This window comes from Phytohabitans maris, from assembly GCF_031085175.1.
Lineage (GTDB): Bacteria > Actinomycetota > Actinomycetes > Mycobacteriales > Micromonosporaceae > Phytohabitans > Phytohabitans maris.
Map to the genome: position 1 here is coordinate 1 of NZ_JAVHUY010000022.1, position 55,860 is coordinate 55,860.

Genomic DNA, 55,860 nt, shown 5'->3' on the forward strand with positions numbered 1-55,860 from the left:
CCCGCGCCGCACCCCGACTCCGAAAGATCTCTAGCGGCGCAAGCCGGTGCCGTGTACCCCGTGTTCGTCGATCCGTGCCAGTTCGTCGGCGGTGAAGGGTGGGAAGTCGAGCGCTTTGACGTTGTGGTCCAGCTGCCAGGTCGAGCTGGCGCCGATCAGCGCGGAGGTGACCTGGGGCTGGCGCAGTACCCACTGTAGGGCGAGTTGGGCCAGTGATTGGCCGCGTTCGGCGGCGATCTTGTCGAGGGCGGTGGCCCGCCGTCGGTATGTGTCGTCGATGACGTCGGGTTTGAGGAAGGTGCTGTTTTGTGCGCGGGCGCCGGTGGGGATGCCGTTGAGGTATTTGTCGGTGAGCAGCCCTTGGGCGAGCGGGGAGTAGACGACCAGGCCGAAGCCGTGCCGGGCGGCGAGGTCGAGCAGGCCGTCGTGTTCGGGGCGGCGGTCGAAGAGGGAGTACCGGGGCTGGTGCACCAGCAGCGCCACCCCGGCCCGGCGCAGCAGCCCGGCGATCTCGGCGGCCGGTTCGGGTGGGTAGTTGGAGATTCCGATGTAGAGCGCCTTGCCTTGCTGGACGGCGCTGGCCAGGGCGCCGGCCGTCTCTTCCAACGGCGTGGTCGGGTCGTACCGGTGGCTGTAGAAGATGTCGACGTGGTCGGTACCGAGGTCGCGCAGGCTGTTGTCGAGGGAGGTGAGCAGCGACTTGCGGGAGCTGCCTTTGTGGTAAGGGCTGGGGCCGATCGGGTTGCCGGCCTTGGTGGAGAGGATCAGCTCGTCCCGGTGGGCGGCCAGGTCCTGCGCGAGGACGCGTCCGAAGACTCGCTGTGCGGCGCGGTGTGGTGGGCCGTATCGGTCGGCGTTGTCGAAGTGGGTGATGCCCAGGTCGAAGGCGTGCAGGATGATCTCGCGCTGGGTGTCGTACGGGTAGTCGGTGCCGAACTTCTGCCACAGCCCGAAGGAGAACGGCGGCAGGTCGAGCCCGGAGTCGCCGGCGCGCCGGTACTCCAGCTTGTCGTAGCGGTCCGCGGCGGGCACGTGGCTCATGCGGGGTTCCTTTCACGGTTGCGGCGCAGCGCGGTCGGCTGCAGGGCGGGTGCGGGCCGGCCGGTGTCGCGTTCTTGCAAGTGGGTGCCGGGGGCGACGATCTCGTCGATCCGGTCCAGCACCTGGTCGCTCAGTTCGACGGTGGCCGCCTTGAGGTATGCCTCCAGATGCTCGGGGGTGCGCGGGCCGATGACGACGCTGCTGACCGCCGGGTGGTTGAGCGCGAACGCCACGGCGAGGTCGACGAGGGTCAGGCCGTTCTGTTCGGCGAGCCGGGCGAGGGCGTCGGCGGCGGCGAGCTTGCGCTGGTTGCGTTCGAGGGTGATGTCGAACCGGCCGGGTACGAAGTCGGTCCGCGCCGACGCCGGCTGACCGCCGCCGACCCGGTAGCCGCCGGAGAGCCAGCCGGCGCCGAGCGGGCTGTAGGTGAACACGCCGATGCCGTACTGGCGGGCGACGGGGAAGACGTCCCGCTCGACGGTGCGCACCAGCGGGTTGTACGGCACCTGTTCGGTGTGCGGGGCGATGAGCCCGTGCTTGTCGGCCAGCCAGCGCGCTTCGACGATCTGATGGGCGGGGAAGACCGAGGTGCCGTAGTAGCGGATCTTTCCCTGGCGGACCAGGCCGTCGAGCGTGTGCAGCGTCTCCAGCAGGTCGGTGCGCGGGTCCGGCCGGTGTGCCTGGTAGAGGTCGAGGTGGTCGGTGCCGAGCCGGCGCAGGCTCGCCTCGACGGCACGCACGATCCAGCGCCGCGAGCCGCCGGCGTGCTGTGGGTTGTCGCCGATCTGGCCGTTGAACTTCGTGGCCAGGAAGACGTCGTCGCGCCGGCCCTTGAGCGCCTTGCCGAGCACGCGCTCGGACGTGCCCTGGCCGTACACGTCCGCGGTGTCGATCGCGGTGAGGCCGGCGTCCAGCGCGGCGTGGACGACGCGGATGCTCTCGGCGTCGTCAGGGCCGCGGCCGAAGTTGAACGCGCCGAGGGTGAGCGGGCTGATCAGGACGCCGGTGCGGCCCAGGATCCGGTTGGGCGTGAGGGTCATCGGGTTCTCCGGTCAAGGTGGGAGTGGCAACGGGTAGCCGGGCGGAGTCGCGGCGGATGTAGGCGTAGGTGGCGACGGCGGCGAGCGCGGTGCCGGCGCCGCCGACGGCGAGCGCGGCGGGAGCCCCGGCCAGGTCGCCGATCCAGCCGATGAGCGGGCCGCCGAGTGGTGTGGTGCCGGTGAATGCGATCAGCAGCAGCGCGGTCACCCGGCCACGCATCTCGGGGTTGGCGGTCAGCTGGAGGTAGGTGCTGGCGACGGCCCGGAAAGCGATGCTGGCCGCGCCGAGTGCGAACAGCAGCGCGATGGTCAGCGGGAGGACGGGGGACAGGGCGATCAGCAGCAGGAAGCCGGAGAAGACGAGGCCGGTGGTGACGAGGACGTCGGCGTTGGCGCGCAGGAGCCCGGCCAGTGCCAGGCCGCCGACCACCGCACCCATTCCCATGGCGGAGTACAGCAGGCCGAAGACCCTCGGGTCGGCGTCGAAGGTGTCGTGCGCGAGCAGCGGGAGGGTGACCTGCCATTCGTAGGCGAGCGTGCCGGCGACGGCCATCAGCACCAGCGGGCCGAGCAGGGCGGGGGTGCGGCGCACGTACCGCAGGCCTTCGCGGATCTGGCCGGGCCGGCGCGGCGCGGGCTCCGTGCGGTGGATGAGGTCGGTGCGCATCAGCAGCAGGGCGATGACGGTGGCCAGGAAGGAAGCGGCGTTGAGGAAGAACGTGAGCGGGATCCCGGCACCGGCGATGAGCACACCGGCGAGGGCGGGGCCGGCGACCTTGCCGATGTTGAAGACGGTGTTGTTGAGGGTGACCGCGTTGGTCAGCTGGGCGGGTGCGACCAGCTCCACGACGAAGGTGTGGCGGGCCGGTTTGTCGAGGGCCTCGATGATGCCGACGGTGAGGGCCAGGCAGAGGATCATCCACAGCTGTACGGTGCCGGTCAGCGTCAGCAGGCCGAGGGCGGCCGCGGGGAGTATCGCAGCCGACTGGGTGGCCAGGATGATGCGGCGCTTGTCCAGCCGGTCGGCGAGCAGGCCGCTCCACAGTCCGATGAGGAGGGTGGGCAGCTGCTGGAGTGCGGCGGTGACGCCGAGCAGTGAGCCCGAGCCGGTCAGCTCCAGCACGAGCCAGGCCTGTGCCGCCTTCTGCAGCCAGGTGCCGATGACGGAGACGGTCTGGCCGCCGAAGAAGAGCCGCAGGTTGCGGTTTGTCAGCGACTGGAACGTGGCCCCGAGGACTCTCACGCCTTGGTCTCGACGGGGCGAGCGGTGTCGGCGGTCCAGCCGCTCCAGGAGGCGACGTATACGGGCACGGTGACGCCGAGCGTGGCGAACGCGAACGCGACGCCGGTCGCCGCGACCCCACCACCGCAGTACGCGGCGGGCGCGTCGGTGCCGGCGGCGATGGCGGCGAGCTCGTCCGGCGGCAGCAGCCGGCCGTCCTGGAAGACCCGCCCGACCGGCAGCGAGGCGGCACCGGGGATGTGACCGAGGGCGTACTGTCCGGCGGATCTCGTGTCGTAGAGGCGGCCGTTCCCGGCGGCGAGCGCCGCCTCGTCGGCGTCGAGGGTCGGCAGGTGACCGGGGGTGGCGGTCGCGGTGCCCGGCTCGGCGCCGTGGAGCGGTGCCGCGAGCGGCTTTCCGGCGCGCGTCCACGCCTCGACCCCGCCGTCGAGCAGCCGGACGTCCGGCAGCCCGGCCCAGCGCAGGACGAACCAGGCCCGGGTGGCCACCGACGGGGTGGTCTTCGGGGTGGCCGCGTAGACGACCACGACGCTGTCGTCGTGGACACCCCACCGCCGTAGCCGCTGGGTGAGTGCCGCCGGCGTGGGCAGCGGCAGGCGCCCGTGCACCCCGTCCGGGTCGCCTGCCAGGTCGTCCTCCAGCACGACAGGAAGCGCGCCGGGGATCACCTGCTGCTGCCCGGCGGCGGCGAAGTCGTCCCGGCGTCCGGCGGCGAGGACCACCAGCCGCTCGCGGGGGAGCGCGGCCAGGCGCTCGGCGTCGATCAGCAGTCGGTCACGGGGTGTCGACACGGGGATCCTCCTAGGACGAGACGGTGGCGAGCTGCCCGCCGGGGATGGCGTCGACCAGCTCCCGGACGTACGGGCTGCCGCTCTCGCGTAGGACCCGGGCCGTCGGGCCGCTGTCCACGACCTCACCGCGCAGTAGCACGAGGGTTTCGTCGGCGACCTCGGAGATCACACCCAGGTCATGGGAGACGAACAGCAGTGTGAGATTGAACCGCGACCGCAGCTCGCGGAACAGCTCGAGGATCTGCGCCTGGACGGTGACGTCGAGCGCCGACACCGGTTCGTCTGCCAGTAGCAGCTCCGGCTCGGCGGCCAGCGCCCGGGCGATCGCGACCCGCTGACGCTGCCCGCCGGACAGCTCGCTGGAGTACTTGTGCCGGGTCTCCTGGGGCAGCTTCACCAGGTCGAGCAGCTCGGTGATGCGGTCGCGCCGCCAGCCGCGGTCGCCGAGCCGGAACCCGGTCAGCGGCTCCTCGATGACCTTCTCGACCGACAGCCTCGGGTTGAGCGCGCCGTACGAGCCCTGATAGATCAACTGTGTGCGGCGGCGCAGGTAGCCGTGGGAAGCCTTGTCGCGGATGTCGGCCAACTGCCCGCCGGCGTCGACCGACACCGTGCCGTCGTAGCCGTCGACGAGCCCGGCGACGATACGCAGCAGCGTGGTCTTGCCCGAGCCGGACTCGCCGACGATGCCGAGGGTGGAGCCGCGCCGGACCGCGAAGGAGACGTCCGAGAGGGCCTGGGCGTCGGCGGCGAAGCGCTTGGACACCCCGTCAGCGCGGACGTGCACCGCGGCCGGCGTGCTGGTGTCCTGGTCGCCGGGCGGCTCCGCGACCTGGACCGCGGTGCCGATCGTCGACGCGCTCAGCAGCAGCTTGGTGTAGTCGTTGGTGGGCGAGGCGAGGATCTGCGCCGGTGAGCCGCTCTCGACGACGCTGCCCCGACTGATGACGTGTAGCTTGTCCGCACGCTCCTCGGCGACGCCCAGGTCGTGGGTGACCAGCACGATGCTGCACCGGATCTCGCCGCGCAACTCGACCAGCAGGTCGAGGATCCGCTTCTGGATCGTCACGTCCAGGGCGCTGGTGGGCTCGTCGGCGATGAGCAGCCGGGGCCGGGTGGAGATCGCGGCGGCGATCAGGACCCGCTGGCACATGCCGCCGGACAGCTCGTGGGCGAAGCTGCGGTGTACCCGTTCCGGATCGTCGAGGCCGACCCGCTCGAAGAGCTCGAGCACCTGCCGCCGGCGCTGCGCGCGGCCGACTCCCTGCTTGCGTAGCGGTTCCTCGGCCAGCCGCCCGACCGGTACGACCGGGTTGAGCCCTTGCAGCGGGTCCTGGGGCACGAAACCGATCCGCGCGCCGCGCACGCGTGCGTACGCGGCGCGGGACAGCGAACGCAGGTCGAGGTCGCCCAGCGCGAACACGTCGGCCGAGAAGGTCGCGTTGTCGGCCAGCGAGCCGGTTACCGCCCGGATCAGGGTCGTCTTGCCGGAGCCGGACTCGCCGACGACGGCGACGATCTCGCCCTCCTCTACCCGCAGCGACACGCCCTTGAGCACGTCGATCGGTGCCTCGCGGTCCGGGAGCCGGAAGGAGACGTCGAGGTTCTGGATCTCAAGCGCTGTCACGGGCGTTCCTCACGCGATGTTGGCCGACCGGGAGTTCCGCAGAACCCGGGCGACCTTGTAGACGGAGAGCACGCTGACGGCGATGACCGCTCCGGGCAGGATGCTCATCCACCACTGGGTGGGGAAGAACCCACGCCCTTCCGCGACGAGCGAACCCCACTCCGGCGTCGGCGGTGGGGCGCCCAGGCCGAGGAAGCTGAGCGAGGCGACGCCGAGGATGGCGGTGCCGATGTCGAGGATCGCGGCGGTGAGCACCGATCCGGAGGCGTTCGGGATGACGTGCCGGCCGAGCCGGTACCACATGCCGTGTCCGAAGAACCGGGACGCCTCGACGTAGGCGCGTTCCTTGACGGACAGCACCTCCGAGCGCATCAGCCGGGCGATGCTGGCGATGCTGTTGACGCCGATGGCGATGCCGATGCTGATGGTCCCCGGGCCGAGGGTGGTGAGGATGGCCAGGGAGAGGATCAGGGCCGGGATGGCGAGCATGGTGTCGACGAGGCGCATCACCGCGGTGTCCACCTTGCCGGCCACGAAGCCCGAGAGCAGGCCGATGAGGCTGCCGACCACGAGTCCGATCAGGACCGCCAGGACCGCGGCCTTCAGCGACTCGACGGTGCCGTAGACCACCCTGGCGTACGTGTCCCGGCCGAACTGGTCGGTGCCGAACCAGTGGGCCGCCGACATCGGCGCGAGGACGTGGTCCTCGTCGATGGCGTACGGGTCGTACCGGGTCAGCAGCCCCGGGGCGGCCGCCGCGACGAGTACGAGGGCGAGCCACGCCGCGGCGAGCGCGAACGTCGGCTGGCGCATCAGGCGCCGCCGGGCACCGCCGCGAGCGGCGAACGCTGTTCTGGGCAGGAAGCTGGTGATTGTCATGGCGGCGACCTATGCGACCTGGATGCGCTTGTCGATGATCGGGTAGAGCGCATCGACGAGCAGGTTGACAACGACGAAGATCGCCGCGCTGATCGTCACGGAGATCAGCACGACCGGGATGTCCTTGGCGTTGACGGCGTCGACGATGATGCGGCCGACACCGTTGCGGGAGAACACCGTCTCGGTGATGACCGTGCCGGCGAAGATGTTGCCGACGGTGGTCCCGAACGAGGTGAGGACGGGCAGCACGGCGTTCTTGAGGCCGTGCCGGTAGAGGATCTCCCGGCGGGTGAGCCCCCAGTTGGACAGCGTCTCCACGTACGGCGACCGCATCGTCCGCTCCAGGTTGACGGCCAGCAACTGCGCGATGTTCGCACCGCCGGGGAAGGCGATGCACAGCGAGGCGATGACCAGCCCGGCGAGTGACTCGTCGCCGAACGGCTCGATGAGGCCCAGCTTGAACGCGAAGAGCTGCAGCAGCAAAAGCGCGGTCAGGAAGATCGGCAGTGACACGAACAGCGGCGGGACGGCCAGCAGCAGCTCCCGCAGCCAGGCCAGGTGGACCACCTGGGTGAGCAGGCCGACGGCCAGCCCGACGACGATCGCGAGCAGCAGGCCGACCGACGCCAGGCGCAGGGTGTCGCCGAACGCCTCGAAGTAGACGGTGCTGGCCGGCACCTTCTCCCGGAAGCTGATGCCGAAGTCGCCGTGCAGGGCGCTCCACAGTGCGTCGAAGTACTGCGTCTGGATCGGCCGGTCCAGCCCGAGCACCTCGCGCTGCTCCTGGAGCGCGGCCGCCAGGTTGGCCCCCTCGCCACCGGTGGTCAGCGCGCCGGCCGCGTCGCCCGGGACGATGAACAGCAGGAAGAAGGACCCGGTGAAGGTGAGAAACAGCACCAGGATCCCGTAGACGAGCCGTCGCGAGATGTACTTCAGGTATCCCATGTGTCGTCCGCCCGTGGTCGGATCGCGGCGGTGGACGCCCGGCATCCACCGCCGCGATCGTCGGGCACCGCCGTCAGCTCGAGAGCCACGCGGTGTAGAAGAGTTGGTCGACGCCGTTGGGAGTGACGTCGTGCAGGCGCTTGCCCAGCGCCCACACCTTGCCGCGTTCCAGGACCGCCAGCGTGTACGCGTCCCGTACCAGGATCGTCGCCGCCTCGTTCACGGTCTGCTTGCGCTCCTCGGGGTTCGAGGTCACCGCCTGCTTCTCCAGCAGCGCGTCGAGCGCGGCGTCCTCGGCGTTCGACGGGTCCAAAATGGACCTGTTGGAGCCGGAGGTCCGGCCGTAGTTGGCGCGCAGGATGTCCGCGTCGGGGTAGGTCTGCTCCCAGTACGTGACGTCGTACTCGCCGGTCAGGATCCGCTTGTTCGCCTCGGCCCGCAGCGGTGGGTCGATGACCAGCTCGACGCCGATCTTCTTCCACGCCTCCTGCTCGATCTGCACGGTCGCGCTGTTCTGCGCGGCCCGCAGCGACAGGCGCTTGCCGTCCTTGACCCGGATGCCGTCGCTGCCGACCTGTGCCCAGCCGGCCTCCTCCAGCAGCCGCACCGACTTGGCTGGATCGTGCACGAGGTACTGGCCGAGGTCGGTCCAGAACGGGTTGGTGCGGGCGAAGATGTTCGCCGCCGGCTGGTTGGTGCCCAACCAGGTCGCCTTGTTGATGGCGTCGCGGTCGATCGCGTACTGAAGCGCTTGCCGGACCCGCTTGTCGCGCAGGATCGGGTTGGAGACGTTGAGTGGCTGCTCCTGGGCCAGGCCGGGAGAACCGATCACGTCCGAGATCTGTACCCCGGCCGCCTTGAGCGTGTTGACCTGCAACGGGTTTACGGCCTCGAAGAAGTCCACCTTGCCGGCCTTCAGGCTCTCGTAGATCACCTGGTCCTCGGGGATCACCTCGTAGCGCAGCTCTTCGATGTAGGCCGGTCCGTCGTGCGCGATGCTCGCCGGCGCCCACTTGTAGTCGTCGCGGCGCTTGAGCACGACCGCGCGGTTGGCGTCCCAGGAGACGAGCTTGAACGGTCCGCTGCCGTCGATGCTCTTCTGCCGTTCGGCCAGCGGCTTGGCAGCGGTGGCGGCGGAGACTATGCCCACGTCCGCGCGGGAGATGTTCGCCAGGAAGCCGGCGTTGGCCCGGGGGAGGACGAACCTCGCGGTGTGTTCGTCGACGACCTCCACCTTCACGCCGTGGACCAGGCCGGCCGGTGTGGAGTGCACACCCTTCTGCTGCAACGCCTCGATGTTGGCCTTGACGACCTCCGCGGTCAGCTTGGTGCCGTCGTTGAAGCTGACGTCGTCGCGGAGGGTGAACGTGTACTGGGACGCGTCGTCCGAGACCGTCCACTTCGTAGCGAGCCAGGGCTCGTACTCTTCCGTCTCGGGATTGCGGTAGACGAGTGAGTCGGTCAGCTGTCTGGTCACGTTCTCGCGTACGTCGTTGAGGCTCGCGGCATCGACGCCCTGCTGGTCCGAGGTGAGCGCGATGACCGCCGTGCCGCCCTCCTTGCCCTTCTTCTCCGCGGCCTCGCCGCCGCTGGAACCGCAGCCGGCGAGACCGCCGGCGACGACCGCCGCGACCGAAAGCGCCGCAAGCCGGATCCGCGTGGTAGTCACGATTGTTCCTTCACTTTCTTATTCGGCGGTGCCGAGGTTCTGCTCGAGGGTCTTGCCCTCGTACTCGGTCCGGAAGATGCCGCGCCGCTGCAGCTCGGGCACGACGAGGTCGACGAACAGGTCCGCGGGGCCGCGGTGGTACGGCGGGAACAGCTGCACGCCGTCGAAGACCTCGTCCTCCAGCCCGGCCTCCAGGAAGTCGGCGAAGCGTTTGGCGTCGCCGACGAGGATGCCCTGGCCGAAGCGGCGCTTGACGACGAACTGGTAGACGTCGGCCAGCGTGACGTCCTCGCCCAGCTGGTCGACCACCGTCCTGCGCAGCCATTCCCGGTCGTCGGTGCTGGCGCGCGCGGCGCCGGCCGCCTGCCGCCGCTGCACCGCCTCGGGGATGAGCGCCTTCAGGGTGTCCGGGCCGATCTTCTCGATGTCCACGACGCTGAAGAAGCGCTCGGTCGGCTTGACGCCGGCAAGCTCGACGCCGACCGCGCGGCCGATCGCCTCGGGAATCTCCTTGCCGAGGGTGAACTCCTGGACCTGGCGGAACTTCTCCCGGGCTTCCCGGACGGTCGCGCCGATGTAGAACGTCACGCCCGGCAGGATCTTGAACTTGTCAGGGTCACGCCCACCGGCGGCGATGAGTGCCTTCTGGCGGGCGTACTCCTGCTTGCCGGCCTCGTGGCCCAGATAGGGCGCGAACCGCGCGTGCGCGTACCGCACGCCGTAGTCGACCGACCGCTGGGAGGCGCCGACGTGGACGTTGGGGATGGCCTTCTGGATCGGGCGTACGACGTTGAGCGGGCCCTTGACGACGAAGTGCTCGCCGCTGTAGTCGAGCGGGTGCCAGGACCCGGGCCGCACGAGCTGCCCCTTGTCCTTGTCGTCGAGCAGGAAGTCTTCGTCCCAGCTGTAGAGCAGCTGGTTGAGCACCTCGGTGAACTCGGCCACCCGCGAGTACTTGGTGTCCTGGTCGGGCAGTGGCCAGTTCGCGAAGTTGCCGGTCGGGCCGCCTTCCCGGTCGATGCCGGTGACCGCGTTGAACGCGACCCGGCCACCGCTGAAGTTGTCCAGGGTGGCGAGCTGGCGGGCCACGAAGAACGGGTGCTCGAAGGAGGTGTTGTAGGTCAGCAGGAAGCCGATGTTCTTCGTCTGAGCGGCGGCGAAGCCACCGAAGGCGGTGTTGTCCCATCGGAAGATGCGACCCCACCGGTCCGGCTCGGTCGCCAGCGAGCTGCCGGCGAAGACGTAGTCGAGCTTGCCGCGCTCGGCGATGCGGGCGATGTCGAGGATCACGCTCGGATCCTTCAAGCCGATGTTCGCGGACTCCGGCAGGCGCCACGCGTCGTTGTCCCAGCCAGAACCGTAGGCCGCCAAACCGATTTTGAGTTGCTTCTTCGCCACCTCTGGTGCTCCTCATATGGTTGCTGATCGCCTGCGGCGGGCACGGGTCTGCCTTCCCGCGGACCCGACGGACCGGCGGCGCGACCCGGACCGAGGCGACGGACGCGGCCGGTCAACCCGCCCACGGTCACCGCCGAATTTCCTACTGAGCCTATAGGCTTTGCAGGGTTTTTGATCTGTGACCTGGGTCACCGACCCGACCAATACCCTTGTCGGCGGCGGGCTCCGGGCGACAAAGCCCTAGTTGACACATAGGAGAAGTCGGGTGATCCTGAGATCCCGACGGGCGACTCCCCGCTCGAGCCCGAGGACAAGGTGCTGGCCCGGCAGCGGTAGGTCAGACGTACCGATCAGGCGGTGTCGCGAATCCGATGGAAAAGCCCCGGTGCGGTAAACAGAAAAATGGTTCCAACATCTTGGGTCTTCGAGTAACAATGGCAAGTTGACCGTTGGCGAAGTGGCCAATGTGGACACAGATCTACTCGGCCAGGCTTGCCCGGCTTCGATGGCCGCTGGTAGTCTCGCGTCAGGTAATTGAAGTGCCTCTAGGTCTCGGCGGGGGAGACTTACGTTGGATGCGTTGTTCATGAGGCTGAAATTCCAAGAGCGCTTCGGGCGCTTTCTTGAGCATCCCTTCTTGGTCCATAGAGGGGCGTTGTCAGCCTTCTCATGGCGCCTGATCCACTGGTCATCGCTCCGCGGCACCTTGTGAGGTAGGCGGTCGCACGGGTCGCGTCGTCCGCTGGCTCGGGGCGAATCTTCCTGCCCGGTGCGGGGCGATCCTGTTTCCTGCGGAGAAGGAGAGCCATGGGTTCCGACGTCGTGTCAGGAAGCCCTCAGGGAGGGCCCTATTCAGGTACGGGGTACGGGTACGACGAAGGCGTCGTGAGGGTGCCGGTCGGGGAGCTCCGGTTGGCGGACACCCCCAGGTTGGGCGGCGTCGACCACGGTCACGTGCGTGCCCTGTCCGAGGTCGTGGAGTGTCTGCCGCCCATCTCGGTGCACCGCCAGACGATGTCCGTCATCGACGGCATGCATCGCCTGCTCGCGGCCCGCCTGCGCCGGCGCGAGCACATCGAGGTCAGGTTCTTCGCCGGTACCCGGCAGGCGGCCTTCCTGCTCGCCGTCCGGGCCAACGTGGCGCACGGGCTGCCGTTGACACTGCACGACCGGCAGGTCGCCGCGGCGCGGATCGTCCGGGCCGATCCCAAGCTCTCCGACCGGTTCGTCGCGGCGACCACCGGTCTGGCCGCCAAGACCATAGCGGCGATCCGCGGTCGCGCCGGCGGGCAGGGCGCGCCGGTCCGGGTCGGGCGCGACGGCCGGGCACGGCCGCTGAGCACGGCGGAGGGGCGGCGCATCGCCGGACGCGCCATCGCGGACCGGCCCGATCTCTCGCTACGGGAGATCGCTCGGGCGGCCGGGATATCGGTAGGCACGGTGCGCGACGTGCGCGCACGGGTCCTCGCCGGGGAGGACCCGGTGCCCGGCCGGCAGCGCGGAGGCGCCAGCGAGTTCGCGCACCTCGACGCGGACGGCGACGCGCTGGCTCCGGAGCTGGCGGACGTCGAGTCGATCCTCGACGGGCTGCGTCGCGATCCGTCCCTGCGATACAGCGACTCGGGCCGGACGCTGCTGCGCTGGCTGGCGTGGGCGATGGACGCCACCCGGCGGCCGGAGGCGATCGAGGGCGTCCCGCCGCACTGTGCGGTGTTGGTCGGGAAGATCGCCCGCGGATACGCCGAGTCGTGGCTGGAGATCGCCCGCGAGATGGAGCGCCGGACCGGCGAGGCGGAGCCGGTCGGAAGCCGGCCGTCGCATGCCCGGTCCAGCGCGGCCTGACCACGTACGGTGTGCAACCGCTGACTTTCGCCGGTTGCACACCGTCCCGCCGGCGGCCGGGCTCCCACCGTGCAAGGCGGCGGCCGGGCTCCCATCGCGCAAGGCGGCGGCCGGCCGAAAGAGGCGGGGCGCGTGAGGCCGCCGTCCTCGCCGGAGCCGCTCCGGTTCGGCCTCCTGGGGTGTGCCGACATCGCGTGGCGCCGGGTGCTGCCGGCCATGCGCGCCGACGACAGCGTGCGCCTCGTCGCTGTGGCCAGCCGTGACCCGGCCAAGGCGACCAGGTTCGCCGAGCGGTTCGGTGCCGAGGCGGTCGTCGGGTACGACGCGCTCCTGGAACGGCCGGACATCGACGCCGTCTACCTGCCGTTGCCGCCTTCGCTGCACCGGCTGTGGACCGCCCGTGCGCTCGCCGCCGGCAGGCACGTGCTGGTCGAGAAGCCGTTGACCATGCGCGCGCGGCACACCGCCGCGCTGTACGAGTCGGCCGCGGCGCTGGGTCTGGTCCTGCGGGAGAACGTGATGTTCGTGCACCACGCGCAGCACTCCGTGGTGCGGACGCTGGTGGACGGTGGGGCGATCGGGCAGGTGCGCTCCTTCTCCAGCACGTTCGCGATCCCGCCGCGACCGTCCGACGACATCCGCTACGAGGCGCGGCTGGGAGGCGGCGCCCTGTACGACATCGCCGTGTATCCCATCCGCGCCGCGATGCTGCTGCTGCGGGATCCGCTGAGCGTCGTGGGCGCGGTCCTGCGCCTGGACAGAGCGCGTCGGGTCGTGCTCTCCGGGAGCGTGCTGCTCCGGACGCCGACCGGGGTCGCCGCGCGGCTCGAGTTCGGGATGGAGCACACCTACCGGACCGAGTACCGGTTGGTGGGCAGCGCCGGCCGGCTCACGCTGGACCGGGCGTTCTCGCCGCCCGCCGATCACCGGCCGGTGGTCCGGATCGATCGTGGCGGGCGTATCGAGGAAGTGACCCTCGCCCCCGACGACCAGGTCGCCAACACCATCCGTGCGTTCCGTGCCGCGGTCCTGGACGGTGCCGCCCGGGGCGGTCCCGTCGACGCCGCCGTCACCCAGGCGCGGTTGATCGACGAAGTGCGCGCGCGGGCCGAGATCGTACCGGTCTGAGCGCCGCTCGCCGTCCCGCTCCGTCGCGACGACCAGCACCGTCCACAGTGGCCGTTGGGCGGTCCCGACGCCGCGCGACCTCCGGCCCTGCCGTGCCCGAGCCGGATATGGGGCAGGTGAAACGGTCGCGGCCGAGGCCGGTGACACCGGGGTGAAGCCGGTGGCCGGCAGGATGGCTTGAGTGTTGGTGGATAGCGCTTCGAGTACTTCTGACGAGCCTCATCACGAGATCACGACAATGGGAGAGGGGCTGACCATGCCACCGGGAAGTACTGACGCGCGCGATACCGCACGGTCCATACTCGACGTCGCGTTTGGTGCCGCCGCCGCGGGCACCCTGCTGGCCGCGACAAGGCTGGGTGTGGCCGATGCGCTGGACGACGAACCGGCGCACGTGTCGGACCTCGCCGGCCGTACCCGCACCGATCCGGACGCGCTCGACCGCCTGCTGCGCGCCCTCACCCAGCAGGGAATCTTCGAAGAGGTCGAGGAGGGTTGGTACCGGCACACCGAGTCGTCCCGGGCGCTTCGCGAGGACGCGCCCGACAGCCTCCGGTACATGGTCCTCTGGCTCGGCGCCGAGTGGACCTGGCGTGCCTGGCCGCTGCTCGCGGAGGCGGTCCGGCGCGGCGGTCCGGTGACGGAGGATCTCTTCGGCAAGGGCTTCTACGCTTACCTCAAGCAGGACACTCCCGAAGAGGAGCGCAACTTCATGCGGGCCATGACACAGTCGAGCGAGCGCTCGTCGTCGGCCGTGGTCGAGGTCCTGGACATGCGGGGCGTGCGCCGCGTGGCGGACATCGGCGGCGGGCAGGGACACCTGCTGCGCAAGCTGCTGGAACGGCACCCGGGCGCGCACGGCGTGCTGCTCGACCTCGAGACCGTGGTGCCCAACGTCGACCCGGCCCTGCGCCGGGAGCCGCTCAGCCAGCGGTGCGACATCGTGGCCGGAGACTTCTTGAGCGAGGTGCCCGGTAACGCGGACCTCTATATCCTCAAGAACATCGTCGAGGGCCCCGACGAGAGCTCGGTCGCGGTATTGCGCAACATCGCGGCCGCGGCTAGGCCCGGTGCCCGGATCGCGGTCGTGAGCACGCTTCTGGACACCGGCGCCGACGAGATGAGGATAACCGTCGGGTGGGATCTCACCCTGCTGCTCAACGTGGGTGGGAAGAAGCACCGTGCCCGGGATCTCGTCGGCATCTTCGAGAAGGTCGGCCTCACCGTGCTGAGCAGCCGTGCCATCCCGGGAACGCTGCCGACGCTGCACCTCTTCGAGTGCGTCGTGCCGGTCGCCGGCCGGTCCTGACCGCGTCCACCCCCCGGGTACACCGACGGGAGGAGGCCCAGGCGTGTGTCGCCCTCAGCCGTCGCAGGAGCTTGCCAGGACGTTTCACCGAAGGAGGAGGAGGCTTCTGATGAACTTCAATGTTCTGGGTACGTTCGAGGTGGTGCACAACGGGGTGGTCAGCAGCCCCACGGCGCCGAAAGTCTGCCAGGTCCTCGCCCTGCTCCTGCTGGCCGATCAACCCGTGCCCCGCGAGTCGCTCATCGAGGAGCTGTGGGTCGACCGGCCGCCGCGGAGCGCCGTCACCACGTGCCAGACGTACATCTACCAGATCCGCAAGTACCTTGCGGAGATGGGCGCGCCGCGCGACGGGATGGACGTCCTCAGCACCCACCCGTCCGGCTACGTGCTCCGGGCCCGCCGCCCGGACGTCGACGCGCGCCGCTTCGAGGACCTCGTCGAGGGCGCCCGCGCGGTGGCCGCCGAGGACCCGGTCGGCGCGGCCCGGATGGTGCGCCGAGCCTTGCGGACCTGGCGCGGCGCGCCCCTGTCCAACCTGATCCTCGGCCCACTGCTGCGGGTACACGTCTCGCATCTGGAGGAGCAGTACCTGCGTGCCTGGGAGATCTGCATCGAACTGGAGATGCGCATGGGGCGGCATCGCGAGCTGATCGGTGAGCTGAAGACCCTCGCCGCCATGCATCCGTTCAAGGAGTGGTTTCACGGCCAGCTCATGCTCGCCCTGCACCGATCCGGCCGGCGGGTCGAGGCGCTGAACGTGTACCAGAAACTCCATCGGATCCTCCGGGAGGAGCTGGGCCTCGGGCCGTCTCTGGAGATCCGGCAGCTGCACCAGCAGATCCTGTCCGGTGTGGAGGAGCAGACCGCCGGTCAGGTTCAGCTCCAAGGCCTACGCGGCGCTTGACCCGCCGCTGGCGGATCCGTCCACAGCGGACCGGGTCCGCGACGGCGCGGTACCCGCGACCGGCGAAGCTCAGCGGGGTGGGTCGAGCTGGCTCCACAGCCGGCGCTCCACCGCCGACGGTGCGACGCCGGGCGTCACGCGCTCCGGGTGCGCCGGCATCGGGCCCGCGTCGCCGGCCGGCGGGCGCTGGCAGGGGCAGCCGCCCCGAACGGGCACCTGCTTCGCGGGGCGCCGCGGTCCGCGGCGCCACTGCCCCCGGCGGGTCCACTGCACCGGCGCCACCGGCCCCATGCTGTATCCGACGACGATCAGCCCGTCGTACAGGTACTCGGCCGCGAACCGCACCGCCGCCCACAGGCGGTGGCGCACCGACCGCCGCCGCCGGGGGCAGCTCTCGCACATGCCGTCCATCACCGCTCCGCGGGTGCCGGCATCGAGGCGAACCGGGCCGAGACCCGGAAGGTTTCGAACGGCCGGGCGCGCTGACGGTCCTGGTACGGCCGCAGCGGCTCGGTGATGTCGCGGTGGGCCGGCTCGGTCTCCCACGCCTTGTAGGCCGCCATGTCCGCCCATTCGCTGACGATGACGAGGCTGTCCGGCTCGTCCTGGGAGAGCAGCAGCCGGGCAGAGAGCAGACCGGGCTGGCCGCGCAGCCGCTCGCTCACGCCCAGGAACGCCTCCCGTACCGCCTCGGTGCCGGTGTCGCCGGCGCGATACCAGGTCAGCACCACGACCCGCACGTCAGATACCTCCGTCCACATTGATCGTCTGTCCGGTGACGTACCGGGACAGGTCGCTGGCCAGGAACAGCACCACGTCCGCGACCTCCGCCGGCTCGCCGATGCGGTGCAGCGCCGTCAGAGCGCGGTACCGCGCACGCTGGGTGTCGTCCAGCCCCGCGGCGGCGTCGGTGTCGATCACCCCCGGGGCGACGACGTTGACCCGGATGCCGTCCGGCCCGAGCTCCTTGGCCAGCGACCGGGTCAGTCCGACGAGGCCGGCTTTCGCCGCCGTGTAGTGCGTGCGCAGCGGCACGCCGGCCGAAGCCGCCCGGGACCCGATCAGCACGATAGACCCGCGCGCCGTCAGCAACGGCAGGGACTGCCGGACCACCTGGAACGGCCCGGTGAGGTTGCTGTCCACGATCCGCCGCCACTCATCGAGGTCGAGGTCCCGGAACGGTACGTGGCTGATCAGCGCCGCGTTGCTGACGACCAGGTCGACAGTGGACAGATGCTCCTGGCAGCGGTCGACGAAGCGGGTCACGTCGGTGGACTGCCCGACGTCGGCGCGCATGACCAGGTGCCGGTCGTCGATCGCGGCCAGTTCCTTGTCCAAGCTCCGGGCCGCCTGCTCGTCGGAGCGGTAGCAGGTCGCCACGCTGACCCCGGCGCGGGCCAGCGCCAGGACGATGGCACGGCCGATGCCCCGGGTACCGCCGGTCACGACAGCGGTACGTCCCTTGATTTCCAGATCCATGGTTGCCTCGCAGGAGAGTCCGGTGGGGGATCAGGCGGTGCCGGTCGGCCGGGCCTCGATCACCCGGTGCTGGAGCGGGCCGAAGGGCGCGCTGACCGAGGTCAGCTTGAATCCGGTCCCGGCCAGCAGCGTCCGGAACTCCTCCTCGGTCCGCTCCCGGCCGCCCGTGGTGACGAGCATCGTCAGGTCGCTCATCAGCACCGGCGCCAGCGCCGGCGAGCTGACCGTGGCCGGCAGGACCACTTCCACGAGCAGCAGCCTGGCGTCGGCCGACATCGCCTTGCGGCAGTTGCCCAGGATCACCCGGGCCCGGTCGTCGTGCCAGTCGTGGATCACGCTCTTGAGCAGGTAGGCGTCCGCACCCGACGGGACTGACTCGAAGAAGTCGCCGGCCACGACGGTGGAGCGGCTGGACAGGTCGGCGTCCGAGAGATGCTTGACGGCCTCCTCGACGCCGGCGGCCGTGTCGAAGAGGATGCCCCGCACGGTCGGGAACGCGGTGAGCACGCGGGACAGGAGCGCGCCGTTGCCGCCGCCGACGTCGGCCACGGTGCCGAACTGGCTGAAGTCGTACGCGGCGACCATGCCGGTGCCGATGATCTCGGTCTCGGCGGCCATCGTGTCGTTGAACGCCTCGGACAGGTACGGCTTGTCCGCCAGGTAGCTGAACCCGTCCGTGCCGTGCACGAACGGGAACGCCGGCTCGCCCGTGGTGACGCTGTGCAGCAGCTGGCCCCACACCTGCCAGCCGGCTTCGTTGCAGTACAGGATGGTGTGCGGCCGCAGCGAGTCCGGGACGTCGCCGCGCAGGGGCTGGCCGAGCGGGGTGAGGCCGAAGCGGCCCGGCTCGCGCTCGGTGAGGATGCCCAGGGCCACCAGCGCGCGCAGCAGCCGGTGCAGCGACTGTTCGTGCGCGCCGGTCGCGGCGGCCAGCTCGGTGGTGGTCGACGCACCCCGGTGGACGAGGTCCGCGACGCCGAGCCGGACCGCTACGTGGATCGCCTGCGACACGGCGTACCCGGACATCATCTGGAACAGCACGGCGCGCGCCGGCGGTCCGCCGTTGGCCGGTGCCGCTACGGCCGGGCCGTGCGCGGGACCGGGCGGGCTCGGGTGGGACGTGACGGGGTTGGTGGCTGTCACAGCGCACCGTCCTCTCTGGATCGACGCTTCAGACGAGGACGATGGTTCGCCGGTGCACTCGACGGCTGCTCGAAGGGCACTCGCCGCGGATGGCGGTGCCTCCATCGGTCCTCGAGCCGGGCCGGAAACCATCGCTGCTCGACCGGCCCGGTCTGAAGGGGGTGGACGGTGGAGCTTCTCGTCGCGGCCACGATTGTCCTCAGCGGACTATCGGCCGGCGGTCTGATGGTGGGCGCGGTGATGGGCGCGCCGCTCACCCTCGCGCTCTCCAAGGAGCAGTTCGCCCCGCTGCACCGGTTCATGGTCGGGCGGATGGACCGCTACATGCCCAGCAGCATCGTGCTGTCGGCGCTGGCCAACCTCGCGCTCGCCGGCCTCGTCGACACGGACCCCGCCCGTGTGCTCTTCCTCGCCGCGGGCCTGCTGTTCCTCGCGGTCATCGGAGTCTCCCTGACCACGATCGTCCCGATCAACGCCTGGGTGGAGCGGCTGGACCCGGCCAGCCTGCCCGCGGACTGGGAACGGGTGGACCCGCGCCGCCGCTGGCGCGACTGGAACCTCGTCCGGACCGGGCTGGGCGTGCTCGCCGCCGTCTGCCACGCGGCGGCCGTCGCCAGCGGGCTCTGACCGTCCATCCAGCCTGGACCGGGACTCGAGCAGCGTTTGTGAACGTCCAAATCACCGGCTGACACATCCGTACGGAGGACTGAGATGACCACTCGCGCGACCGCCAGGAAAGTCGCGATGGCAGACGTGGCACCCGATCGGCGCCGCGGCGCGGACGTGCGCGTGTTGTTGAGTCCGCGCTCAGCCGGCACGACGTCCGGTTTCAACGGCGTGGTGACGATGGGCGTCGGGGAGCGGGTCAGCGCGCACCACCACCCGTACTCGGAGGAGTTTCTCTTCGTCGTCCGCGGCCGGATCCGGGTCCAGCTCGACGGCACCGAGACCGAACTGGCCGCCGGCGATTCGTTGCTGATCCCGCCGTACTGCTCGCACCGGCTCGTCAACGACGCGGACGAGGAAGCGTTCGTCGTCTTCCACCTCGGCCCGCTGGCCCCGCGTCCGGAGCTCGGACACGTCGACACGGAGACCGAGCTGCCGGAGCCTGCGCGCTCGGAGGGCCGGCCGGCATGACCCCCCGCCAGGCGGTGATAACCGGCATCGGCGTGGTCGCGCCCGGTGGCATCGGCGGCAAGCAGTTCTGGCAGCTGCTGACCGACGGGCGCACCGCCACCCGCCGGATCACCCTGTTCGACCCGTCCAGCTTCCGCTCGCAGATCGCCGCGGAGTGCGACTTCGATCCCGCCGCCTTCGGGCTCACCGCCCAGGAGGCGCGCCGGATGGACCGCTGCACCCAGTTCGCGGTCGTGGCGGCCCGCGAAGCGATCGCCGACGCGGCCTTCGAGCCGGAGACTACCGCCCCGCAACGGCTTGCCGTCAGCGTCGGCACCGCCACCGGCTGCACCATCAGCCTGGAACGCGAGTACATTGTGGTCAGTGACGGCGGCCGTGACTGGGACGTCGACCCGGCCTATGCCGCACCCCACCTCTACCAGTGGCTGGCACCGTCCAGCATCGCCACCGAACTGGCCTGGCTGATCCAGGCCGAGGGGCCGGCCGGCGTGGTCTCCACCGGCTGCACGTCCGGGCTGGACGCGGTCACGCACGCCGCGGGGCTGATCGAGGACGGCCTGGCCGACGTCGTTCTCGCCGGCGCCGCCGACGCGCCGATCAGCCCGATCACCTCCGCCTGCTTCGACGCCATCAAGGCCACCTCACCCAACAACGCCAACCCTGAGCGGGCCTCCCGGCCCTTCGACCGCGACCGCGACGGGTTCGTGCTCGGCGAGGGCGGGGCGATGTTCATCGTGGAGGACCGCGAGCACGCCCGGCGGCGCGGCGCCGCACCGTACTGCGCGATCGCCGGCCACGCCAGCCGGTCCAACGCGTACCACATGACCGGCCTCAAGCCCGACGGCCTGGACATGGCCGAGGCGATCCGGAGCGCGCTGGACGCGGCCCGCCTCAACCCCGACGACATCGACTACGTCAACGCCCACGGGTCGAGCACCGTGCAGAACGACCGGCACGAGACCGGCGCCTTCAAGGCGAGCCTGGGCGCGCACGCGTACGCCGTCCCGGTCAGCTCGATCAAGTCGATGGTGGGCCACTCGCTGGGCGGTATCGGCGCGATCGAGCTCGCCGCCTGCGCGCTGGCCATCCGGCACAACGTGGTGCCGCCCACCGCCAACCTCGAAACCCCGGACCCGGTCTGCGACCTGGACTACGTGCCGAACGTCGCCCGGGAACTGCCCGTCGACGTGGTCCTGTCGGTCGGCAGCGGGTTCGGCGGCTTTCAGACCGCGGTCCTGCTGGCCGGCCCGGGAGCGTCCGGATGAGTGCCGTGGTCACGGGGGTCGGCGTCGTCGCCCCGAACGGTGCCGACACCGAGGCGTACTGGTCGGCCACGCTGGCCGGGCAGAGCGGACTGCGGCACACCGGCGCGGAGGTGCCCACCCGGTCGCCGATCCGGGTCGCCGGCGTCGCGCGCGACTTCGCGCCCAAGCGCCACGTACCCGGCCGGCTGATGGTCGCCACCGACCGCTGGACCCAGCTCGCCCTGGCCGCCACGGCGCAGGCCCTCGACGACTCGGGCATCGACCTGGACGCGGTGCCCGAGTACGAGCGGGGAGTGGTGCTGGCCAGTTCCTCCGGCGGCAACGAGTTCGGCCAGCGGGAGATCCAGAGCTTGTGGGCGCAGGGCCCGCGACAGGTCACCGTGTACCAGTCCATCGCCTGGTTCTACGCGGCCAGCACCGGCCAGGTATCGATCAGGCACGGCTTCAAGGGACCATGCGGCAACATCGTCGCCGAGCAGACCGGCGCCATCCAGGCGCTGCAGCAGACCGGCCGGCTGCTCGCGCGGGGCGCGCGGGTGGTCCTCACCGGCGGCACCGAGGCGCCGCTGTCGCCGTACGCGATGCTCTGCCAGGCACAGTCCGGCTGGGTCAGCCGCGCCAGCCACCCCGAGCGGGCGTACCAGCCGTTCGACCGCGGTGCCGGCGGATACGTGCCCGGCGAGGGCGGCGGCGTCCTGGTCGTCGAGGACGCCGAGCAGGCCCGGGCCCGGGGCGCCCGGAACCTGTACGCGGAGGTCGCCGGGCTCGCCGCGACCACCGACCCGCCCCCGTCGTCCGGGCGGCCGCCGGCGCTGCGCCCCGCGATCGAGACCGCCCTGGCACAGGCCGGCACCGGGCCGGGCGAGGTCGACGTCGTGTTCGCCGACGCCATGGGCGTGCCCGACCTCGACGCCCAGGAGGCGCGCACACTCGCGGCCGTCTTCGGGCGGCGCGCGGTGCCGGTGACCGCCCCGAAGACGATGACCGGGCGGCTGTACGCCGGAGGGGCGGCGCTCGACCTCGTCACCGCCGCGCTGGCGATACGCGACGGCGTCGTCCCGCCGACGGTGGGCGTGGTCGACCCGGCGTACCCGGACCTGCTGGACCTGGTGTCCGCGGCGCGCCCGGCCGCGCTGCGGACCGCCCTCGTGATCGCCCGCGGGCACGGCGGCTTCAACGCCTGCGCCGTGCTGCGCCGGGTCGAACGGTAACGATCAGGGAGGATCCCATGACAAGACTGAGTCTCGACGAGCTCAAGGGAATCATGCAGAGCTGCGCCGGCGCCGACGAGTCGGTCGACCTGACGCCGGAGGCCGCCACGATGTCGTTCGAAGAGCTCGGCTACGACTCGCTGGCCGTGATCGAGATGACCACGCGGCTGGCCCAGCTGTTCGACATCCACATACCCGACTCGGAAACCAGCACATTGGACACTCCGGCTCGGCTGGTCGACTACGTCAACGGCCGGCTCGGGACGAAGGGCTGACGATGGCGGGACACACCGAAAACTCGGTCGTCATCAACGCGGCGCGCGACCTGGTCTGGCGGATCACCAACGACGTCGCGGCATGGCCCGAGCTGTTCAGCGAGTACGCGGCGGTGCAGATCCTGCGCACCACCGGCAACACCGTGCGGTTCCGCCTGACCATGCGCCCCGACGAGCGGGGCCGGGTCTGGCAGTGGGTCTCCGAGCGCACTGCCGACCCGCGGACCTACACCGTCCACGCGCACCGGGTCGAGCCCGGACCGTTCGAGTACATGAACATCCGGTGGGAGTTCACCGAGGAGAACGGCGCCACCCTCATGCGCTGGACGCAGGACTTCCAGCTTCGGCCCGACGCACCGCTGAACGACGCGGCCATGGCGGACCGGATCAACCGCAACAGCGCCCGGGAAATGCGGCGCATCAAGGCGCTGATCGAGGCGGTCGCGGACCGCGACCGGCGTGCCTCGACGGCTTCCCAACCAGGGCAACGACAACAGCGGAGGGAGCAAGCGCAGACATGGAGGAGCTGACCGGAAACTGGAAGCGGCGCGCGGCCGGGATCGCCCGGGCTGCCGCCCTGGTGCCGATCGCCGTCGTGGCGGCCGCCGTGCTGGCGCGGGCGCTCGCGGCATCGGCGACGGTCGCCTGGCGGGCACTGGTCGCGACGGCCGCCGTCGGGTGGCGGGCCGGCATCGGCGTCGCGCTGGTACCGGCTTCGACGGCCGGAGCGGTGGTGCTCTCGCCGGCGCCGGCCCTGGCGGCCGACCATCGCGCCGGGCCGACGGTCACCGTCGTGGCAGCCGGACTGCACAGCCCGCGCGGCCTGACCGTCACCCCGGAGGGCGTACTGCTGGTCGCCGAGGCGGGCGACGGCGGTACCGGGCCGTGCATCGGCGGGCCGACCACCGGCGACGAGGCGTGCCTGGGGCTCACCGGGGCGATCACGGCGGTCGCCGGCGGTGTCCAGCGCCGCGTCGTCACCGGGCTACCGTCGCTGCGCAGCACCGCCGAAGGCGCGGCGTTCGGTCCACACGACGTCGTCGTCGACCGTGGCCGGATGCTCGTGCCGATCGGCTTCGGCACCGATCCCACCCTGCGTGCCGCGCTCGGACCGGACGGCGCCGCGCTCGGCACCGTGGTCGAGGCCTTCGCGAACGGCCGCTGGCGTCTCCTCGCCGACCTGGCCGCGTACGAGCAGAGCGCCAACCCGGACGGCACCGACCTGGCCACCCAGCCGTACGCGCTCGTGCCGTCCTCGACCGGCTTCGTGGCGGTCGACGCCGCGGCCAACGACATCCTCGCCGGCACCACCGGTGGCCAGGTCTCGACGGTGGCCGCCCTCGCCGGCCGTACCGTGCCCACCGCCTGCGGCTTCCCACCCGGCCAGATGGAGATGGACCCGGTGCCCGCCGCCATCACCCGTGGCCCGGACGGCGCCTACTACGTGGGCGAGCTGACCGGCGTGCCGTTCCCCGTCGGCGGCGCCCGAATCTGGCGGGTCGTCCCCGGCCAGGCGCCGACCGTGCACGCCACCGGCTTCACCAACATCCTCGACCTGGCGTTCGACCGCAGCGGCCGGCTCGTCGTGCTGGAACACGCGACCAACGGGCTCTGCTCCGGCGATCCGACCGGCGCGGTCGTCCGGATCGAACCCGACGGCGGCCGTACCCGGCTGCTCACCTCGCCGCTGGAACGCCCGACCGGGCTCGCCATCGCGCCGAACGGTGACTACTTCGTCGCGCACAAGGGCGCCGGCGTCGACGCGGCCGGCGAAGTGATCCGGTTCCGGCCGTAGCCCGCTCGGCGGTCCGGACACAGTGGACGGAAGTCCGGCTCCAGGCACCTCCAACGGTCCTCGAGACCGACCCGTCAAGCTCGGTCACCACGTTCGGAACAGCGATGGAAGGGGTCAAGATGCCAACTGGAGAAACGAGCGGCGGGCATGTCGTGGCCGACCCGACCCAGTACTCCGGCGGAAACGTGGAGTGGAGCCCAGCGTTCCTGGGCAATTTCCTCAACCTCGGCTACTGGGTGGACGCGCCCCGCACGGGTCCGTTGACCGCGGCGGACCGCATCAAGGCCAGCGAAAACCTCTATCGGCTTGTCGCGCGGGCACTGCCGGTCCACCCGGACGACCGCCTGCTGGAGGTCGGCTGCGGCCGCGGAGCCGGTACCCACGTGGTGTACACCGAGTTCGGCCCCGCCGAGCTGGTCGCCACGGACGTGCTGCGGGCCCAGGTGAGCCTGGCCGAGGAGCACAACAAGGACCTGCTGGAGAAGGCCGGCGGGCAGCTTGGCTTCGCCGTCGGCTCGGCCACCGACATGCCCTTCCCGGACGGGCGCTTCGACGGCCTGTACTCCGTCGAGGCGATCGAGCACGTGGCCGACGTGGGGGCGTTCGCCGCCGAGTCGGCCCGGGTGCTGCGCGCCGGCGGCCGGCTCAGCGTGACCACGTTCTTCGCCCGCTCGGTCGAGGCCGGCCCCAAGCTGGCCGAGCTGATCCCGACGTTCGCGGCGGGCCACGACAAGGCCACGACGACCGACGAGGTCCGCGCGGCTCTCGAAGGGGCCGGCTTCGCGGACATCGTCATGCAGAGCATCGGCGAGCACGTCTGGCAGCGCTTCGACGACTGGCTGGGGCTCAACGGGTACGACGACCACTGGGCCCGCAACTGCCTCAAGGCGTACACGGCGGGTCTGTACGACTACTACGCCATCTCGGCGACCAGGGCCTGAGGAGCCGCCGTGACCGGCGCCGCGGCCTCGACCAGAAGCTGGAACCTCGTCGCACTGCCCCGCTTCGTCGACGACCGCGGCGCGCTGACGGTGGTCGAGACCGGGCGGCAGGTGGACTTCCGGATCGCCCGCGTGTACTACCTCTACGGCGTGCCGCCGCGCACCGTGCGCGGCGGGCACGTCCACCACACCCTGCACCAGCTGCTCGTCGCCACCTCCGGTGCCCTGGACGCGGTCGTCGACGACGGGTGGCGGCGGGAGACGATCCGGCTGGACGACCCCAGCCGAGGGCTCTACATCGGACCGATGGTCTGGCGGGAGCTCGCCGGTTTCACCGCCGACGCGGTCTGCCTCGTGCTCGCGTCCGCGGGGCACGACGCGTCCGACTACTCGTACGACTACGAGAGGTTCCGGCGCTACATCACCCAAGGAGCGGGAGGGCCTGAACAATGAAGATCCTGGTGACCGGTGGCGCGGGCTTCATCGGCTCGGAGTTCGTCCGGTCCACTCTGCGAGGTGAGCTACCGGACTCGGCGGGCACCCGGGTGACGGTGCTGGACAAGCTCACCTACTCCGGCAACCCGGCCAACCTGGCCCCGGTCGCCGACCTGCCCGGCTACCGCTTCGTCCGGGGAGACGTCCGCGACCCCGCGGTGGTCGACGCGGCGGTCGCCGGGCACGACGCGATCGTCAACTTCGCCGCGGAGACCCACGTGGATCGCTCCATCGTGGACCCGGCGACGTTCGTCATGACCAACGCGCTGGGTACGCAGGTGTTGCTCGAGGCGGCCCTGCGGCACCGCGTCCGCCGCTTCGTGCAGATCTCGACCGACGAGGTGTACGGCTCGATCGAGTACGGCTCGTGGACCGAGGAGACGCCGGTGGCGCCGAACGTGCCGTACGCGGCCGCCAAGGCGGGCGGCGACCTGCTCGCCCTGGCCTGCCACCGCACCTACGGACTCGACGTCGTGGTCACCCGGTGCACCAACAACTACGGCCGGTACCAGTTTCCGGAGAAGCTGATCCCGCTGTTCGTGACCAACCTGCTGGACGGCCGGCGAGTCCCGCTCTACGGCGACGGCGGCAACCGGCGCGACTGGCTGCACGTCTCCGACCACTGCCGGGCGGTCCACCTCGCCCTGCACTACGGGCGGGCGGGCGAGGTCTACCACGTGGGCGGCGGCACCGAGCTTTCCAACGCGGAGCTCACCAAACGGCTGCTCGAGGCCTGCGGGTACGGCTGGGAGATGGTCGACCAGGTGGCCGACCGGCAGGGGCACGACTGGCGGTACTCGCTGGACATCACGAAGATCCGCCGCGAGTTGGGCTACGCGCCCCAGGTCCAGTTCGACGAAGGGTTGGCGATGACCGTGGCGTGGTACCGCGCCAACCGCCGGTGGTGGGAGCCGCTGCGGGACAGGGCGGCGATCAGCCGCCCGGCGCAGATGTAGGCAACCGAGGATGGAGGAGCGATGCGGGACATCATCAGGCGGGTCGACCGGTGCCGGGTCTGCGGCAACGACGACTGGCTCGAGGTCATGTCGTTGGGGTCCACACCGCTGGCGAACGGCTTTCTCGACCCGGCCCCGGCATACCCGGACGAGCCGGTGTACCCGGTCGACGTGATCGCCTGCCGGCGCTGCTGGTTGATGAGCCTGCGCCACGTCGTCGACCCGCAGGTGCTGTTCACCCACTACGTGTACCTCACGTCCGAGTCCGACCAGATGGCCCAGCACATGCGGCGGATCGTCGAGTGGAGCACCCGCAAGCTGGGTCTGACGGCCGGTGACCTGGTCGTGGAACTGGGCAGCAACATCGGCACCCAGCTGGAGATCTTCGCCGCGGCCGGCCTGCGCACGGTCGGCGTCGACCCGGCCCGCAACCTCGCCCGGATCGCCAACGACCGCGGGGTCGAGACCGTCGCGGACTTCTTCGGCCCGCACGTGGCCGGCCCGATCGCCCAGAAACACGGCCGCGCCAAGCTGGTACTGGGCCGGCAGTGCTTCGCCCACATCGACGACGTACACCACGTCCTGGACGGCGTCGACGCGGTGCTCGCGCCGGACGGCGCGCTGGCCATCGAGGTGCCCTACCTGGTCGACCTGCTGGACCAGAACCAGTTCGACACGATCTACCACGAGCACCTGTCGTACTACTCGCTCGGCACCCTCGGCCGGCTCTTCGAGTCGCACGGCCTGCGGCTGGTCGACGTCGAGCGCGCGGACGTACACGGCGGCTCGATCGTGGCCTTCGCGTCCCGCCCGACCGTGCGGCCGCCCGCCCCGAGCGTCTCGCGGCTGCTGGCCCTGGAGGAGGAGCGGGGCCTGTCCACCGGGCGCCCGTACCAGGATCTCGCCGACCGGACCCGCAAGGTGGTCGACAACGTGGGCGGGCTGGTCCGCGACCTCGTGGCCAGCGGCAAGCGGGTCGCCGGCTACGGCGCGCCGTCCAAGGGGCACGCGCTGCTACAGGCCTGCGGGCTGGACCGGAAAGAGATCGAGTTCGTCACCGACACCACCCCGCTCAAACAGGGCAAGGTGTGGGCCGGCAACCTGATCCCGGTGTTCACGCCGGAGCAGGCCCGCAGCCGCCCGCCCGACTACTACCTGCTGCTGGCCTGGAACTACTCCAGCGAGGTCATCCGCAAAGAGCATGAGTTCCTGGCCCAGGGCGGCCGGTTCATCGTGCCCATCCCGCAGCCGCGCATCGTCGCCGAGCCGGAGCCCGCACGCCGGTACGCATGAGGTCTGTCACGGTTCGATGGCCGGCCGCGCCTCGCGCGGCCGGCCACACGTCGAACAGGCCAGCTACGCGTCGGCCGCCGGAGTGGTCACCCGGGCCGGGGTACGGACGTGTTCCGGCCGCAGCCCCAGGCCGATGAAGCGCGCGGTGAGGCGGCGACCGGCCGCGTACCGGGCGCTGAGCCGCATGGGCAGCGGCGGCCGCACCGTCGTCTCCCCGTCCAGCAGCGGCTTGATGAAGCGGGCCTGCAGGCCCCGCTGGAATGCCTGGGTCAGCACGGTCGGCAGCAGCCGCCGGCGCCGGACCGCGGCCAGCCGGCGTTCGCTGACGACGCCGCGGCGCAGGCCACTGTGGAGTATGTTCGCCGCCGCCACCGCGTCCTGGATGGCCAGGTTGAGTCCCACGCCGCCGATCGGGGCCATGGCGTGCGCCGCGTCGCCGATGCACAGCAGGCCGGGCCGGTGCCAGCGGCGCAGCCGGTCGATCCGTACCGACAGCGTGCTGACGCCGTCCCAGTCCAGGTGGTGCACGCGGTCGGCGAGGAAGGGGACCAGCTCGGCCAGGTTGCGCCGCATCTCGGTGATCCCCTTGGCCTTCATCAGCGCGTACCCGTCCTTGGGGATGAGGTACGCGGTCTGCCAGTAGGTGTTCCGGTTGAGCAGCACCACGAACCGGTTCGCGGTCAGCCGGAGGAACGGCTCCACCGGATCCGACGGGAGGCGCGGGATCCGGAACCACACGACGTCCATGGGGGAGGCGAACGTGATGGGGTGCATACCGCACTTCTCCCGGACCGTCGAACGCCGCCCGTCCGCGGCCACGGTCAGCAGCGCACGCAGCTCGTGCTCGCCCGCCTCGTCGCGGTACCGCACCCCGCACACCCGCCCGTCCTCCTGGATCACGTCGGTCACCTCGGCGCTCATCCGCAGGGTGAACGTGCCCAGACCACCGCCCCAGGAAGCCAGGAGGTTGAGGAAGTCCCACTGCGGTACGAAGACCGCGTACGGGAACGGGTGCCGCAGCGCCCGGAACTCCACGCCCGGCTGCCGGCCGTGGTCGGTCAGGAACGCCATCTCCTCGGCCTTGAAGTGGGGCAGCTCCAGAAACCGCGGGAGGATGCCCAGCTCGTCCAGCAGCTGCAGCGTGGACGGGTGGACGGTGTCGCCGCGGAAGTCACGCAGGAAGTCGGCGTGCTTCTCCAGGACGGTCACCTGGACGCCGGCACGGGCCAGCAGCAGGCCGGCGAACATGCCGGCCGGCCCGCCGCCGACGACACAGACGGTCGTCCGCGGCGGGATGCGCGTGCCACTCACCGGCCACCGAGCCGTTCCAGCGACGCGACGGCTTCGCCCGAGCTCGGCATCGTGCGGCACAGGCGCGCGAGCCGCCGGGCGCCGTGGCGGTACCGGGCATCGCCCAGCAGCGCCGCGATCCCGTCCCGGAGCGCCGCCACGGTCGGGTCGGACCCGTCGGTGTGCAGACCGGCGCCGGCGGTGGCCACGGCCTTGGCCGGGCTGAACGGGTTGAACGTCAGCGGGATGATCAGCTGGGGCACTCCGAGGGCCGACGCGGTCAGCGTGGTGTTGTCCCCGCCGTGGTGGACGATCGCGGAGCAGGTCGGCAGGAAGTAGTTCAGCGGCAGCTCCTCCACCACGCGTACCCGGTCGGGGACCTCGCCGAGCATGCCGCTGTGCCCCGCGGTGACCGCGGCGATCACGTCGACGTCCAGGTCGGCGAGGGCTTCGAGCACCCGCCGGGCCGGTGCCAGGTGTCCGGTGACCCGGGCGAACGTGGTGCCCCAGGTGACGCAGACGCGCGGCCGGTCGTGCTCCTCCAGGACCCACCTGGGCACCTGCCCCGCGCCGTTGTACGGCAGGTACCGCACCAGCTGGCGCTGCTGCGGCGGGTACGGTGCCTGGAGTACCGGCGGGCACGGGTCGAGGGTGAGGTCGCCGGTGAGGTCGATCTCGGTTACCCCGTGCCGCTTGTAGAGGTCCGTGGCCAGCTCCTGCTCGGTGCCGGCCAGGCCGGCGGAGAAGTCCGGGCCCACCAGGTGGCGGACCGCCGGGACGCCGAGCGCCGTGGACGCCAGGTGACCGGCGTACCCGGTCGGCTCGTACACGATCAGGTCGGGCGCCCAACGCCGGCAGAACAGCATGACGTCGTCGATCATCGCCTCGGCGATGGCGACGAACAGGCCCACCGCGTGCCGGACGGCCGACTCCGGGTCGGGCCCCGCGCCCGGCCCCGGCGCGTTCTGCGCGCGCCATCGCGCGGCGACGGCGGCGAGGTCGACGTCCTCGCCGGCCGGCACCGACGGCAGACCGGAGGCGACGACCGCCGCCGTGAGCGACGGTTGATGAGCGACGCGTACCTCGTGACCGGCGCTGCGCGCGGCCCAGGCGACCGGAACGAGTGGGTAGAAATGCGACGGTGCCGTCGCGGTGACCATGAGAATCTTCACCGGCCTGCACTCCCTTCGTGGCTAAACCGGGCCGATCCTCGTCGGTGGCGATCCAGGATTCTTCGACGCCGGCTGAAGCCGCCGCTGGGCGCCGACACACCAGCGTTTCTCGACCTGGAGTCGAAGCGGTGCGCGCACGGTCAGGGACGACCGCACCTGCGACCAGGGAGCCCGCCGTGCACAGGACGCTCATCGTCGCCCGGATGAACCCGGCCGACGTCGACACGATCGCCCAGGTCTTCGCCGAATCCGATGCCGCCGGCCTGCCCCAGATGCTCGGCGCGGTACGCCGGACCCTGTTCGCCTTCCACGACGTCTACGCGCACCTGATCGAGGCTCCGGTGCCGATCTCGGACCGGCTGCCCCGGATGTCCAGGCACCCGATGTTCCAGGACGTCAGCGCGAAGCTGGCGGCCTACGTCCGCCCCTACGACCCTGGCTGGCAGGGCCCGTCGGACTCGGTCGCACGGCCCTTCTACAGCTGGTCCGCGGAGTGAGAGGAGTGACGATGCCCGCACCGGACGTCTTTCGCGTCATGCTGAGGTTCACCATCACCGAGGGCACCGAGACCGCGTTCGAACGGGTCTGGTTCGGTATCGCCGAGCGGGTCCGGGGCACGCCGGGAAATCTCGAGCAGTGGCTGATGCGCGACGCGGAGGACCCGTCGACGTACTACCTCATCAGCGACTGGACCGACGAGACCCGCTTCCGCGAGTTCGAACGCAGCGCCGGGCACGCCGCCGACCGCGCGTCGCTCACGCCGTTCCGGTACGGCGTGTCGATGTCCACGATGCTCGTGCTGCGCCATTTTCCGGGCTCGTTCGCGGCGGCCTCGCCCGCGCCCTCGAAGCTGTCCACAAGGGAGGGACGATCGTGACCGTCGAGACCCGTACCGGTCTCACCCGGGCCGCGCTGTTCGACATGATGCACGCGTACAAGACAACCGCGCTGCTGCGTACCGCCGTGGAGCTCGGCGTGTTCGAGCAGCTGGCCGGCGGCCCGCTGAGCGTCGAGGCGATGGCGGCGCGGACCGGCGTGGTCCCGCGCGGCGCGTCCATCCTGCTGCACGCACTGGCCGCAGTGGGGTTGCTGGACACTGTGGACGGTGGGTTCGCGCTGCCGGCCGGTGGCGAGGAGCTGCTGGTGCGGGGCCGGCCGGCGTACTTCGGCGACATGGTGCACGTCGTGGCGAGCGACTGGGAGTGGGACGCGCTGAAGGTGCTCACCAAGGCCGTACGCGGCGGCGGCGCCGTCGTCAGCGAGCACGCCGAGACGCCGAGGTTCGGGTACTGGGAGGACTTCGCCGCGTACGCCGGCGCGGTCGCCGGCCCGACGGCCGCGGTCCTGGCCGACGCCATCGACGGCTGGGCGGGCCGCCGCGAGTCCCTGGACATCCTCGATGTCGCGTGTGGACACGGCATCTACGGCTTCACCGTCGCCGCCCGGCACGGCAACTCGCGGCTGTGGTCCCTCGACTGGCCGAACGTGCTGGAGGTGACGGCCAGGCACGCCGAGCGGCTCGGCCTGCGCGACCGGATGCACCCGTTGCCCGGCGACATGTTCACCACGCCGCTGGGCGGCCCGTACGACCTGGTGATGGTGACCAATGTGCTGCACCACTTCTCGGCCGAGCGGGCGACCGAGCTGCTGCGCCGCCTCACGGCGGCCCTCAAGCCGGACGGCCGGCTGGTCGTCGTCGGCTTCACCAGGACCGACGCGCCGCCGGAACGGGACCCGTCACCACACCTGTTCTCCGTGCTGATGCTGGTGTGGACCGCCGAGGGGGAGGTGCACTCGGCCGGCACGTACGACGAGATGCTGCGGGCGGCCGGCCTCATCCCCGCGAAGGAACACACCCCGCCAGGTCTACCGCTGACCATCATGGTCACCCAACCGGCGTCCACATGAGACGGCTCGTCGCGGCCGAGCGGATGGCGCTCGTGGAGCGTTCAGTCCTCTTCGGACACCAGCACGATGATGATCGGGGTCGTCGACGGCGGCAGGTCGTCGAGCAGCGCGACGGCGGTCAGGAAGTCGCCGTCGTGCCAGAGCTTGGAGCGGTAGCCGGGTCCGGCGTCCGGCGCGTACCGGGTGTCTTCGGTCCAGCCCTCGCCGAGCGCACCGGCGTAGTGTGCGACGACCGAGTCCCAGGTGGTGCCGACCGGCAGCCGGTAGTAGTCGGCGTCCCACGGCCCGTCGAAGTGCTCCCGCACCCGCCGGGCCAGGTCGACGAAGGCGTACGACGCGGCGGTGTCCTGCTCCGGCGTGACCCCCTCGGTGATGCCGTGGATCGCACCCGGCGGCGGTGGGGGCGGTGGCGGCGGGTCGCCCTGTCCACAGGCACCCATCCCGAGCAGGGCGGTCAGCAGCAGCACGGACACGCGAATCCGGGTGGCGATCATCGCAGGGGATCGTAGCCGGTGCATACAAGCGCGCTCGGCAGGCCCGCAGGCGTCAGCTCACTTGCCGGTGTCGACGCGCCACCAGTCCTTCGCGTCAGTGGCTTCTTCGGGCCAGAGTTCCAGAAGGTCTCCGGGCGCGAGTCCGAGGGCTCGTTCGATCTCGCTGGGGGTGAGGCTGCGCAGGGAGTCGGACAGCGACCGGGTCAGGTCGAGCCAGTAGCCGCGTAGTGTGGATTCGCTTACGAACAGTTGCTTGGCGATCTGACCGTAGCTCAGACCGCGGGCACGACCGTAGAGGATCTGGCGCTGGCGCTCGCTGAGCAGGGTGATGCAGTTGCGCCGGACCAGGACCTCGAGTATCCCGACGACCGACTGCGGCACGGCGGTGCCACCGGAGGCGACCTCGATGAGGAGCCGTTCGGCCCGGCCGGTCGGCAGCGCCTTGGCGACGACCCCGCTCGCACCTGCCGCGATGCACGCCGCGAGGACGAAGCGACGCTCCTCCTGGCTGTAGGTGCAGACCCGGTAGCCGCGGCTGGTCAGCGCGCGGATCGCGGCGATGCCCTGCCGGACGTCGGGCTGTTCGAGGTTGGCCAGGTGCAGGTCGAGCAGGACTGCGTCTACGACCGGGCGGCGGCGGGTCAGCTCTTCCACGGTCGCGACCGCTGCGACGACGTCGAGACCCGGCATGAGGAGGCCGAACGACTCGCGGATCAGCGAGGCGTCGTCGACCACCGCCACCCGGGGCCTCACACCGCGTCCGTGGAGGCGTCCAGGGTCGCGCGAGCGGCTGCCGGCGCAGAGCCGGACGAGATCGTCACTGTCGTCCCCTCGTTCGGGGCGGACTCGATCTCGACCCGGAGCCCGCGCCGCCGCAGTTCACCCATGACGACCTCGCGCAGGCCGACCCCCGCGGTCACGGAGGCCGGGTCGAACCCGACGCCGTCGTCGCGCACGGTCAGCGTCCAGCTTCCGTCCGTGCCTTGGTCGAGGTGGACCACGACCGTGTCCGCCCGGGCGTGCGCGCGTACGTTGAGCAGCAGGCTCTCGAGCGCGCGCTGGAGCGCCTCGGCCTGCGTGGCGGGGAGTCTCAGGTCGGCGCCGAGGTCGAGCAAAGCGTCGACGTGCAGGTCGGCGAACCGGTCGCATACCCGTTCGATCATCGCGGCGAACGCGACGGTGAGGTTGGCACCGGCCGCTCCGTAGGCGGTTGTCCCATCCCGGTCCGGCGCCTGGCCACGCAGATACGAGCGCATGCGTTGCAGTTCCACTTCAGCCTGGTCGATGAGCCGGGAGCGTGAGGCGTCGGTCCCCGGCTCGGTGAGCAGGCGCATGAGGGCGACGCCGTTGTGCATCATCACCTGGGCACGTCTTTCCTCCTCGCGCCGTGCCAGCTCGGCGGCGCGGGCACGCGAGGCGTCGGCGTCGTGCGCGATGCGGCGCGTGAATCCGAAGAACATGCGCACGACCAGCGCATACACCACGAAGGTGAGTACGTTGCCGATCGCGGTCGCGGTCGTGTCTCCCCTCGCATCGCCGCCGAGATACACCGCGTAGCAGACGATGACGCCGAGCAGGCCGCCCGCCCAGAGGGTGCGGCTGCGGACCCCGCCATCCGTGATGATGACCGACAGCGCGTAGGCGGGCTGGTAAGCGACCCAGGTGCCTAGGCGTTCGCCCGGCTCCAGCAGCACAGACCCCAGCAACAGCAGGAAGCAGGCCAGCGCGAAGTCCGCCGCGGAACCCGCCGCGCCCAGCGGACGGCGGCGCACCAGCGTCACCACGCTGACCACGACGGCCGCGCAAGCCGCGGCAGCCCAAGACGCGAGGTAGGCGACGCCGTACGGCGACGTCGCTACGCCGATGTGGACCGCCGGGACCATCTGCGCGACCGTGCCCAGCCGGACCCCCGCGATGAAGTACGAGAAGGCCCGCTCGACGCCGGCCTTGGTCGTCGGCAACCCGGCGACGCGCCACAGCCCTTTCCGGCCGCTCATAGTCCTCCTCGCGTGGCTGAGGGCCAGGCCGACAAAAGTTCGCGGATTCGTTGGGTCACAGCGAACCCGCGAAACGCAACGATCAGGGTACTTCAGCCAACCGAGCTGGATATCACCCAGTTTCCATCGAGAGGACACGGGGAGGGACCGGATGGCTGGGTTCGCGGCTAACGGCGCGGTATCGGTCAACGGCGAGCGCCTCACGGTCGGCGTCATGGCCGAGCCTCAGGACCGGGCCGCGATCGCCGGGTACCTGGACGCACAGCCGTTGCTGCCGCGCGTGTGCCTGCGCCTGGTCGGGAACGGCGAGCGGTGGGATCCCGGCCCCGCCGTGGACGTGTGGATCGTGCGGTCCTCGATCGTGGCGGCCGGGACGGCGGTGCGGTACCGGCACGGTGCGCCGCCCTATCCGACCGCGACCCGAGGGGTCGTCGCGATTATCGACGGCTTGACGGCGACGGACGTGCCATGGTTGCTGCTCAGCGACAACCTCCATGGCATCATCCCCACGCAGGTCCCGCTCGAGGAGGTCGGCGCCGCCGTCGAGACGGTCGCCCGGGGCGGCCGCTGGATCAGCCAGGCGGTCTTCGACCGGCCGGGCGACTCGGCCGGCGGGGCAACCCGGCTCTTGGCCTCGGTCCACCTGACGCCGGGCGAGCGCCAGGTCGTCCGTCTCGTGGTACAGGGACTGTCCAACCGGGACATTGCCGACCGGATGCACATCGAGGAGACCACGGTCCGCACTCATATCCGGGCGAGTCTACGCAAGACCGGCTGCGCCAATCGCCACCAGTTGACCGCGTTGTTCTACCAGTCCTGGCTCGGCGGCAGCGGATCCGGCCGGCGATACGGCCTCGGCGCCGCGCTGGGGATCTCTGTTCAGCCCTAGGGATGAGGTCCCGAATCGGCGGTCTGCCTAGCGTGACTGCCAAGCCGAGCGGGGGGCAAGGCGGCGGTGCACCACGCCGCCGCGGTCACAGCCTCTCACTCCAAACCCTTGAGGAGGGTATAGATGTCTGTGTTGACAGAGGTCGCCCCGATGCCCCGGGAGCGTACCGGTTTGCCGGGGCGGACGGCGATCGCGGCGGCGGACGTGCTGGCCTGGGCGGCGCCGGTGGCCGGGTCCGGCCGGCTGGCGCAGTTCTTCTACGACCGCCGGGACAGCGCGGTCTGGATCATCGTCCTCGTCGCCGTCGCGGTGGTGATCGCGGTGGGGCTTCTGGCCTGGGCGTACGCCTACTGCGTCAACCGCGGCGGGAGCTTCGACGGCGGCCTCAGCGTGAGCTACCCCAACCCCTTCACGGCGCGACTCAGGTTCAAGTGCCAGTTCTGACGGCCGCCGGCAACGGTTGACGAGGTGCGAGGTGGAGTCACAGATGTCGCTTCCCGAGCCGGGACCGGTCCTGGCCGTGTCCGGGTTGACCAAGCGGTATGGGCGCCGCACCGTACTCGACGAGGTGTCCTTCACGCTCGCCCGGGGCGAGGTCCACGGGGTGCTCGGGCCGAACGGTTCGGGTAAGACCACCTGCCTCCACCTCGTAACCGGCCTGCTCGCCCCGGACGGGGGCCAGGTGCTGCTCAACGGAGTACCGGTGCAGGACAAGAAGTCGCGCGACTTTCTGGGGATGGCCCCCGACGACCTGCCGATGCCTGCCTCGCTCACCGGCCAGGAGTACCTCGCTTTCCACGATCGTCTGCGGGGCCGGGACGACTCGGTGACCGCGGCCGACCTCGCGTGGGCCTTCGGTCTCGCCGAGGATCTCGACCGGCAGATCGCGGAGTACTCCCACGGCATGAAGCGCAAGCTCCAGGTCGTCGCGGCGGTCATGCACTTCCCGGACCTGCTGGTCCTGGACGAGCCCTTCCGAGGGCTCGACCCGGATGCCGCGGTGACGCTGCGCAAGCTCATCACCTCGTACGCCGGACACGGTGGGGCGGTCCTCATCGCCACGCACGACATGTTGCGGGCGCAGCGGGACTGTGACCGCGTCACGATCCTGCACGCCGGCGCGGTGGTGGCCGAAGGCTCGCCGGCCCAGCTCCAGCAGCGTTACTCCGTGGACACGCTGGAGGAGGCGTTCCTGGTGACCACCGGTCTGGAAGCACAACAGGGCGAACGGGCGCAACTTCTCGACACGATGCTGAAGGAAGGGTGGGAGCGGTAATGAAGGCGGTAATGCTCGCGGTGAGCGGGGGAGTCGCCGGGTTCCTCGCCGCTGTGCTGTTGGGCGCCGCGACGTTCGGGATCGGCATGTACCAGGAGGGTGTCTACTCCATCCCGCTGCTCTGGGAAGGCGGCGTCCAGGACGTCGAGGGCGGCTTCGAGTTCGTGGTCGCGCCCAACGTCCTGGGCAACCTGGGGCTGGTGTTCTTCGGCGGCCTGGCGGGCCTGCTGGTCGGGCTGCTCCGCAAGGCCGAGGGGTGAGCCTGCTGCGGGAGGCACCGGCCGCGGCGGATCCGGGCCGGACCACGCCGCGGGTCACAGGTGCCACCCACCCGCCCTCCCGGCCGGGCGGCCTGCGCCACTCGACCCGGGTCCTCGGCAGCATCGCCGCCGTCGCGGGTCGGCTCTGGGTACGCGACACGACCCGTTCCCTCGGTGTCTCCCGGACCACGGTCGCGCTGTTCGGGCTGGCGGCGCTCGCCGTGATGGTCGCCGGCAGCCTCATACTCACCACGGTCATGCCGGCGCTGCCGACGCGGGATCTACCGCCGGACGAACTCGCCCGGATCCGGGCCCTGGCCGCATCTCTGGTCTGGACCCTCGGCAGCCTGGTGACGATCTTCTTCCAGATGCTCGCCCCTCGCCGTACCGCTCTGAGCAACGTGCTCGGGTTGCTCCCCGTCAGCCGTACGCTGACCGCGGTCGCGACGCAGCTTCCGATGCTCGGGGTCTCGCTGGTGGCGGTGGCCTCGCTCGCCGCGCCGACCGTGACCATGTTGGCGGACGCGTCGCGGGGCGGGCTCGCGGTGGCGATCCCGGCCGCCCTGCTGCTGGTGCTCGGCCAGATCCCGCTGACGGCTCTGCTGTTCAACCTCGTCGTACCGCTGGTGCAACGGCTGCGTGTACCGCAACATCATGCCCTTGCCGCGGGCGGTTTCACCGGCGTGGCGATCGCGGTCGCCGCCCCGGTGCTGGAACTGGGTGGCAACGGTTCGGCCTGGCTGCCACACCGCGTCCTCGCCGCGGCGGCGGACGGCGGCGCCATTTCCGGCGGGTCACTGCTTCTCTGGTCCGCGTCCGGCCTGACGCTGTTCGTCCTGCTGGTTGGTCGGCTTCCGGCGGACCCTGATCCGGCGCCGTCCCGGCTGTTCGTCGGGTACCGCGTCCCGCGTATCCGCCCGATGGCCCAGGCCTGGTACGAGTTGGTCATGCTGGCCCGCGCGCCGCAGTATCTCGCCGTCGTCGTCTTCACCGGAGCCGTGTTCGCCGCCGTCCTCGGCGCCTGGCTGGCGACCCGGTCGTCGTTCCTACCCGTCCTGGCGGTTCCGCTGCTGCTGCCCTTCTTCATCGGCGCGGTGCAGTCGTACGGACACACCCGGGCGACCCACTGGCTGAGCATGCATCTGCTGGCCCGCCCGGCCGCCTGGGCGTGGCCGAAGGCCACCGTCTGCCTCGCCGTGGCCGCTCTCCTCGCGCTGCCCGGCGCCGTGCTCGCAGCCTCCACGCAGCTGATCGGCTGGACCGAGGTGCCGTTGCTGTTCGTGCAGGCACTGCCCGCCTGGTCCGCCGCGATGGTCGCGGGACTGCTCATCCCGTACAGCACGGAACAACCGCTCAGCGTCGGGCTGTCGGTGGGGCTCGCCGGCATCATCTACCTCGGCGGGCTCTGGACCGTCGGGCAGCTGATACCGCAGGCGGCCGTCCTCGGGCAGGTGGGCATGGCGGCCGTCTGCATGTCCGCCTATTTCCTGATGGCGCGCCTGACCCGGCCGCAGATTTCCCATGCCTAGGCCGCCCAGCCCGGCCGAGCCGGCCGGCGTCCGCGAAGCCTCGCGGCCAACCGACCGGACCACGCCGCTGCCCGGCGGAGGTCGGGTAAGCGCGCTGCCTCGGAGCAGGAGCGCGCTGTTGCCGCGCTCCGGCCCGCGGGCAGCCCTTGTGGTCGGGCGCGAGATGACGCTGTACTTCCTGCCACTGCTCGTGCCGGCGTTGGGGCTGACCGTCGTGTCCGTGTTCGCCGGATGGATCCTTGCGACCGTCCTGGCCGGCTCGGTCCTGCTGATCTGGGCCAGCCTCGTGGCACACGAGGCCGGGCATGTACTCGCGCTGCGCCTGCTGGCGCCGACGGCAGAGTATGCGCACACTGTTCCGGAGGCGCCGGATGCCCCGGTTCCGGCGAACATCGTGGTGGACCGTCGCGGCGCCGGCGTACATCGGCCCCAGCTGCGGCAGCGCTGGCGGGAGGCGCTCGTGATTCTCGCCGGCCCGTTGTTTCCCGCTGTCGTCTGGGCGGCGGTGATGGCCGGAATCCAGCTGTTCAGCGGTGCCGTCCCGATCGCCGCCATGGTCTGGACCGGCGTCGTGGCCTGGGCTCATCCCGCGTCGCTGCTGATTCCCGTCGGGGACGCCTGGAGCCTCATCCGCCTCTGGCGGTCGCGCTCGGCGGGTCAGGCAGGTGTGGGGTGGGCCAGGGTGGCGAGCGGTCGGGGCGTGGGGGAGAGGCGTGCGCCGTCGGCTTCGAACTAGATGATCTATTCCAGGGGTGGGGTTCGCTCAGCGGTACTGGAAGTACGTTATGGCGGCCTCATAACGTACTTCCAGTACCGCTGAGCAGAGACTCGGTCCTCGATCGGCGGCCAGTGCCGCCCTGACGCCTCGGGCGGGCCGGTCGGGGCCGGGTGGGTTGCGGTCGCCAGGCGTGGAGGCTGAGGCTGCGGGAGCAACGGTCCGGACCCAACGCCCGGTCAGCTTAAGTTGATCAAGTCGGCCGACGGTACGTCCCGGGCGACCGCGGCGATCCTATGATCGACACTTCGGTCGGGATCGTCCCAGTAGATCGTGGTACGGATCGGCCCGCCTGGGGGCACTTGCGTACCACGATCTCGACGTCCGCCCGGTGCTGTCCTTGATCGATCGCGGCCCGGCTCGGGCCGGTCAACAGCCTGACGCTGCTGAGCGTGCCCAGCTCACGGCCTTGATCGAATCAGTGTGAGTGGCGTTGGGTCCGGACCGCGACGGGCATCGCGGTAGCTCATACCTTGGAATAGATCGTCTAGCTGGCAGGTGAACTCGATCTGGGGGCATTGCTGGGACCGGACGCTTAGTCCCAGCGCCGCGCGTTGTTGTCGTCCAGCGTGCCGGCGTTCAGCGGCACGACGCAGAACAGCAGGCCAGCCGGGTCGCGCATGACATACCAGTCCTGTACGTGCTGCTCTCGCTTGGCGCCCAGCCGTTCCAGCCGCGCGACCTCCGCTTCCACGTCGTCGGTCTGAATGTCGAGGTGCATCCGGGCAGGCCCCTCTCCCAGCCGCTGGACGAGCAGCGCGAGATGCTCCTGGTGCGGCAGGAACGCCCCGTGGAACTCCGGGTGGTTCTGGATCTGGCTCAGTTCCTGGCCGATGGCCGCCTGCCAGAACGCTAGCCCTTGGTCATGGTCGTCTTGAGGAACATCGATAACGATCATGCGGAGCCTGCTGTGGTGCGGCACTGCTGCGCCTCCGTTCGTAGACCGATGCGGATCGAGCGGATACACGTTCGCGCCGCCAGACGGTACCCATCCTCTTCCATGCCCGCCGCGTGTCGGTGGAGGGGGTCGACCCTTACGGGCCGACAGATCCGCAGCTACAGCGTCGCCGGCTTCGCCTCACGTCTGGCCGCGCATCGCAGGACCACTGTGGATGGTCGCGAACGAGGGACCCGGTGCCCGCGTCCGCCGCTGGGCTCGCCGCATGTGGGCGTGGGGACCGACCGGAGTACGGCATGCCGCTTGCGCTCTACGCGGCGTCCAAGTCGGCAGCCACCATGCTCACTGTCCAGTCCGGGCACTTGAGCTGGTAGGCGCAGGGCCAATGTGGCGCGGGCGCGGCGGCAGTCGCGCAGGACCGCTTGACTCATCCCGCCGGCCACGGCCGCCGCCGGCCGTCAACGCCGTCGAGTGCCGAGCCGTGGTGTCAGTCCGGCTGGTCAGCGGCGCGCGCCGTCGGCCACGCGCCGTTTTCGACCAACCGGCGCGTCACCCGAACGACCTCGGTCGCGACGACCTCCACGGCCGGCGGCATCCGGCTGCCCTGTCGCAGGGCGAGGACGACGGTGCGGGAGACCTCAGGATCGGTCAACGGGCCACCGTTGAGCCGTCCGGTCGCCACGTCCTGGGCGATGCCCGCGGCGGGCAGGACGGTCCACGCGGTGCCCGACGCCACCAGCTTCCTCTGCAGCAGCATCGAGTTCGTCTGGCACGCCACCGTGGGCTCGACTCCGGTCGTGGCGAGCGCCTCGTCGATGAGGGTCCGCAGGCCGTGCCCGGCGACGGGCAGCACGAGCGGCCGGCTCGTCAGGTGCTGCCAGGTCAGCGCGCCGGCGCCGGCGAGATCCGCGTCGGGCGGCGCGACCGCCCACAGCGACTCGTGGAGCAGCGGTGTCACGGAGATCGACGGTGTCGACGCGAGGTTGTACAGCAGCGTCATGTCGACGGCGCCGTCGTCCAGCCACTGCCGCAGGTGGCCGGAGAAGGCGCCGAGCAGGCGCAGGCTGACGCCGGGGTGTCGCCGCGCCACCGACTCGACCAGGGGCGCCGCCAGGATCTCGACGGTGCTGTCGAGCAGCCCGATCGTCACGATCCCCTGGACCGGCCCCCGATCGGGTCGAATCTCCGCGCGAGCCCGTTCCAGCTCGAGGAGCGCGCGACGCGCGCGTTCGGTCAGGATCTCGCCGGCGGGAGTGAGTGTCATGCCCTGCCGGGTGCGCTCGAAGAGCGGGACGCCGACCTCCTCCTCCAGCGAGCGGATGTGCCGGCTCACCGCTGGCTGCACGAGGTGAAGCAGGCGGGCCGCCTTGGTGACGCTGCCGACGTCGCTGACCGTCACGAGCGCCGTGAGCTGCTTGAAGTCCATCGAGTCCCGTTACGTGGCCATGCTCGAACCGACTATGGTCATCACACTTCAGCATTTCACAGGGAAAGCCATCGCAAAGCAAGATGGTCGACAAGCCGGTACCGGAGCGGGCTCACCGGATGGTGGCGCGGGCGCCGGCCCCCAGGCGGCGGCCGGACCGGAGGAGTGAGGGGTACCGCATGCGTCCGCTGGAAGGAATCACCGTCGTCTCCGTCGAACAGGCGGTCGCGGCGCCCTTCGCCACCCGCCAACTCGCCGATCTCGGCGCCCGCGTGCTGAAGGTCGAGCGCCCCGGCGAAGGCGACTTCGCCCGCCACTACGACCGCACCGTGCTGGGGGAGTCCAGCTACTTCATCTGGCTCAACCGCGGCAAGGAGAGCGTCGAGCTCGACCTCAAGGACGCCCGAGACCGGGCGCTGCTCGACCGGCTCATCGACGCGGCGGACGTGTTCGTGCAGAACCTGCTGCCCGGCGCGGTCGACCGCCTCGGTCTGGACGCCGGCACGCTCCGGGCCCGCCGGCCCCAGCTCATCCACTGCTCGATCTCCGGGTACGGCCCCGACGGCCCGTACCGGGGCCGCAAGGCGTACGACCTGCTCATCCAGTGCGAGACCGGACTCGTCATCGCCACCGGGACTCCGGAGGAGCCGTCCAAGGTCGGCGCCTCCGTCGCCGACATCGCCACCGGGATGTACGCGTACTCGGGCATCCTGACCGCTCTGCTCCAGCGAGCCACCCGCGGCATCGGGGCGACGGTCGAGGTGGCGATGATCGACGCGCTCGGCGAGTGGATGGCTCAGCCGGCGTACCACGCTTTCTACGGCGGCGCGCAGACGCGCAGGACCGGCGCGAGGCACGCGTCGATCGCGCCCTACGGCCCCTACGAGACCGGCGACGGAAATCGGGTGTTCCTGGGCGTCCAGAGCGACCGGGAGTGGGCCCGGCTGTGCCGGGAGATCCTCGGGCGACCCGATCTGGTGGACGATCCCCGCTTCGTCCGAAACCCCGAACGCGTCGAAAACGACGACGCCATCCGCCCGCTGATCGAGTCTGCCTTCGCGACGCTCGACGCCGACCGCGTCGTCGAGCTGCTCGACGAAGCGGGTATCGCGTGCGCGCGACTGCGGCGACCGGCCGAGCTCATGGCCCACCCGCAACTCGTCGCGCGCGACCGGTGGCGGGAGGTGCGCACCCCGCGCGGAGTCGTCCAGGCGATGCTGCCGCCCGTCACGATCGCCGGTCAGGAGCCGGCAATGGGAACCGTGCCACGTCTGGGCGAACACAACGAGAGCATCCGGGCCGAGTTCGGCCCGCGCCGCGAGGAGGTCGCCGGATGACCGAGGTAGCCACGCGCACCGAGGTACTCCAGCCGGAGCCCGCCGTCGCGTTGGCCCGACTCTTCGGCGTCGACGTGCCGGATCTGGAGACCGACGGGCTGCCCCTGCTGTGGCACTGGGTCTACCTGCTGGAACGGCCGCATCAGGTCGACCTCGGAGCTGACGGTCATCCGGTCCGGGGCGTGGTTCCCGCTCCGCCCGCGCCGGGGCGGCGCCGGATGGCGGCCGGTGGCCGAGTCATGCGGCACGGCCCGCTGGTCGTGGGTCGTGCCGCGACGCGCCGCACCGAGGTCGTGTCACTGACCGAGAAGGAAGGACGGACGGGTCCGCTGACATTCGTCGTCGTGCGCCACACCATCGTCCAGGGCGGCGCCGTGAAAGTCGTCGAGGAGCAGGACATCGTGTACCGCGCTGCCGTCGCCGCCGGCTCGCGCGCCGAAGCCGATGCGGTCACGCCGGTGCCGCTCGAACCAGGTGAGTGGTCGCTGCCCGTGGACCCGACGCTGCTGTTCCGGTTCTCGGCGCTGACCTACAACGCGCACCGCATCCACTACGACCGCGACTACGCCCGAGACATCGAAGGCTATCCAGGGCTGGTGACCCACGGCCCGCTACAGGCGCTGGCCATGGCGGAATGCGTGCGGCGAACGGGTGTGGTCGCCACGGCGATCGACTACCGCCTGGTCGCACCTTTGTTCGACCACCAAGGCCTGGTGACGCGGAGCACCCAGGCCGGCTCGAGCCGCGAGGTCTCCGTCCGCGACCTCAGCGGTCGGATCACGGCGAACGGGAATGTCCAAGCTGGATAGACCAAGCGGTGACGATCGCCGTTCGGCGGCAGCGTCCGGCCCGACGCGCGCTCATGCTTCGGTGTGTGGGAGGTGTCGTTCGCTCCAGTGCGACAGCGGCTGGAGGGCGGAGATCAGCTCTTCGGCGCCGGGCGTCAGGGCGTACCGGATCTGGACCGGCGTGCTGGGAATGACCGTGCGTTCGACGAGCCCGCGGCCCTGTAGTTGCTTGAGTCGCAGCGCCAGCTGTGGATCGGAGATGCCGGGGACCATAGCGCGGTACTCCGTGAACCGGCGGGCGCCGCGGGCGCCGGCGAGCAGGATCGGTCCGGCCCAGCGGACCCCGATGATGTCGATGGCCCGCAGGATGCGGTGGCAGCTTTCCTCGTCGACAGCGGTGCCGGGCGGGTTAGTCACTTCTCCAGAGTAAGTAGCTTTGGTGCTCCTTGCCAATGCGGATCGGCGGGCAGGACGCTTTCTCTGACCGACGAAGGAGAGGGCACCATGACCGCACAGACAGCACCGGTGGCCCGGCGGGTGGACCGGGTTCTGGAGAGGGTGGACATCGGTCCGACCGCCATGTCCGATCACAGCGCACTGATCATCGCCCCGGGCGACAACGCCTGGACCGATCCGTTCCTGCTCATGGGAGAGGAGCTGGTCAATCGGCCGGGGTTCGACTGGCATCCGCATCGCGGGATGGAGACCGTGACCCTGATCCTGGACGGGGCCCTGGAACACGGCGACAGCATGGGCAACGCCGGCGTGCTCGGGCCGGGAGACGTGCAGTGGATGACCGCGGGGCGGGGTGTCATTCACCGCGAGGTCGCTGCCCGCTCGGAGCACGCCCATGTGATCCAGCTGTGGCTCAACCTTCCGTCCGAGAAGAAGCTGGTACCCACCGGCTATCAAGACCTGCGGGCCGGCAATCACGCCGTGCACACCGAGCCGGGTGTGCTGGTCCAGGTGATCTCGGGCCAGACCGGGGCGGTGCGCGGGCCGGCCGTCAATCATTGGCCGATCCTGGGCATGGTGATCACGCTCGACCCACGGACCGAGTATCGGCAGGTGCTCGACGGGAGCGAACGCGCTTTCGCGTACGTGATCGCGGGCCGGATGACGGCCGGCGGCCGCACCGTGCGTGCCGGGCAGATCGCCTGGTCCGATCCGGTGTCCCGGGAGGGCGCGCCGACCGCGCTGACCTTGGCCACCGGCGAGGCGGACGAACAGACCAAGCTGATCGTGTTCTCCGGCCGGCCCATCGGCGAGTCGGTTGTCGCCCACGGCCCGTTCGTGATGAACACCCGGGCCGAGATCGAGCAGGCCTACCGCGACTTCCACTCCGGCAAGTTCGGCAGCATCCCGCGGCACACCCGCCTGCCCGCCGGAGCCTGACCGATCGCGGCCCCCTCGTACGCGGTGCTCTCGGCGCTGGCCGGGCTCGGCCTGTCCCAGCCGTCTGCCGCTGTACGTACGGCCGGCGACTGCGGCGGGGTTTGACCAGGGGGACAGGATCGGGTCATGGTGTCAGGGCGGGACCGGACCTGGGGCGACGAGCGGCTCTACCATCGGTCGAACATCACCGACGAGCGCGACGCCGGCACTCTGGCCGACTGGCTTGCCGACCAGTACTGCGTCAAGGACGGCTCCGACTGGAGGGTGCGCGTCTGGGCCGGCCACGACGCCAACCCCGACGCCGTACCACTGACCAACATGGGGAGTGTGCGAGTACGAACCCTAGGTCAGGGACCCGGCTGTTCCGGAGCGCTCATGTGCCGGGAAGCGGAAGTCGGTGCATGCCGGAAGCGAGGTGGGCAGGCGGCGCGTCCCGGCGTTTCTTCAGACAGGATTTGCCCGCGTCCGCGCCAGCTGTGGACCGCATGCTCCCGCGGGCACCGCTGCGGCCGGCGGCTCGCGGGGCTCGCCGAGATCCCCGGCCTCCGCTGCCGGCCCCGCGGGGCAAGCCCACTCCGGGCGAGGCTCGTGCCGAAGCGCGCGGCGGGTGTGTGGAAGCCGTGGAGTCGCACGCATGGACGGGGCAGCTCCAGAGCTTCCCGCACGCACACATCCGCCCCGGCGGTGCCGCAGCCGCGAGCCGCGGGCCGGGCGGGTTGTGAACCGCGAACGGTGAGGCCGCGGGAACGCACCCCAAGAAACGCTCCGCTGCGCTCCACGTTTCCCCGGGGACCCCGCGCAACGGTCTGGACCACAATGGACATCGCGGTAGCCCGAATCCTCATTCGGGGTTGGATCCTCTCCAGGTGCCGACGGCCCAGGCCGCCCCGACTCCGAAGCCTCGCTAGTGTCGGTGACCGCCGCGGACGGTTTCGTCGAGGTGGGCGCGGGTGGCTGTGGTCGAGCTGGTCGTTGGTTGGCGGGGAAGGGCGGCGGCGCCGGCCAGTGAGGCGGCCAGCCAGCCGGCGCTTGCCGCGATCCAGGCAGCCGCGACGAGGCGAGGGTGGATCGTCATGAAAGCCTCCGGAGTTGTCGGTGGTCGGCGATCAGTTCGTCGACGGTCCCGGCCGGTCGGTGCGTCCCGCGAGTGGTGCGGCGGCGTCCGACACCGGCCCAGGCGATGCGGCGTCGGTCCGGCCCCGGCGTGATGGGATAGAATTGGAGCCCATGAGACAGTATCCATCTGTATGCAATGGTAGTCAATATGGCAGAGGTTGAGAGTAGCACCCGCACCTACCGTTCCGAGCTTCGGCAGCGCCAGGCGGCCGAGACCCGCAGGCGGGTCGTCGAAGCCGCCGGCGAGGTGTTCAGCGAGCACGGATACCAAGCCGCGACGTTCGCGCAGATCGCGAAGCGGGCCGGCGTTTCGGTCGAGACGGTGCGAACGCACGGCCCGAAGGCGGCCCTGATGTGGGCTGCGGTCGAGGTGGCGTCCGTCGGTGTCGAAGGACGCAACATCGAGCTCGTGGCCACCGATGTCGGCAAGGCCATGATCGAGGTCGGTGACCCGGACGGTTTCGCGGCGTTCCTGGGCGGGGCGATGCTCACGATGAACGAGTCGGCGGCGGGTGTCTGGCTCGCGGTCACCGGCGCCGCCCAGGGCGACAGCGAGCTTCGCGGCCACCTCGCCGAGCGGCTCGCCGGGATCAGGCGGCAGGTCGCGTATGTCCTGCGGGTGGTCGCCGAGCGTGGCTGGCTGCGCGCCGACGTGCCCTTCGACGACCTCGTCGAGGCCTGCTGCGTCATCACCAGCGTCGAAAGCTACGTGCGCTTCGTGCGCCTCGACGGCAAATCGCCTGAGGAATACAAGGCTTTCGTCACACGGACGGTCCGCGACTCGATCCTCGCCTGACCATCCGGTGGGAGTGTCGGGTCAGGGTCGAGGGCATTGGAGTGTCTGTGAACCGTCGCTTTCGGCTCGTCGCAGCTCGAGCGTCGCCTCCGGATCGGCCGGCTGCGTGTCGCTGCTGACGGTGGTGCTGCCGTCCGGGTTGACCACGACGATGTAGAGCGTGGCGCGCAATCGGATCGTGTCGCGGCCGTCCCATTCGCCTTCGAGGTCACCGAGGCGGGTGTAGGTGCCGGGTGGTCGCTCGTCGGTGGACGCGCTGAGGTGAAAGGCTGTGCCGCTCCAGTTCCGGGTTTTTCCCGAGATCGCAAAGCCGTCTGGTGCGTGGCCTGGTGCGCACACCCGTGCGGTGCCTTCGATGGTTTCGCAGCCGCCGCAGCTGCCGCGGCTGGTCCTGGGCGGAACTCTCGCCAACCGCAGCTCCATCGGGCGGAGGCCGTCCGAGGCACGTAGATCGCCCTTCCAGGTCCCGATCAGGAGCGGGTCGCCGGTCAGCGAACGGGCCCACGGATTGAGCACCACGTCGCTCCACCCCGTCGCGACGCACAGAACGAGAAGCCCTGCCACTGCCGTGATCGCGTAAACGACTCTCTTGCCGGGGCGGAAGCGTCTGCGACGCCGCGGCTCCTGGTCTGGCATGCTCTCCGTCACCCTTCGCGCTTGCAGCCTGGTCCCACAGGCGATCGTCAGGCCGGGATCCCGTCGAGCATCGCGTGCAGGGTCTGCTCGTATTTGGCCTTGTCGAAGCTGAAGCTCGACAGGGTGAGCGTGTAGCTGCCGTCTTCGCGGATCATCACGGCCTCGGCCTCGGTGTCCCCGACCGCGACGTAGGCTTTGTCGCCCTTGTGCACGTCGGTGACATGGCCGTACCTCTTGCCGGCCGACTCGCGCTTGTGGTCGTACGTGCCCGATCCGGCCAGTTGGGATGACGTCGTGATCGTGACGCTGGCGATCCCCTTGCCGTCGCCGAAGAGGCAGTTCTCCTCGTCCACCATGGGCTGGCCGACGAGCTGGGAGACCTTCTCGGCCGTGAACGGACACGCGGGCACCGCGGTGCTGAGGTCGCCACCGACTGGAAGCTCCACATCGGACGCTCCGCCGGCTGTGGTACTCGAGCCACCCGCACAGCTCGCTACGACAAACAGCACAGCAACCGCCACAGGGGCGAATCTGACGCGCATAGCGGTTCCCTCTCAGTGGGCTGACCCTCATGACGTCTTGCACACCGCGTTGGCCGGCTTGGTCTTGGAACGGTTGACCAGGTTCTTGGTCGGAGGAGGCTTGGGTATGCCGCCGGAGGCCTCGACGGGTTTGGCGTTGAAGATCCGAAGGAAGAAGTTGATTACCTTGGCGACCAGTGCGGGGATGGTGTATCCGATGCCGTAGGTGCCGTTGATCGTGACGTCGACCTGCCGGCAACCCTCGCCGTTGGCGAGGCCGCTCAGTCCACCGAACCCGACGCTCGATCCGGGCCCAGTCGCAATCAAGATCGAGGACATGGCAACACCGGGTAGGCGAAGACACCGGAGATTGGACACATGTAGACAGTATTCATCTGTATATGAGGGTAGTCAATATGAGGGAAGGCTCATCGCGAGGGCGAGTGTGTGTAGAGCACCGCGTGCACGAGCTCGCGGAGCTCCTGCGAGATGGTGGGCCGTTCGTGCAGGTGGCCCACCCGGACGACGTCGTGCACGACCGCCCGCGCGGCGTGTACGAGGACGAGCCCGTCCGTGTCGCTGAGCTCGGGGCGCTCGGCCGCAAGGGCACGACACCACTCCGCCACGTGCGCGTCCAACGACGCCTTGATGCGCCGTGCCGCCTCCGGCGGGAGATTGATCGCCTCCAGGACGTAGACCCCGAAGACGAGCCTTTCCCGCACTCCCAGCTCGATGTACTGGGCGGCGAGGTCTTCGAGCTTGCCGCGCTTCCCGGTGGTCAGCTGCTCGGTCGCTCGGGTGAACGCCTGGACGAGAAGGTCGCCCTTGGTGGGGAAGTGGTAGTAGATGCTGGGGCCGGCCATGCCGACGGCGGCCCCGATGTCATCGAGGCTCACCGCCGCGTAGCCGCGGTCGTGGAAGAGCGCGATCGCGGTGTCGAGCAGTTCGGCGCGGCGGCCGTTCTGGGTGCCCTGCTGCTGCGCGGACCCGGGCGTGGCGCCGAGGCGGCCGGGATCCGGGGCAGCGGCGTGGGGCAGATCTGCCCGATAGACCGCGCCGGCGACACGGCCGAGGATCCGCGCCCGATCCGCTGAGCGAGCCGGCATCGAATAGACGGAAGGGCTGGAAAGCACGGCCAGGAGCGCGGTGGAGAGGACCGCCACCTGGCCGGCGTCGCACTCCGGGCGGGCATCGTGGACGCGTCGCCGCAGGTCCGCGGCGAACGCGTTGAACCGTGCCTCGAGCGGCTCACGCTGGCGCTGGTCGAGATGGCGCATCTCGCGCTGCAACAGCGTCCAGAGGTCGCGGCGTTCCTCGGCGGCGATCGCGAGCTCCGCCAGGGCGTCGTCCAGGGAGGCGCCTGGCCGCGCGGTCCAGGCCGCCGCCACGACGTCGAGTCCACGGTCGATGGATGCGGCCAGGAGCGCCTGCTTGTTTTCGAAGTGGCGGTAGATCGCGGGGGCGGTGAGCCCGGCGGACGACGCGATGCCGGCGAGGGAGACCTGGTGAAAGCCCCGGCGGTGGAACTGACCGGCGGCCAGGTCGGCCAGCTGTCGCCGGCGCTCGGCCGCGGCCAACGCCGTCCTCGGTCGCGCCATGACTCCCCTTCGCTCGATGCCCGCCCAAAGCTTACACCGGGTTGCCTAGTGAATATTCACAAGGTAGGCTCGCCGGAGCCAATCCCGATCGAGGAGAAGACATGCCGGATTCGGTGCCGACCGCCGAGGCGCTCATCTTCGACGCCATTCGGACGCCTCGTGGGCGCGGCAAGAGCAACGGCGCCCTGCACACCATCAAGCCCGTGTCGCTCGTCGTCGGCCTGATCGACGAGCTGCGCGCCCGGCAGCCGGGCCTCGACCCGGCCGCGATCGACGACATGATCCTGGGCATCGTCTCCCCGGTCGGCGACCAGGGCTCGGTGCTGCCCCGCACGGCCGCCATGGTCGCCGGCCTGCCGGACACCGTGGGCGGTCTCCAGCTCAACCGCTTCTGCGCGTCCGGCCTCGAGGCGGTCAACATCGCCGCGCAGAAGGTCCGCTCGGGCTGGGACGACCTGGTGATCGCGGGCGGCGTGGAGTCGATGTCACGCCTGCCGCTCGGATCCGACGGCGGAGCCTGGATGAACGACCCGGAGACCAACCTGACCACCCACTTCATCCCTCAGGGCGTCAGCGCGGACCTCATCGCCACCGTCGAGGGCTTCGGCCGCGAGACGGTCGACGAGTACGCCGTGCGGTCCCAGCGGCGCGCGGCGGCGGCCTGGACCGGCGGCTTCTTCGCGAAGTCCGTCGTGCCGGTCAAGGACCGCAACGGCATCACCGTGCTCGACCACGACGAGCACATGCGTCCAAACACGACGGTGGAGTCGCTCGCCGCGCTGCGGCCGTCCTTCGCGGCCATGGGGGAGCAGGGCGGGTTCGACGCGGTCGCGCTCCAGCGGTACCACTGGGTCGAGCGGATCGACCACGTCCATCACGCGGGCAACTCGTCCGGGATCGTCGACGGCGCCGCCCTCGTGCTGGTCGGCAGCGAGGCCGTCGGCCGGCGGCTGGGTCTGACACCCCGCGGACGCGTCGTGGCGACCGCGACGTCGGGCGCGGACTCCACGATCATGCTGACCGGGCCCATCCCGGCGACCAGGAAGCTTCTCGACCGGGTGGGCCTCACCGTCGACGACATCGACCTGTTCGAGATCAACGAGGCCTTCGCGGCGGTTCCGCTGAAGTACGCCAAGGAGCTCGGGATCCCGGACGAGAAGGTGAACGTCAACGGCGGCGCCATCGCCATGGGCCACCCGCTCGGGGCGACCGGGGCCATGCTCGTCGGCACGATGCTCGACGAGCTCGAACGACGGCAGGGGCGCCGCGCCGTCGTGACCCTGTGCATCGGCGGCGGCATGGGGGTCGCCACCCTCATCGAGCGTCTCTGACCGGTCGGCGGCGGTCGACGCGGGGAAGGAAGCCCACAGATGACAGACATCTTCAGCTGGAACCAGGACGCCGGCGGCGTCGTCACCGTCACGATGGACGACCCGACCCAGTCGGCCAACACCATGAGCGAGCGCTTCATCGAGCAGCTCCCGCGCCTGGTCGACCGCATCGAGGCCGGGCGTGACGAGATCGCCGGCGTCATCGTGACCTCGGCCAAGGAAACGTTCTTCGCCGGGGGCGACCTCGGTCTCATGATGCGGGCCACCAGGGACGACTACGCCGGGACAAGAGCGATGCTCGACGGCGTCAAGGCCGCGCTGCGCCGCCTGGAGCTCCTCGGCCGGCCGGTGGTCGCGGCCATCAACGGCGCCGCGCTCGGCGGTGGGTACGAGATCGCGCTCGCCTGCCACCATCGGGTCGCGCTCGACTCCCGGGCGGTCAAGGTGGGCCTGCCGGAGGTGACGCTTGGCCTGCTGCCGGGCGGCGGCGGCACCACCAGGACGGTACGGATGTTTGGCCTCCAGACCGCGCTCGAAAAGCTTCTCCTGACCGGCAGGCAGTTCAGCGCCGCCGAAGCGCTGGAGCAGGGACTGGTGGACGAACTGGCCGCCGATCGCGAAGCGATGCTCGCCAGCGCCCGGCGCTGGATCACCGGCAACCCGGACGCCCGGCAGCCGTGGGACCGTCCCGGCTACCGCCTCCCTGGCGGGACGCCGTCCTCCCCGGCGCTGTGGGCGACACTGCCGACCATGCCGGCCCTGCTGCGCAAGAAGGCGCAGGGCGGGCCCAACCAGGCGGCCGAGAGCCTGCTGTCGGCCGCTGTCGAAGGCGCCCAGGTCGACTTCGACAGCGCGCAGGTCGTCGAGTCGCGGTACTGCGCCGACCTCATCTGCGGCCAGGTCTCCGCGAACATCATCCAGGGGATGTTCTTCGACCCGCAGGCGATCAAGAAGGGGGCGAGCCGGCCCGCCGGATACCCGCCGCACTCCGCCGGCAAGGTCGTGGTGCTCGGCGCCGGGATGATGGGCGCCGGCATCGCGTACGTCAGCGCCAAGGCCGGCCTCGACGTCGTCCTCAAGGACGTGAGCATCGAGGCGGCGACGCGGGGCAAGGGCTACAGCGAGCGCCTGCTGGACAAGGCGGTCGCGGCCGGCCGTACGACGCCCGAGCAGCGTGCCGCCGTCCTCGGCCGGATCAGGCCGACCGTCGACATCGGGGACGCGCGCGGCGCGGATCTCGTCGTCGAGGCGGTGTTCGAGGATCCCGAGCTCAAGAAGCGCGCCATCGCCGAGGTGCTGCCCTACCTCGCGGCCGGCGCCGTCGTGGCGTCGAACACCTCGACCCTGCCCATCACCGACCTGGCCGACGCCGTCCGCGACCCCGCCGACTTCATCGGGCTGCACTTCTTCTCGCCGGTCGACCGGATGCGGCTGCTCGAAATCGTGGTCGGGGAGAAGACCAGCGACGAGACGCTCGCCAAGGCGGTCGACATCGCCCGGCAGATCGGGAAGACACCGATCGTCGTCAACGACAGCCGCGGCTTCTTCACGAGCCGGGTCATCCTCGAGTTCGTCAACGAGGCGCTTGCCCTCGTCGGCGAGGGCGTGCCCGCCGCCTCCGTGGAGCAGGCCGCCACGCAGGCCGGGTACCCGGTGGGCGCGCTGGCCCTCGTGGACGAGCTGACCCTCACCCTGGCCAGGACGATCCGGGAGCAGACGCGGGCGGGCCAGCGGGCATCGGGGGCCGAGCCGCCCATCCACCCGGCGTGGGGCGTGCTCGACCGGATGGTGGACGAGCTCGGGCGCCCGGGGCGCTCCAGCGGGGCCGGGTTCTACCAGTACCAGGACGGGCGTAAGGCGGGGCTCTGGCCCGGGCTGCGAGACGCCTTCGGCGGGCGGAACACCGACATCCCACTGGTCGACATGCAGGAGCGGATGCTGTTCGCCGAGGCGCTGGACGCCATCCGCTGCCTCGACTCCGGCGTCCTCCGGTCGGTCGCGGACGCCAACGTCGGCTCGATCCTGGGCATCGGCTTCCCGGTGTGGACCGGCGGCGTCCTGCAGTACGTGAACCAGTACGAGGGCGGCCTGTCCGGTTTCGTCGCCCGGGCCCGCGAGCTGGCGGGCAGGTACGGCGAGCGGTTCACCCCACCGCCGTCCCTGGTCGCCAGGGCCGAGACGGGGGAGCTGTACCGATGAGCGCGCCGCTCGCCGGCCGGACGGTACTCATGTCGGGCGGGAGCCGGGGGATCGGCCTGGCGATCGCCCGCCGCGCGGCTCGGGACGGCGCCAACGTGGCCCTGCTGGCGAAGACCGACAAGCCCGACCCGCGGCTGCCCGGCACCGTCCACACCGCCGTCGAGGAGATCGAGGCCGCGGGCGGGCGCGGGCTCGGGGTCGTCGGGGACGTACGGCGGGAAGCGGACGTGACGCGCGCGGTCGAGCAGACCGTGGCGGCCTTCGGCGGCATCGACATCCTCGTCAACAACGCCTCGGCGATCACGCTGGCGCCGATCGGACAGCTGCCGGCCAAGCGCTACGACCTGATGTTGGAGATCAACGCCCGGGGCACCTTCCTCATGACGAGCGCCGCCCTGCCGCACCTGTACCGGTCGGACAACCCGCACGTGCTGACCCTCTCGCCACCGATCAACCTCGACCCGTACTGGCTGGGCGCGCACGCGCCGTACACGGTGAGCAAGTACGCGATGACCCTGCTCACGCTGGGGCTCGCCGCCCAGCGCCACCCCGTGCCGCTGGCCGCGAACTGCCTGTGGCCGCGGACGACGATCGCGACCGCCGCGGTGCAGAACATCGTCGGTGGCGAAGCCGCGATGGCCGTGTCGCGCAAGCCGGAGATCATGGCCGATGCCGCGCACGCGATCCTGTCCCGGCCGGTCCAGGAGGGCACCGGGCAGTGCTTCGTCGACGACGACGTCCTGGCCTCCGCCGGGGTGACGGACCTTTCGCCCTACCGGTACGGCGAGGCGTCGCAGTCGCGGCTGCGGATCGACCTGTTCCTGCCCGGCGGTGAAGTGACGGACCCCGGAGGCGACGGTGACTGACAAGGCCCCGCGGACCGTCTACGAGGAGGACCACGAGCGGTTCCGGTCGACGGTCCGGTCGTTCATCCAGGCCGAGGTGGCGCCGCACGACGAGGAGTGGGAGCGGCGCGGGATCGTCGACCGGGAGCTCTTCGTCCGGGCCGGCGACGCCGGGCTGCTCATGCACGCGACGCCCGAGGCGTACGGCGGGGCCGGCGTCGACGACTGGCGGTTCAGCGCGATCGTCGACGAGGAGTTCGGCCGCTCCGGGTACGCCTCGGCCGGGCTCTCCATCGCGTTGCAGAACGACGTGGTCGGTCCGTACCTGCTCGATCTGAGCGACGACGACCAGAAGCGGCGCTGGCTGCCCGGCCTCACCGCGGGCTCGCTCGTCGGCGCCATCGCCATGACGGAGCCGGGCGCCGGCAGCGACCTGTCCGGCATCGCGACGAAGGCGGTCCGCGACGGCGACCACTACGTCCTCAACGGGTCGAAGACGTTCATCTCCAACGGCCAGAACGCCGATCTCGTCGTGGTCGTGGCCCGGACGTCGGCCGACCGGCACCGGGGGCTGAGCCTGCTGGTCGTGGAGCGCGGCATGGCGGGGTTCGAGCGCGGCCGCAACCTGGACAAGCTCGGCATGCACGGTCAGGACACCAGCGAGCTGCACTTCACCGACGTACGCGTGCCGGTGGAGAACCGCCTGGGCGAGGAGGGCGAGGGGTTCTTCCACCTCATGCGCAACCTCCCCCAGGAGCGGCTGTCGCTGGCGGTCACCGCGGTGTCGGCCGCGGAGGGGATCCTGGCCCGGACGATGGAGTACGTCGGGCAACGGCAGGCGTTCGGGCAACCGATCGGCGGCTTCCAGCACAACCGGTTCCTCCTCGCCGAGCTGCACTCCGAGGTCGACATCGCCCGGGTCTTCGTCGACCACTGCGTGGCCCTGCACAGCCGGGGGGAGCTGTCGCCGGTACGGGCGGCCAAGGCGAAGTACTGGTGCTCGGAGCTCCAGGTCCGGGTGGCCGACCGGTGCCTGCAGCTGCACGGTGGCTACGGCTACATGCGGGAGTACGCCGTGTGCCGCGCCTTCGCGGATGCCCGCGTCCAGACGATCTACGGCGGCACCACGGAGATCATGAAAGAGATCATCGGCCGGGACCTCGGGCTGTGAGCCGATGAGCGCGGTCCGGCTCGAGGTGCTCGACGGCGTGGCGGTCGTCGAGCTGTCCCGGCCCGACCGGGGAAACGCGGTCGACCTGCGGCTGGCCCAGTCGCTCCACGAGGTCGTCACGCACGTCGCCACCCTCCCCGACGTGGCGGTCGCCGTGCTCACCGGCGCCGGGGAGCGGTTCTGCGTCGGGGGTGACCTGCGCGCGATGGCCGCCGCCCCGGAGCCGCGCGCGTACCTCGGCGAGCTCGCGCGGGCCGCCCACCGGGCGGTGCTGGCGCTGCGGGCGCTACCGGTGCCCGTCGTCGCGGCGGTACAGGGAGCGTGCGCCGGAGCGGGTCTGGGTTTCGCCCTGGCCTGCGACGTCGTGCTGGCCGAGCGCACGGCCCGCTTCGTGACGGCGTACACCG

59 protein-coding genes (1 of these 59 only partly in view) are annotated in these 55,860 nt (G+C 70.8%); 33 read left to right on the forward strand and 26 right to left on the reverse strand.

Annotated features, from left to right (window positions below; translation table 11 throughout):
• Positions 1-30 precede the first annotated feature (30 nt).
• The 9 genes from RB614_RS23020 to RB614_RS23060 form a co-directional block, all read right to left on the reverse strand.
• Positions 31-1,041, reverse strand: a complete 1,011-nt coding sequence (locus RB614_RS23020; RefSeq protein ID WP_308714671.1) for an aldo/keto reductase — start codon at positions 1,039-1,041, stop codon at positions 31-33.
• Positions 1,038-2,081 carry an aldo/keto reductase gene (locus RB614_RS23025; protein ID WP_308714672.1) on the reverse strand — a complete coding sequence of 348 codons (1,044 nt, stop codon included), beginning with the start codon at positions 2,079-2,081 and terminating at the stop codon, positions 1,038-1,040. Before RB614_RS23025 ends, RB614_RS23020 begins: the two co-directional genes overlap by 4 nt.
• Positions 1,990-3,324: an MFS transporter gene (locus RB614_RS23030; protein WP_308714673.1), complete on the reverse strand. Its 1,335-nt coding sequence runs from the start codon at positions 3,322-3,324 to the stop codon at positions 1,990-1,992. The genes RB614_RS23025 and RB614_RS23030 overlap by 92 nt, the downstream gene beginning before the upstream one ends.
• The gene (locus RB614_RS23035; protein ID WP_308714674.1) at positions 3,321-4,115 is read right to left on the reverse strand and encodes a sulfurtransferase; all 795 of its coding nucleotides are present in this window, start codon (positions 4,113-4,115) and stop codon (positions 3,321-3,323) included. The genes RB614_RS23030 and RB614_RS23035 overlap by 4 nt, the downstream gene beginning before the upstream one ends.
• A gap of 10 nt (positions 4,116-4,125) precedes the next feature.
• Positions 4,126-5,742 (reverse strand): ATP-binding cassette domain-containing protein, encoded by a 1,617-nt coding sequence (locus tag RB614_RS23040; protein WP_308714675.1) that lies wholly within the window; start codon positions 5,740-5,742, stop codon positions 4,126-4,128.
• Between the two features lie 9 nt (positions 5,743-5,751).
• Complete coding sequence (locus RB614_RS23045; protein ID WP_308714676.1) at positions 5,752-6,621, reverse strand: ABC transporter permease; 870 nt, start codon at positions 6,619-6,621, stop codon at positions 5,752-5,754.
• Between the two features lie 9 nt (positions 6,622-6,630).
• Positions 6,631-7,566 carry an ABC transporter permease gene (locus tag RB614_RS23050; RefSeq protein WP_308714677.1) on the reverse strand — a complete coding sequence of 312 codons (936 nt, stop codon included), beginning with the start codon at positions 7,564-7,566 and terminating at the stop codon, positions 6,631-6,633.
• A 73-nt stretch (positions 7,567-7,639) separates the two neighbouring features.
• On the reverse strand, positions 7,640-9,235 hold the full coding sequence (locus RB614_RS23055; protein WP_308714678.1) for an ABC transporter substrate-binding protein: 1,596 nt from the start codon (positions 9,233-9,235) through the stop codon (positions 7,640-7,642).
• Positions 9,236-9,253: 18 nt separating this feature from the next.
• On the reverse strand, positions 9,254-10,633 hold the full coding sequence (locus RB614_RS23060; protein WP_308714679.1) for an LLM class flavin-dependent oxidoreductase: 1,380 nt from the start codon (positions 10,631-10,633) through the stop codon (positions 9,254-9,256).
• 912 nt (positions 10,634-11,545) lie between these two features.
• Between RB614_RS23060 and RB614_RS23065 the strand changes: the two genes are divergently transcribed.
• The 4 genes from RB614_RS23065 (at position 11,546) to RB614_RS23080 (ending at position 15,816) form a co-directional block, all read left to right on the forward strand.
• Positions 11,546-12,475: a transcriptional regulator gene (locus RB614_RS23065; protein ID WP_308714680.1), complete on the forward strand. Its 930-nt coding sequence runs from the start codon at positions 11,546-11,548 to the stop codon at positions 12,473-12,475.
• A gap of 132 nt (positions 12,476-12,607) precedes the next feature.
• Positions 12,608-13,603 carry a Gfo/Idh/MocA family protein gene (locus RB614_RS23070; protein WP_308714681.1) on the forward strand — a complete coding sequence of 332 codons (996 nt, stop codon included), beginning with the start codon at positions 12,608-12,610 and terminating at the stop codon, positions 13,601-13,603.
• A gap of 256 nt (positions 13,604-13,859) precedes the next feature.
• Positions 13,860-14,912 carry a methyltransferase gene (locus tag RB614_RS23075; RefSeq protein ID WP_308714682.1) on the forward strand — a complete coding sequence of 351 codons (1,053 nt, stop codon included), beginning with the start codon at positions 13,860-13,862 and terminating at the stop codon, positions 14,910-14,912.
• A 109-nt stretch (positions 14,913-15,021) separates the two neighbouring features.
• On the forward strand, positions 15,022-15,816 hold the full coding sequence (locus RB614_RS23080; protein WP_308714683.1) for an AfsR/SARP family transcriptional regulator: 795 nt from the start codon (positions 15,022-15,024) through the stop codon (positions 15,814-15,816).
• Positions 15,817-15,885: 69 nt separating this feature from the next.
• Here the strand turns inward: RB614_RS23080 and RB614_RS23085 are convergent, their stop codons facing one another.
• From RB614_RS23085 to RB614_RS23100, 4 genes are read right to left on the reverse strand one after another with little or no spacing between them, the layout of a single operon-like run.
• Positions 15,886-16,227: a DUF6059 family protein gene (locus RB614_RS23085; RefSeq protein WP_308714684.1), complete on the reverse strand. Its 342-nt coding sequence runs from the start codon at positions 16,225-16,227 to the stop codon at positions 15,886-15,888.
• Positions 16,227-16,556, reverse strand: a complete 330-nt coding sequence (locus tag RB614_RS23090; RefSeq protein WP_308714685.1) for an antibiotic biosynthesis monooxygenase family protein — start codon at positions 16,554-16,556, stop codon at positions 16,227-16,229. The genes RB614_RS23085 and RB614_RS23090 overlap by 1 nt, the downstream gene beginning before the upstream one ends.
• Position 16,557: 1 nt before the next feature.
• The gene (locus tag RB614_RS23095) at positions 16,558-17,295 is read right to left on the reverse strand and encodes an SDR family NAD(P)-dependent oxidoreductase (protein WP_308714686.1); all 738 of its coding nucleotides are present in this window, start codon (positions 17,293-17,295) and stop codon (positions 16,558-16,560) included.
• A 30-nt stretch (positions 17,296-17,325) separates the two neighbouring features.
• Positions 17,326-18,438 carry a methyltransferase gene (locus RB614_RS23100; protein ID WP_308714687.1) on the reverse strand — a complete coding sequence of 371 codons (1,113 nt, stop codon included), beginning with the start codon at positions 18,436-18,438 and terminating at the stop codon, positions 17,326-17,328.
• Positions 18,439-18,606: 168 nt separating this feature from the next.
• Here RB614_RS23100 and RB614_RS23105 point away from each other — a divergent pair, with 168 nt between their 5' ends.
• The 11 genes from RB614_RS23105 to RB614_RS23155 all read left to right on the forward strand — a co-directional run bounded on the left by RB614_RS23105 (position 18,607) and on the right by RB614_RS23155 (position 27,806).
• On the forward strand, positions 18,607-19,065 hold the full coding sequence (locus RB614_RS23105) for an anthrone oxygenase family protein (RefSeq protein WP_308714688.1): 459 nt from the start codon (positions 18,607-18,609) through the stop codon (positions 19,063-19,065).
• Between the two features lie 84 nt (positions 19,066-19,149).
• The gene (locus RB614_RS23110) at positions 19,150-19,575 is read left to right on the forward strand and encodes a cupin domain-containing protein (protein WP_308714689.1); all 426 of its coding nucleotides are present in this window, start codon (positions 19,150-19,152) and stop codon (positions 19,573-19,575) included.
• Complete coding sequence (locus RB614_RS23115) at positions 19,572-20,840, forward strand: beta-ketoacyl-[acyl-carrier-protein] synthase family protein (RefSeq protein WP_308714690.1); 1,269 nt, start codon at positions 19,572-19,574, stop codon at positions 20,838-20,840. The genes RB614_RS23110 and RB614_RS23115 overlap by 4 nt, the downstream gene beginning before the upstream one ends.
• The gene (locus tag RB614_RS23120) at positions 20,837-22,051 is read left to right on the forward strand and encodes a beta-ketoacyl synthase N-terminal-like domain-containing protein (RefSeq protein WP_308714691.1); all 1,215 of its coding nucleotides are present in this window, start codon (positions 20,837-20,839) and stop codon (positions 22,049-22,051) included. Before RB614_RS23115 ends, RB614_RS23120 begins: the two co-directional genes overlap by 4 nt.
• A 17-nt stretch (positions 22,052-22,068) precedes the next feature.
• Complete coding sequence (locus tag RB614_RS23125; RefSeq protein ID WP_308714692.1) at positions 22,069-22,326, forward strand: acyl carrier protein; 258 nt, start codon at positions 22,069-22,071, stop codon at positions 22,324-22,326.
• Positions 22,327-22,328: 2 nt separating this feature from the next.
• Positions 22,329-22,856: an SRPBCC family protein gene (locus RB614_RS23130; protein ID WP_308714693.1), complete on the forward strand. Its 528-nt coding sequence runs from the start codon at positions 22,329-22,331 to the stop codon at positions 22,854-22,856.
• Complete coding sequence (locus RB614_RS23135) at positions 22,844-24,121, forward strand: ScyD/ScyE family protein (protein WP_308714694.1); 1,278 nt, start codon at positions 22,844-22,846, stop codon at positions 24,119-24,121. Before RB614_RS23130 ends, RB614_RS23135 begins: the two co-directional genes overlap by 13 nt.
• Before the next feature lie 119 nt (positions 24,122-24,240).
• Complete coding sequence (locus RB614_RS23140) at positions 24,241-25,062, forward strand: class I SAM-dependent methyltransferase (RefSeq protein ID WP_308714695.1); 822 nt, start codon at positions 24,241-24,243, stop codon at positions 25,060-25,062.
• Between the two features lie 9 nt (positions 25,063-25,071).
• The gene (locus RB614_RS23145; protein WP_308714696.1) at positions 25,072-25,515 is read left to right on the forward strand and encodes a sugar 3,4-ketoisomerase; all 444 of its coding nucleotides are present in this window, start codon (positions 25,072-25,074) and stop codon (positions 25,513-25,515) included.
• Positions 25,512-26,513, forward strand: a complete 1,002-nt coding sequence (gene rfbB / locus RB614_RS23150) for a dTDP-glucose 4,6-dehydratase (RefSeq protein ID WP_308714697.1) — start codon at positions 25,512-25,514, stop codon at positions 26,511-26,513. Before RB614_RS23145 ends, rfbB begins: the two co-directional genes overlap by 4 nt.
• Before the next feature lie 21 nt (positions 26,514-26,534).
• A complete protein-coding gene (locus RB614_RS23155; RefSeq protein ID WP_308714698.1) occupies positions 26,535-27,806 on the forward strand; it encodes a class I SAM-dependent methyltransferase in 1,272 nt (423 codons plus the stop codon).
• A 63-nt stretch (positions 27,807-27,869) separates the two neighbouring features.
• Here the strand turns inward: RB614_RS23155 and RB614_RS23160 are convergent, their stop codons facing one another.
• Positions 27,870-29,117 carry an FAD-dependent oxidoreductase gene (locus tag RB614_RS23160; protein WP_308714699.1) on the reverse strand — a complete coding sequence of 416 codons (1,248 nt, stop codon included), beginning with the start codon at positions 29,115-29,117 and terminating at the stop codon, positions 27,870-27,872.
• The gene (locus tag RB614_RS23165; RefSeq protein WP_308714700.1) at positions 29,114-30,268 is read right to left on the reverse strand and encodes a nucleotide disphospho-sugar-binding domain-containing protein; all 1,155 of its coding nucleotides are present in this window, start codon (positions 30,266-30,268) and stop codon (positions 29,114-29,116) included. Before RB614_RS23165 ends, RB614_RS23160 begins: the two co-directional genes overlap by 4 nt.
• Positions 30,269-30,444: 176 nt before the next feature.
• Between RB614_RS23165 and RB614_RS23170 the strand changes: the two genes are divergently transcribed.
• From RB614_RS23170 to RB614_RS23180, 3 genes are read left to right on the forward strand one after another with little or no spacing between them, the layout of a single operon-like run.
• Positions 30,445-30,765: a TcmI family type II polyketide cyclase gene (locus RB614_RS23170; protein WP_308714701.1), complete on the forward strand. Its 321-nt coding sequence runs from the start codon at positions 30,445-30,447 to the stop codon at positions 30,763-30,765.
• An 11-nt stretch (positions 30,766-30,776) separates the two neighbouring features.
• On the forward strand, positions 30,777-31,145 hold the full coding sequence (locus tag RB614_RS23175; RefSeq protein WP_308714702.1) for an antibiotic biosynthesis monooxygenase family protein: 369 nt from the start codon (positions 30,777-30,779) through the stop codon (positions 31,143-31,145).
• A complete protein-coding gene (locus RB614_RS23180; protein WP_308714703.1) occupies positions 31,142-32,176 on the forward strand; it encodes a class I SAM-dependent methyltransferase in 1,035 nt (344 codons plus the stop codon). The genes RB614_RS23175 and RB614_RS23180 overlap by 4 nt, the downstream gene beginning before the upstream one ends.
• A gap of 41 nt (positions 32,177-32,217) precedes the next feature.
• Here RB614_RS23180 and RB614_RS23185 read toward each other — a convergent pair whose 3' ends face one another.
• From RB614_RS23185 to RB614_RS23195, 3 genes are read right to left on the reverse strand one after another with little or no spacing between them, the layout of a single operon-like run.
• Positions 32,218-32,670 (reverse strand): hypothetical protein, encoded by a 453-nt coding sequence (locus RB614_RS23185; RefSeq protein ID WP_308714704.1) that lies wholly within the window; start codon positions 32,668-32,670, stop codon positions 32,218-32,220.
• Positions 32,671-32,727: 57 nt separating this feature from the next.
• Positions 32,728-33,411: a LuxR C-terminal-related transcriptional regulator gene (locus tag RB614_RS23190; protein ID WP_308714705.1), complete on the reverse strand. Its 684-nt coding sequence runs from the start codon at positions 33,409-33,411 to the stop codon at positions 32,728-32,730.
• Positions 33,412-33,419: 8 nt separating this feature from the next.
• On the reverse strand, positions 33,420-34,667 hold the full coding sequence (locus RB614_RS23195) for a sensor histidine kinase (protein ID WP_308714706.1): 1,248 nt from the start codon (positions 34,665-34,667) through the stop codon (positions 33,420-33,422).
• Between the two features lie 151 nt (positions 34,668-34,818).
• Between RB614_RS23195 and RB614_RS23200 the strand changes: the two genes are divergently transcribed.
• From RB614_RS23200 to RB614_RS23225, 6 genes are all read left to right on the forward strand, one after another.
• Complete coding sequence (locus RB614_RS23200) at positions 34,819-35,556, forward strand: response regulator transcription factor (RefSeq protein WP_308714707.1); 738 nt, start codon at positions 34,819-34,821, stop codon at positions 35,554-35,556.
• 123 nt (positions 35,557-35,679) lie between these two features.
• Positions 35,680-36,000, forward strand: coding sequence for a hypothetical protein (locus RB614_RS23205; RefSeq protein ID WP_308714708.1), 321 nt, complete (start codon positions 35,680-35,682; stop codon positions 35,998-36,000).
• Between the two features lie 43 nt (positions 36,001-36,043).
• Positions 36,044-36,832 carry an ABC transporter ATP-binding protein gene (locus RB614_RS23210; RefSeq protein WP_308714709.1) on the forward strand — a complete coding sequence of 263 codons (789 nt, stop codon included), beginning with the start codon at positions 36,044-36,046 and terminating at the stop codon, positions 36,830-36,832.
• Positions 36,832-37,092 carry a hypothetical protein gene (locus RB614_RS23215; RefSeq protein ID WP_308714710.1) on the forward strand — a complete coding sequence of 87 codons (261 nt, stop codon included), beginning with the start codon at positions 36,832-36,834 and terminating at the stop codon, positions 37,090-37,092. Before RB614_RS23210 ends, RB614_RS23215 begins: the two co-directional genes overlap by 1 nt.
• Positions 37,089-38,621 carry a hypothetical protein gene (locus tag RB614_RS23220; protein ID WP_308714711.1) on the forward strand — a complete coding sequence of 511 codons (1,533 nt, stop codon included), beginning with the start codon at positions 37,089-37,091 and terminating at the stop codon, positions 38,619-38,621. The genes RB614_RS23215 and RB614_RS23220 overlap by 4 nt, the downstream gene beginning before the upstream one ends.
• A gap of 163 nt (positions 38,622-38,784) precedes the next feature.
• On the forward strand, positions 38,785-39,357 hold the full coding sequence (locus RB614_RS23225; protein WP_308714712.1) for a hypothetical protein: 573 nt from the start codon (positions 38,785-38,787) through the stop codon (positions 39,355-39,357).
• A 574-nt stretch (positions 39,358-39,931) separates the two neighbouring features.
• Here RB614_RS23225 and RB614_RS23230 read toward each other — a convergent pair.
• Complete coding sequence (locus RB614_RS23230) at positions 39,932-40,294, reverse strand: VOC family protein (RefSeq protein ID WP_308714713.1); 363 nt, start codon at positions 40,292-40,294, stop codon at positions 39,932-39,934.
• 487 nt (positions 40,295-40,781) lie between these two features.
• Entirely contained in the window at positions 40,782-41,720 is a 939-nt protein-coding gene (locus RB614_RS23235) for a LysR family transcriptional regulator (protein ID WP_308714714.1), read from the reverse strand.
• Positions 41,721-41,899: 179 nt separating this feature from the next.
• Here RB614_RS23235 and RB614_RS23240 point away from each other — a divergent pair, with 179 nt between their 5' ends.
• Both RB614_RS23240 and RB614_RS23245 read left to right on the forward strand, forming a co-directional pair.
• Entirely contained in the window at positions 41,900-43,057 is a 1,158-nt protein-coding gene (locus RB614_RS23240) for a CaiB/BaiF CoA transferase family protein (protein WP_308714715.1), read from the forward strand.
• A gap of 50 nt (positions 43,058-43,107) precedes the next feature.
• The gene (locus RB614_RS23245; RefSeq protein ID WP_308714716.1) at positions 43,108-43,866 is read left to right on the forward strand and encodes an HTD2 family dehydratase; all 759 of its coding nucleotides are present in this window, start codon (positions 43,108-43,110) and stop codon (positions 43,864-43,866) included.
• A gap of 51 nt (positions 43,867-43,917) precedes the next feature.
• Here the strand turns inward: RB614_RS23245 and RB614_RS23250 are convergent, their stop codons facing one another.
• Positions 43,918-44,262, reverse strand: a complete 345-nt coding sequence (locus RB614_RS23250; RefSeq protein WP_308714717.1) for a winged helix-turn-helix transcriptional regulator — start codon at positions 44,260-44,262, stop codon at positions 43,918-43,920.
• Between the two features lie 120 nt (positions 44,263-44,382).
• On the opposite strand from RB614_RS23250, the gene RB614_RS23255 reads away from it, so the two are divergent.
• A complete protein-coding gene (locus tag RB614_RS23255) occupies positions 44,383-45,240 on the forward strand; it encodes a pirin family protein (protein ID WP_308714718.1) in 858 nt (285 codons plus the stop codon).
• A 904-nt stretch (positions 45,241-46,144) separates the two neighbouring features.
• Here RB614_RS23255 and RB614_RS23260 read toward each other — a convergent pair.
• Entirely contained in the window at positions 46,145-46,315 is a 171-nt protein-coding gene (locus RB614_RS23260) for a hypothetical protein (protein ID WP_308714719.1), read from the reverse strand.
• A 189-nt stretch (positions 46,316-46,504) separates the two neighbouring features.
• Here RB614_RS23260 and RB614_RS23265 point away from each other — a divergent pair, with 189 nt between their 5' ends.
• The gene (locus RB614_RS23265; protein ID WP_308714720.1) at positions 46,505-47,152 is read left to right on the forward strand and encodes a TetR/AcrR family transcriptional regulator; all 648 of its coding nucleotides are present in this window, start codon (positions 46,505-46,507) and stop codon (positions 47,150-47,152) included.
• Positions 47,153-47,173: 21 nt separating this feature from the next.
• Here RB614_RS23265 and RB614_RS23270 read toward each other — a convergent pair whose 3' ends face one another.
• The 4 genes from RB614_RS23270 to RB614_RS23285 form a co-directional block, all read right to left on the reverse strand.
• Positions 47,174-47,788 carry a hypothetical protein gene (locus tag RB614_RS23270; protein WP_308714721.1) on the reverse strand — a complete coding sequence of 205 codons (615 nt, stop codon included), beginning with the start codon at positions 47,786-47,788 and terminating at the stop codon, positions 47,174-47,176.
• Between the two features lie 47 nt (positions 47,789-47,835).
• Positions 47,836-48,234 (reverse strand): hypothetical protein, encoded by a 399-nt coding sequence (locus RB614_RS23275; RefSeq protein WP_308714722.1) that lies wholly within the window; start codon positions 48,232-48,234, stop codon positions 47,836-47,838.
• Positions 48,235-48,357: 123 nt separating this feature from the next.
• Positions 48,358-48,648 (reverse strand): hypothetical protein, encoded by a 291-nt coding sequence (locus RB614_RS23280; RefSeq protein ID WP_308714723.1) that lies wholly within the window; start codon positions 48,646-48,648, stop codon positions 48,358-48,360.
• An 89-nt stretch (positions 48,649-48,737) separates the two neighbouring features.
• Complete coding sequence (locus RB614_RS23285) at positions 48,738-49,907, reverse strand: TetR/AcrR family transcriptional regulator (protein ID WP_308714724.1); 1,170 nt, start codon at positions 49,905-49,907, stop codon at positions 48,738-48,740.
• A 101-nt stretch (positions 49,908-50,008) separates the two neighbouring features.
• Between RB614_RS23285 and RB614_RS23290 the strand changes: the two genes are divergently transcribed.
• The 5 genes in view from RB614_RS23290 to RB614_RS23310 are tightly spaced (at most 39 nt apart) and all read left to right on the forward strand, a layout consistent with a single transcriptional unit that may run on beyond the window.
• A complete protein-coding gene (locus RB614_RS23290; RefSeq protein ID WP_308714725.1) occupies positions 50,009-51,238 on the forward strand; it encodes an acetyl-CoA C-acetyltransferase in 1,230 nt (409 codons plus the stop codon).
• A gap of 39 nt (positions 51,239-51,277) precedes the next feature.
• Complete coding sequence (locus RB614_RS23295) at positions 51,278-53,437, forward strand: 3-hydroxyacyl-CoA dehydrogenase NAD-binding domain-containing protein (RefSeq protein WP_308714726.1); 2,160 nt, start codon at positions 51,278-51,280, stop codon at positions 53,435-53,437.
• Positions 53,434-54,303 carry an SDR family oxidoreductase gene (locus RB614_RS23300; protein ID WP_308714727.1) on the forward strand — a complete coding sequence of 290 codons (870 nt, stop codon included), beginning with the start codon at positions 53,434-53,436 and terminating at the stop codon, positions 54,301-54,303. The genes RB614_RS23295 and RB614_RS23300 overlap by 4 nt, the downstream gene beginning before the upstream one ends.
• On the forward strand, positions 54,296-55,453 hold the full coding sequence (locus tag RB614_RS23305; protein WP_308714728.1) for an acyl-CoA dehydrogenase family protein: 1,158 nt from the start codon (positions 54,296-54,298) through the stop codon (positions 55,451-55,453). Before RB614_RS23300 ends, RB614_RS23305 begins: the two co-directional genes overlap by 8 nt.
• 4 nt (positions 55,454-55,457) lie before the next feature.
• Positions 55,458-55,860, forward strand: the 5' portion of a protein-coding gene (locus RB614_RS23310) for an enoyl-CoA hydratase-related protein (RefSeq protein WP_308714729.1). 797 nt of this gene lie beyond the right edge of the window; 403 of the gene's 1,200 nt are visible here — the first part of the coding sequence; it begins with the start codon at positions 55,458-55,460; its stop codon lies off the right edge, out of view.

Bases quoted from the DNA above. Each gene is read 5' to 3' on its own strand.
- RB614_RS23020 (WP_308714671.1), bottom strand. From the start codon at position 1,041: ATGAGCCACGTGCCCGCCGCGGACCGCTACGACAAGCTGGAGTACCGG.
- RB614_RS23025 (WP_308714672.1), bottom strand. From the start codon at position 2,081: ATGACCCTCACGCCCAACCGGATCCTGGGCCGCACCGGCGTCCTGATC.
- RB614_RS23045 (WP_308714676.1), bottom strand. From the start codon at position 6,621: ATGACAATCACCAGCTTCCTGCCCAGAACAGCGTTCGCCGCTCGCGGC.
- RB614_RS23050 (WP_308714677.1), bottom strand. From the start codon at position 7,566: ATGGGATACCTGAAGTACATCTCGCGACGGCTCGTCTACGGGATCCTG.
- RB614_RS23075 (WP_308714682.1), top strand. From the start codon at position 13,860: ATGCCACCGGGAAGTACTGACGCGCGCGATACCGCACGGTCCATACTC.
- RB614_RS23080 (WP_308714683.1), top strand. From the start codon at position 15,022: ATGAACTTCAATGTTCTGGGTACGTTCGAGGTGGTGCACAACGGGGTG.
- RB614_RS23085 (WP_308714684.1), bottom strand. From the start codon at position 16,227: ATGGACGGCATGTGCGAGAGCTGCCCCCGGCGGCGGCGGTCGGTGCGC.
- RB614_RS23095 (WP_308714686.1), bottom strand. From the start codon at position 17,295: ATGGATCTGGAAATCAAGGGACGTACCGCTGTCGTGACCGGCGGTACC.
- RB614_RS23110 (WP_308714689.1), top strand. From the start codon at position 19,150: ATGACCACTCGCGCGACCGCCAGGAAAGTCGCGATGGCAGACGTGGCA.
- RB614_RS23115 (WP_308714690.1), top strand. From the start codon at position 19,572: ATGACCCCCCGCCAGGCGGTGATAACCGGCATCGGCGTGGTCGCGCCC.
- RB614_RS23120 (WP_308714691.1), top strand. From the start codon at position 20,837: ATGAGTGCCGTGGTCACGGGGGTCGGCGTCGTCGCCCCGAACGGTGCC.
- RB614_RS23125 (WP_308714692.1), top strand. From the start codon at position 22,069: ATGACAAGACTGAGTCTCGACGAGCTCAAGGGAATCATGCAGAGCTGC.
- RB614_RS23130 (WP_308714693.1), top strand. From the start codon at position 22,329: ATGGCGGGACACACCGAAAACTCGGTCGTCATCAACGCGGCGCGCGAC.
- RB614_RS23135 (WP_308714694.1), top strand. From the start codon at position 22,844: ATGGAGGAGCTGACCGGAAACTGGAAGCGGCGCGCGGCCGGGATCGCC.
- RB614_RS23140 (WP_308714695.1), top strand. From the start codon at position 24,241: ATGCCAACTGGAGAAACGAGCGGCGGGCATGTCGTGGCCGACCCGACC.
- rfbB (WP_308714697.1), top strand. From the start codon at position 25,512: ATGAAGATCCTGGTGACCGGTGGCGCGGGCTTCATCGGCTCGGAGTTC.
- RB614_RS23155 (WP_308714698.1), top strand. From the start codon at position 26,535: ATGCGGGACATCATCAGGCGGGTCGACCGGTGCCGGGTCTGCGGCAAC.
- RB614_RS23175 (WP_308714702.1), top strand. From the start codon at position 30,777: ATGCCCGCACCGGACGTCTTTCGCGTCATGCTGAGGTTCACCATCACC.
- RB614_RS23185 (WP_308714704.1), bottom strand. From the start codon at position 32,670: ATGATCGCCACCCGGATTCGCGTGTCCGTGCTGCTGCTGACCGCCCTG.
- RB614_RS23195 (WP_308714706.1), bottom strand. From the start codon at position 34,667: ATGAGCGGCCGGAAAGGGCTGTGGCGCGTCGCCGGGTTGCCGACGACC.
- RB614_RS23200 (WP_308714707.1), top strand. From the start codon at position 34,819: ATGGCTGGGTTCGCGGCTAACGGCGCGGTATCGGTCAACGGCGAGCGC.
- RB614_RS23205 (WP_308714708.1), top strand. From the start codon at position 35,680: ATGTCTGTGTTGACAGAGGTCGCCCCGATGCCCCGGGAGCGTACCGGT.
- RB614_RS23210 (WP_308714709.1), top strand. From the start codon at position 36,044: ATGTCGCTTCCCGAGCCGGGACCGGTCCTGGCCGTGTCCGGGTTGACC.
- RB614_RS23215 (WP_308714710.1), top strand. From the start codon at position 36,832: ATGAAGGCGGTAATGCTCGCGGTGAGCGGGGGAGTCGCCGGGTTCCTC.
- RB614_RS23225 (WP_308714712.1), top strand. From the start codon at position 38,785: ATGACGCTGTACTTCCTGCCACTGCTCGTGCCGGCGTTGGGGCTGACC.
- RB614_RS23230 (WP_308714713.1), bottom strand. From the start codon at position 40,294: ATGATCGTTATCGATGTTCCTCAAGACGACCATGACCAAGGGCTAGCG.
- RB614_RS23235 (WP_308714714.1), bottom strand. From the start codon at position 41,720: ATGGACTTCAAGCAGCTCACGGCGCTCGTGACGGTCAGCGACGTCGGC.
- RB614_RS23240 (WP_308714715.1), top strand. From the start codon at position 41,900: ATGCGTCCGCTGGAAGGAATCACCGTCGTCTCCGTCGAACAGGCGGTC.
- RB614_RS23260 (WP_308714719.1), bottom strand. From the start codon at position 46,315: ATGACGATCCACCCTCGCCTCGTCGCGGCTGCCTGGATCGCGGCAAGC.
- RB614_RS23265 (WP_308714720.1), top strand. From the start codon at position 46,505: ATGGCAGAGGTTGAGAGTAGCACCCGCACCTACCGTTCCGAGCTTCGG.
- RB614_RS23270 (WP_308714721.1), bottom strand. From the start codon at position 47,788: ATGCCAGACCAGGAGCCGCGGCGTCGCAGACGCTTCCGCCCCGGCAAG.
- RB614_RS23280 (WP_308714723.1), bottom strand. From the start codon at position 48,648: ATGTCCTCGATCTTGATTGCGACTGGGCCCGGATCGAGCGTCGGGTTC.
- RB614_RS23285 (WP_308714724.1), bottom strand. From the start codon at position 49,907: ATGGCGCGACCGAGGACGGCGTTGGCCGCGGCCGAGCGCCGGCGACAG.
- RB614_RS23290 (WP_308714725.1), top strand. From the start codon at position 50,009: ATGCCGGATTCGGTGCCGACCGCCGAGGCGCTCATCTTCGACGCCATT.
- RB614_RS23295 (WP_308714726.1), top strand. From the start codon at position 51,278: ATGACAGACATCTTCAGCTGGAACCAGGACGCCGGCGGCGTCGTCACC.
- RB614_RS23300 (WP_308714727.1), top strand. From the start codon at position 53,434: ATGAGCGCGCCGCTCGCCGGCCGGACGGTACTCATGTCGGGCGGGAGC.